This is a genomic window from Azonexus sp. GW821-FHT04F04, from assembly GCF_059420025.1.
This window is the reverse complement of the sequence record NZ_JBWKSX010000010.1, coordinates 54675-112345: the sequence shown is the minus strand read 5'-3', so window position 1 is coordinate 112345 and position 57671 is coordinate 54675. Positions and strand designations below refer to the sequence as shown.

Genomic DNA, 57671 nt, shown 5'->3' with positions numbered 1-57671 from the left:
ATCTGCTGCAAAGCACGTTTGATACGGTCAACGGCCATTTCGGGCGGCTTTTCCCGGAATTGTTCGGTGGCGGCCGCGCCGAACTGGTGATGACCGGCGACGAAATTCTCGATGCCGGCGTCCAGGTCATCGCCCAGCCGCCGGGCAAGAAAAACTCGACCATCCACTTGCTGTCCGGCGGCGAAAAGGCGCTGACGGCGATTGCGCTGGTTTTCTCGATGTTCCAGCTCAATCCGGCGCCGTTCTGCCTGCTCGACGAGGTCGATGCGCCTCTTGACGACAGCAATACCGAACGTTTCTGCACCATGGTGAAGAAAATGTCAGGTGCAACGCAATTCCTGTTCATTTCCCATAATAAAATCGCCATGGAAATGGCCGAACAGCTGGTCGGCGTCACCATGCAGGAATCCGGCGTATCGCGCGTGGTGGAAGTGGATATTCAGGAAGCTTTGAAAATGAGGGATGCGGCTTAAATGACCGAGCTTCAACTAGGATTGATCGGGCTGGGCGCGACGGCGGTGGTCGGCGTGTTTGGCTACAACAAATGGCAGGAATTCCGCCAGCGCAAGCTGGCCGAAGCGGTGCTCAAGCCGCATCACGCCGATATTTTGCTGGGCGATGGGCCGAAAGCATCGCCGCCACCAGCCGTTGCCGAACGCAGCGAACCGGAATTCCGAGTAGAAACGCCGGCGCCGGGTGGCGAGCGCGTCGAGCCCATCTTCGTCGATCTGCATCCGACCCTGCCGTCGCCCGACATGATCGCCGCGGCGGACGATATTCGCATGCCCGAAGCGCCGGTTTTCGAAACCCCGGCGATGCCGGTTGAGCTGGCACCGATGCCGGAAGCAGCCCCGGTCCCCAGCTTCGCGCAGGCTCCGGCTGACATTTTGGACGATGCATCGGACGATGTTCCATCCAGTCCTGCCGGCGCCTTGCCAGCCGAACTGCTCGACCCGCGGCTCGAATTCATCGTTGCCATGGAACTGGTCGAACCGGTTTCCGCGATGGATATCATCCACTCCCAGCGTCCGGCGCTGGTCCGCCTCAACAAGCCGGTGCATTGGATCGGCTACAACGAACGTAGCCGCGAATGGGAGCGCCTGGCGCCCGATAGCGACCTCAAGCTGCGTCGCCTGCGCGTCGGCCTGCAACTGGTCAATCGTCAAGGCCCGCTTTCCGAAGGCGACATGGCCATCTTCAGCAACGCCATGCAGGCGCTGGCCGACGAGCTGATGGCCGTGGCCGACATGCCGTCGTCGCGCGTTCTCGATCAGGCGGCCGAGATCGACCAGTTTTGCGCCGCGGTCGATCTCGAGATCGGCCTCAATCTGGTCAGCCGCGCCAGTGCCTTCACCGGCACCAAGATCCGTGCCCTGGCCGAAGCGGCCGGCATGGTCCTCGGCCTGGGCGGCGTTTTTACCCGTTACGACGACAGCGGCCGTGTCCTGTTCAGCCTGCAAAACTACGAAAGCACGCAGTTCTCGGCCGACACGCTGCGCACGCTGACGACGCATGGCCTGACCTTTCTGCTCGACGTGCCGCGTGTCGATCACGGCGAACGTACCTTCATGCAGATGACCGAGATCGCCAAGCGTTTCGCCGAAACGCTCAACGGCGCGCTGGTCGATGACAATCGCCAGCCGCTCAGCGAATCGCAGCTTGACCACATCCGCCGCGAATTCATCGGCAAGCCGCAGGCGACAATGGCCAGCTATGGCCTGACCGCCGGGTCGCCCCAGGCGCTGCGGCTGTTCTCCTGATGGTGGCACCCGCCGTGGCAGCGGAGCGCGCGGCCTGGCTGCGCGCCGAGCTGGAGCGCCATAACCACGCCTATTACGTCCTCGATACGCCGACCATTCCGGATGCCGAGTACGACAAGCTTTTCCGCGAACTGCAGGGGCTGGAGGCCGAGTATCCCGAGCTGCTGTCCGCCGATTCACCGACCCAGCGCGTCGGTGGCACCCCGCTCAAGGAATTTCCGCCGCGACAGCACGGCGTGCCGATGCTCTCGCTGAACAACGCGTTTTCGCCGGAAGAGGTCGAAGCCTTCGACAAGCGTGTGCGCGACGGTCTGGAGACGATTGCTGCGGTCGACTACGCCGTCGAGCCAAAATTCGACGGCCTAGCCATCAGCCTGACCTACGAAAACGGCGTGTTCATCTGTGGTGCAACGCGCGGCGACGGCGTTACCGGCGAGGAAGTAACGCCCAACCTGCGCACTTTGCGCAGCATCCCGCTGCGTCTGCAAGGCGAGGGCTGGCCGGCGCTGATCGAGATTCGCGGTGAAGTACTCATGTTCAAGGCCGATTTCGCCGACCTCAACGCCCGCCAGCGTGAACGCGGCGACAAGGAGTTCGCCAACCCGCGCAACGCCGCCGCCGGCAGTCTGCGTCAGCTCGATTCCAAAATCACTGCCAGCCGGCCGCTGTCTTTCTTCGCCTATGGCGTCGGCGCCGGGGCAGAAGCGCTGGCCGTCAAAACGCACAGCGAATTGATGGACAAACTGGCTGCCTGGGGCTTCCCGGTGGCCGCCGAACGCGCTGTGGTGACTGGTTCCCACGGTCAACTGGAATTTTTCGCCAAAATCGGAATATTGCGGCCGACCCTGCCGTACGACATCGACGGCGTGGTGTACAAGGTCAACCGCCTCGACTGGCAGGCGCGCCTCGGTTTCGTTTCGCGCGCGCCGCGTTTCGCCATCGCCCACAAATTCCCGGCCGAAGAGGCGCTGACCGAAGTGCTCGGCATCGATGTCCAGGTTGGCCGCACCGGCGCCATCACGCCGGTGGCCCGGCTCAAGCCGGTCTTCGTCGGCGGCGTCACGGTCACCAACGCGACACTGCACAACGAGGACGAAGTCCGTCGCAAGGACGTGCGGGTTGGCGACACGGTCATCGTTCGGCGGGCCGGCGACGTCATTCCCGAAGTCGTCGCCATCGTCCCGGAAAAACGACCGACGCGCGACCTGTTTGGTGGCGAGCCGCTGCATCCACCGTTCGAACTGCCCAAGGTCTGCCCGGAATGCGGCTCGGCCGTGGCACGCGGCATCGACGAAGCCATCGCCCGTTGTACCGGTGGCCTCTATTGCCCGGCCCAGCGCAAGCAGGCGCTGTGGCACTACGCGGCGCGCCGGGCGATGGACATCGAGGGCCTTGGCGACAAGATCGTCGATCAGCTGGTCGATGCCGGCCTCGTCCATACGCCAGCCGATCTCTACAAACTGACGGTCGAAACCCTGGCCGGGCTCGACCGCATGGGCGAAAAATCGGCGCAGAACCTCGTCGCCGCCATCGACCACAGCCGGCAGACGACGCTGGCCCGTTTCATTTTTGCGCTCGGTATCCGGAATGTCGGCGAAGCGACGGCGCGTGATCTGGCCAGGCATTTTGGTAATCTCGATGGCATAATCGCGGCCGATATCGAAGCGTTGCAGCAGGTGCCCGATGTCGGACCGGTCGTCGCGGCCAGCATCGTCGCCTTCTTCAACGAGTCACATAACCGTGAAATCATCGCCCAGCTGCTCGCCGCCGGCCTGCACTGGACAGAAGGCGAGCCGGCCGATGCCGGGCCGAAGTTGCTGGCCGGCAAGACCCTGGTCCTGACCGGGACGCTGCCGACGCTCAAGCGCGACGACGCGAAAGCGATGATCGAAGCGGCGGGTGGCAAGGTGGCTGGCTCGGTATCGAAAAAAACCGATTTCGTGGTTGCCGGCGAGGAAGCCGGCTCCAAGCTGGAAAAGGCATTGGAGCTAGGCGTCGCGGTGATCGACGAAGCTGAACTGTTGAAATTGCTCGAAAAGGGAGTCCAATAATGAAAAAAGTTCGCAAAGCAGTGTTTCCGGTTGCCGGCATGGGTACCCGTTTTTTACCGGCGACCAAGGCCAGCCCGAAGGAAATGCTGCCCATCGTCGATAAACCGCTGATCCAGTTCGCGGTCGAAGAGGCGGTAGCCGCCGGCATCACCGATATGGTCTTCGTGACCGGTCGCTCCAAGCGCTCCATCGAAGACCATTTCGACAAGGCCTACGAGCTCGAAAGCGAACTCGAAGCGCGCGGCAAGACTCAGATGCTGGATTTCGTGCGCAACATGATTCCCAAGAACATCAACTGCATCTACATCCGCCAGGCCGAAGCGCTCGGCCTTGGTCATGCCGTGCTGTGCGCCAAGCCGGTAATCGGCGATGAACCGTTTGCCGTTATCCTGGCCGATGACCTGCTCGACGGCAAACCAGCGGTCATGAAGCAGATGACCGATACCTATGATTACTACCGCTGCTCGGTCCTCGGCGTACAGGACGTGCCGCGCGCCGACACGCGCAGCTACGGTATCGTCGATGCCCGCGCCGTGGCCGATCGGGTCGAGCAGATCAATGCCATCGTCGAGAAGCCGAAGCCCGAGGACGCACCGTCAACTTTGGCCGTGGTCGGCCGCTACATCCTGACGCCGCGCATTTTCCATCACCTGGAAAACGTCAAGCCGGGGGCCGGCGGCGAAATCCAGCTGACCGACGGCATCGCCTCGCTGCTCAGCGAAGAACAGGTTCTTGCCTATCGCTACGACGGAACGCGCTACGATTGCGGTTCCAAACTAGGCTACCTGCAGGCGACGGTCGTTTTCGGCCAGCGCCACCCGGAAGTCGGGGCGGAATTCGACGCTTACCTGAAGAGCCTTGGAGGCTGAATGGACTTGAAAAAAGCACAGGCCATGCTGGCCAATGCCGAACTGATTCACAGCGAGGCGGCTGTGCAGGAGGCCGTGACCCAGGTTGCGGCAGCGATCTGCGAACGGCTGGCCGACAAGTACCCACTGGTCCTTTGCGTGATGACCGGTGGGGTGGTCTTCTGCGGTCAACTACTCACCAAGCTCGATTTTCCGCTCGACTTTGACTACCTGCATGCCACGCGCTATGGCCCGGAAACTCAGGGCGGCAAGATTTCCTGGCGTTCGGCGCCGTGGACCTCGGTCAAGGGCCGTTCGGTGCTGGTCGTCGACGACATTCTCGATGAAGGCGTGACGCTCGCCGCCGTCAAGGATAGCCTGCGCCGCATGGGCGCCGAAGAGGTGCTAACCGCCGTTTTTGCCGACAAGCTCAACGGCAAGATCAAACCGATTGCCGCCGATTTCGTCGGCCTGACCGTACCCGACCGCTTTGTTTTCGGTTTCGGCATGGATGCCGGCGGCGTCTGGCGCAACCTGCCGGCCGTCTATGCCATGAAGGACGACGCGTGAGTGGTGCGACGGTCGCCGAGTTCATCGGCTACTGGGAAAGTGAAGGACAGGCTTACGTCCGGCGTGGCGACTACGACTGGATGGCGGCGCTGGTCCCCGGCCGGCGTGTGCTGGAAATCGGCTGCGGCGTCGGCTTCGCCACGCAGGCGCTGGCTCGACGTGGCTTGACGGTGCTCTCCATCGATTCGCTGGGCGAGTGCCTGGAGCTGACGCGGCAACGCGTTGACGGCAGCAATGTAGCGTTGATGCAGGCCGATCTGACCGCACTGACCGATGTACAGCGTGCCTCCATCGAAGCCTTCGCGCCAGATAGCGTGGTCTGCTGGCTCATGGGGGCACCAGCCGAAACAACCGGTGCAGTGGCTACCGATGCCGGCCGCGCGGTCATCGCCTACCGCGAAAAGCTGCATCGTCTGGTCGCGGAACTGGCCGCCAGCCTGCCGACCGTGCAGGCGCTGCATTTCATCGACCGCACGGCGATTGCATGGCAGGCCAAGGACATTGGCCGCGATACGCTGGTCAACTACCATAGCGGCAAGACGCTGCTTGATCTGCCGTTCGTGGCCGAACGCAGGCATGCGCTGTATCGCAAGCTGGGCGACGATACGGTGAACAATACTCAAATGCGCAAACCGCACCCGTCGCTCAAGGGCGTGGTGCCGACGCTGGCTTCGTTGCTGGCGGAAAGGAAAAAATAATATGTTGGCAATCATCGGCGGCAGCGGCCTGACAACGCTGTCCAATCTCGACGTTTCGCATCGTGAAGTGGTTCGCACGCCTTACGGCGAAGCGTCCGGCGCCCTGGTTTTTGGGCAGATCTGCGGCCAGCCGGCGGTTTTTCTGCCGCGCCACGGCTACGGCCACACCATTCCGCCGCACATGGTCAATTACCGGGCCAACATGTGGGCACTGCATCATCACAAGGTCACCGGCGTCATTTCGGTGGCCTCGGTTGGCAGCATTCGCCCCGATCTGCAGCCGGGCGACATCGTCCTGCCCGACCAGATCATCGACTACACATGGGGCCGCAAATCGACGATGTTCGACGGTAACGGAACACCGGTGACCCACGTCGACTTTACTGAACCCTACGACCCCGAACTGCGCCGCCGCATTCTGGCAGCCGGCCAGCAACTGAGCATCGATATCAAGGTGGATGCGGTGTACGCCGCAACGCAGGGGCCGCGCCTCGAAACAGCAGCGGAAATCAATCGCCTGGAGCGTGATGGCGCCGACGTGGTCGGCATGACCGGCATGCCGGAAGCCATCCTGGCCCGCGAACTCGGTTTGCCCTATGCCGCGATGAACGTCGTGGCCAACCATGCGGCCGGCCGTGGCAGCAGCCTCAACGGCATTCACTTCGAAAGTCTGGAGCACGTCCTGCACGGAGCGATGGGGCAGGTCAAGTCAGTCATCGAGAAACTGGTCGGCAGTCCCGATAGTTGTCAGCCGATGGGAATGTCGGTTTAAGTTTCAGGACGGAATTTAACCAAATTTAACCCGATTCTGTTTCGATTCGACACTTTGTCGTAACGCGCGGTGGCTAATCTGGGAGTTCAAATAACTCCCGGCATTGAGCACCGTCATGAACAACCGAAACCCTTTCCGCAGAGCGCTTTGGGAGATTTCTGACGGTGCTGCGGGTAGCGCGCTTGGCAACCCGCGATTCGCCTTCTTGCAGCGAACTGCATATTCGTTTGTCTTGACATTTGTTCTTTTCGGGGCAGCCGGTCAAGTGGCAGCGGAAACGATTGACGGACGCATTCCGCCGAAGGTCCGCAGTCAGCTTGAGCGGGACGAGCCTGCCAACGTGCTTGTACACCTGGCGGAGGATGTCGCGCTATTGCCGGAGTCCGGACGCAAGGCGGCTGGCTCTCGACCTGCACTACGTCGTGCGATCAAGGAGCAGATGCTGACTGCAGTTGTTGGCAAGGACCTCGAGCGCCTTAAAACCTACGATCAACTGCCGATGCTGGCAGTGCGCGTGCGCAATGTTGCCGCGCTGGAACGTCTGGCTGCACGCAGCGAAGTTCTCGAAATTTACGAGGACATCCCGCTGTATCCGATCCTGAACCAGAGCTTGCCGCTGATTGGCCAACCGGCAGCCAGTGCTGCTGCTCAGCAGGGAAGCGGCGCATCCGTTGCCGTGCTGGATACCGGCGTCGATTACACCAACGCCCAATTCGGCAGTTGCTCTGCGCCGGGCACACCTGCCGGGTGCAAGGTGGCGTTCGCCATGGATACCGCGCCCGATGATGGTGTGCCGGATGCCAACGGCCACGGTTCGATGGTTGCCGGAATTACTTCGGCCACGGCGCCGGCGTCCAACATCATTGCTCTCGATGTCTTCGACGGTAGCAGTGCGTCAAGCGTGGATGTTGTCGAAGCCATCAACTGGGTGATTGCCAACCGGGCAACCTACAACATCACGGCCATCAACATGAGCCTCGGGGGCAGCACCAAATACACCAGCGCGTGCTCCGCTGGCAATCCGTTCCGCGTGGCGATTCAGGCGGCACGCGCCAACGGTATCGTCAGTTTTGTCGCCAGTGGCAACGATGGCTACTCCGACGGTATCGCCATCCCGGCGTGTACCCCGGGTGCCGTGGCCGTCGGCGCGGTCTACGATGCCAATGTTGGCAGCGCAGCCTGGGGCGTTTGCAGCGACAGTTCGACTGCAGCCGACAAAATAGCTTGTTTCTCCAACAGTGCCAGCATGGTCAAGTTGCTCGCCCCGGGGGCAATGATCAGCGTGCTTGGTTCGTCGGGTGGGGGTACTTCTTTTGCCGCACCGCACGCGGCCGGGGCCTACGCAGTCCTGCGCGGGGCGCGTCCGGCAGAGAACTTTGAAACATCGCTGGCTCGGCTGAGTAGTTACGGCGTGGCCGTCACCGATGGCCGGAATGGACTTGTCTTCCCACGGATCAATCTGGCGGCCGCGCTGCAATTGCCCGCCAATGATGCTTTCGCTGCGGCAACGACGATTTCGGGCAGCAGCGGTTCGGTTTTGGGCAATTCCGAGTTGTCGACCGCAGAAGTAGGCGAGCCAGCACATGCCGGGGCTTCGCCCAATCGCTCGGTGTGGTGGAGGTGGACGGCGCCAACTGGCGGTAACGCGACGTTCACCACCAGCGGCAGCGGATTCGATACGGTACTGGCCGCATATACCGGCAGCGCGGTTGGCGCACTGACTTCTGTAGCCGCGAACAATGACGAATCGGGCACGGTTGTGACCAGCAAAATCACCTTTCGAGCCGTCGCCGGGATTACCTATTACCTGGCTGTCGCCGGCAAGGTCGGAGCCACTGGTGCTGTCTCCCTGAACTGGAATCTCGTCGAACCGGTGGCAGACCTGTCTGTGGTCGTGACGGCAACGCCCGATCCGGCGGTGGTCGGTAGCGATGTCACCTACACAGCAACGGTCACCAACAACGGCCCCTACACGGCGGAATCGGTGCTGCTCAATATCACGCTGCCAGCCGGTGCGACCGTTCGTTCGGTCAGCAGTGGCTGCACGGTGGCGGTTGGGGCTGTCGCCTGCGAGTTGGGCAACATGACAGTGGCGCAAGCGCTGACCCGACAGGTTGTCGTACTGGCGGCGTCGACCGGTAGCCTGACGCTGGCGGCGAGTGTCGACGGGGCATGGAGCGACCTGGTGGTGAGCAACGACAGCGCCAGTGGATCGGTCGTTGTCGCAGCGCCTAGCAGCGATGGCAGTGACAGCGGCGATGTTCCCTTGCCTGCCTGGAGCCTTTTGTTGATGGCGCTCGCGCTGTGGCGAGGCGTCGTTACGAACCGTCGCTGAACGCTTTCGTCTCTGTTGTTTCCGGAGACGCTTGTCGGTCGCGCTGTCGGTTCTGGCTGAGTGCCAGTATCGCCATCGTGCCGAGCGCGACGCCGATGCCCAAGCGGCCGCCGCCGTGGAGAAAGCGGTGTGCCGTCATCAGCGGCGAGAAATGGCCGGGATCGTAGGCGGCGAGAAACATGTCCCAGGTGTAGGCATGCAAGGTGAGCGGGATGTCGACCAGCATGAAGAGCAGGTCACCGGCGCAGGCCAGGGCGGCGCGTGCAAGGCGCTGGCTGATTCGACCCGGCCAGGCGAGGGCCAGGCCAAGGCCGATGGTCAGGGGTTGGAGCATGGCGCCGACCGTCGTGGTGACTTCCAGCCAGCCCTTGGGATGCGGTTCGACCACGTGCGTGCCGATGACGAGCAGGCGAATAAGATTGACTCTCAGACGGATCACTGTGTCCTGAGCTGTATGGTCGATACCGAGGAAAAGGATGGCAAAGCGGTCATCAAGCCAGAGGATCGGTGCTTGGAGCAGCGGTAGCAGGATTTCCACCAGCTGTCGCCCGCCAAGCGCGGCCAGGGAAATCGACAAGGCGAATCCGGCAAGCAGGGCAAAAATGGCGGCGGCTGGTTCAGGCCACTCGGCGGCGGAGGGCGTGGAGGATGACATAGAAATAGCCGGCAGTCAGCGCGACGAGGACGGCAGGCAGGACTGCCGTGTGCAGGATATCGAACCAGCTGCGGTCAATGCGAAATGTGTAAAAGAGAGTCAGGATACGTGCCTGGTTGAGCAGAAAAACCCAGCCGAGGCCGGCGCCGAGTGCCACCAGTCCGCGGCGCCAAGGCATGCGGGTGGCAACGAAGGCGGCAATCAGCAGAAACATCACTTCGGTCCCTTCGCAGCCGTTGAGGATGTTGAGACCGCCACCCGGTGCCTTGATGCTTGGCCCGTTCGCCCGGGCTGAAATTTCCGGAGTCAGCGTGCGAACCAGCATGGCGGCCGGAACGACGGTGGCTTGATCAATAATCAGCCGCTCGACCCAAGTGCCGCGCGCTGAGTTCCAGCCCCATTGCAACAGCGCGAATACGGTGAGAAAGAGAACAAGCGAGTGGCTTGCCGGACGTGGTGGCCGGGGCTCGGGAAGGTCGGTTACTCCGTCAGGCAGATAGGCGGTGCCGGTGGGCGAGTGTTGGAGCATGGAGAAGATAGGATGACAATCTCCATATGCTGAAGGAATCGCATGACAAACTGGTGACGAACCCCGGATCCAGCCTAGACCTTGAGCCGCTCCATCAGCTCGGTTTCCAGGCGGATGCGTTTGCCGGTATCGCGCAGGTCGCCGCCGCTGATCAGGAAAACGTCTTCTGCCCGTTCGCCAAGCGTCGTGATTTTGGCGGTATGCAGGTTGGCGCCGTGCTCGGCCAGCGTGTTGGCGACGGTGTAAAGCAGGCCGGGACGGTCGGCTGCGGTCAGCGACAGGATGAAATGCGATCCCTTTTCGTCGCCGCGGATGCCGACTTCCGGCTTGATCGGGAAATGCTTGACCTGACGTGACAGGCGACCGGACGACGGCACATCGATTGGCATCTGCTGTACCAGGCGCTGTTCCAGTTCATGCTCGATGTAAGCGACCATTTCACGGTCGTTGTCGCGATTTTCGACATCCAGCACGACAAAGCTGTCGAGGGCGTAGCCGTGCGCGGTCGTGTGAATCTTGGCGTCAACGATGCTGTAGCCGGCGCGGGCGAAGAAGCCGACGATACGGGCGAAAAGGTCGGGCTGGTCCTGGGTGTAGACCATGACCTGCAGGCCTTCGCCTTCCTGATAGGGGCGGGCGCGGACGACCGGCTGGTTGTTGTAGATCCGGTAGTGCAATGAGCGGGTGTGCCAGGCGATTTCTTCAGCTGAGTGACGGAGGAAATAGACGGTGTCGAGTTGTTTCCACAGACGTTCGTGAACGGTGTCGGAAAGGGCGAAGAAGCGCAGCAGGCGCATTGCTTCGGCCTGGCGTTCGGCAATCAGGCCGTGCCCGGCCGGGGCGTTGCCACTCGAGAGGTGATGCAGCGCCTGATAATAGAGGTCGGCCAGCAGCTTGCCCTTCCAGTGGTTCCAGACTTTCGGGCTGGTGCCGCGGATGTCGGCATGGGTCAGTAGATAGAGCGCCTGCAGGTGGCGGATGTCGCCGACCAGTTTGAGGAATTTGTCGATCACGTCCGGGTCGCTGAGGTCTTCTTTCTGCGCAACCTGCGACATGACCAGGTGATTCCTGACCAGCCAGACGACCAGTTCGGTGTCTTCCACGGTCAACCGGTGATTTTGGCAAAATTCCAAAGCATCGACGGTACCGAGTTCGGAGTGATCGCCGCCGCGACCTTTGGCGATGTCGTGAAAGAGGGCGGCGATGTAGAGCAGCCACGGGCGGTCGAGTTCGCTGACGATACGCGAACAGAGCGGATACTCGTGGGCGAATTCGCTCATCGTGAAGCGGCGGATGTTGCGCAGGACTTGCAGGATGTGCTGGTCGACGGTGTAGACGTGGAACAGGTCGTGCTGCATCTGACCGACGATGCGCCCGAAGTTGGGCAGGTAGGCGCCAAGAATGTCGAGCTGGTTCATGCGCCGGAATTCATGAATGATGCCGCGGTCGCTTTGCAGTAACTTGAGGAACATCGCCCGGTTGGTCGGATCGGCCCGGAATTCCGGCGTGATCTGCTCGCGGGCCCGCCACAGGGCACGTAGCGTGCGGGTGGTCATGCCGGACAGTTCGTGGGTTTCCTGCATGACCAGGAAGCTGTCGAAAATGGTCGTCGGATTTTTTTCGAACAGGGCTTCGTCCCGGATGTCGAGAAGGTTGCCGACAATCTGGAAATTGTCGTCGAGCGGTTGCGGCGTCTGTTCATTTTCCGGGGTCAGCGCCGACGCCATGTTCTGTAACAGGATCGTATTGAGCAGGCTGACCGTTTTGGCGTTGCGGTAGTAAACCTGCATGAGCTGTTCGGAGGCCCGCTTCGCTTCGTTCGAGACAAATCCGTATTTGGCGGCGAGGTTGCTCTGGTAGTCGAAGAGCAGGCGATCTTCACGGCGCCCGAGCATGAAGTGCAGGCGAATGCGCAGGTGGGACAGGTATTCCTGGCACTCCCGGGCCTGCATCATGCCTTCGAGCGTGATGATGCCGTTTTTGTGCAGTTCCTCCCAGGTCGCCCCGTAGCCTGCAGCCTTGGCGATCCAGAAAATGACCTGAAAATCGCGCAGGCCGCCCGGGGAGTCCTTGCAGTTCGGCTCCAGGCTGTACGGGGTCTCGTTGAAACGGAGGTAGCGTTCCTGTTGCTCGATCTGCTTGGCTTCACAGAAGACCAATGGGTCGAGATGGCCGCGCAAACGTTTCTCGAAAGTGGCGAACAGCTTGGCATTGCCGGTCAGCAGGCGCGCTTCAAGCAGGGCGGTTTGAACCGTGATGTCGTTTTCGGCTTCGTTCAGGCAGTCCTGGATGGTACGGACGCTGTGTCCGATCTCCAGGCCGATGTCCCAGAAGGAGCCGATCAGCCGTTCCAGTTTTTCCTGGAGGGCACCGTTCGCTTCCTTGGGGAGCAGGATCAGCAGGTCGATATCAGAGGCCGGGTAAAGCTCGCCACGGCCATAGCCACCAACCGCAGCCAGGGCCAGCGTGGCCGGAAAGTCGAACGAGGCCCAGAGTCTTTCGAGAACGCTGTCAACCTGCTTGCTGCGTTCACGGAGCAGGGCATCGGCATCACTGGTTTGTTCGTAATTTTCCTGAAGGCGGATCTGTGCCGCCTTGACTTCAGCCCGCAGGGCGGCAACATCGCAGGACATCAGCTGATCCAGTCAGGTTTGGCGCGGCAACCGGCTGAGAGCGTCATGATTTCGTGGCCGGTCTCGGTGACCAGCACGGTGTGTTCCCACTGCGCCGAGAGGCTACGGTCCTTGGTGACGATGGTCCAGCCATCGGCCATTTCACGGATAGCCGCCTTGCCGGCGTTGATCATTGGTTCGACGGTGAAGATCATGCCCGGTTCCAGCTTTGGCCCGGTGCCGCCCTTGCCGTAGTGCAAAACCTGTGGATCTTCGTGGAATTTGGCGCCGATACCATGGCCGCAAAACTCGCGGACGACAGAGCAGCCGTTCTTTTCGGCGTATTTCTGGATGATCGCGCCGATATCGCCAAGATGGGCGCCCGGTTTGATGACCGAAATGCCCAGCCACATGCACTCGAAGGTGATTTCACACAGGCGCTTGGCCTGGATAGAGCCTTCCCCGACGATGAACATCCGGCTGGTATCGCCGTGGTAGCCGTCCTTGATCGTCGTGATGTCGAGATTGACGATGTCGCCGTTCTTCAGCACGCGTTCGCCGGGAACGCCGTGGCAGACCTGCTGATTGACCGAGGTGCAGATCGATTTGGGGTAGGGGTTGTAGCCCGACGGTGCATAGTTGAGCGGGGCGGGGATGCAGCCCTGCACATTGACCATGTAATCGTGGCAAAGCTTGTCGAGTTCGTCGGTGGTGACGCCGACCTTGACGAAGGGCTCGATGTAGTCGAGGACCTCTCCGGCCAGACGCCCGGCAATTCTCATTTTTTCGATTTCGTCCGGGGTCTTGATGCTGATGCTCATGGCGGCTGTTCTGTGGGGCGTTGGCAAAGGGGAAGGATAAATGATGGGGCGGGTTTCGCAAAGCCGGGAGCGGCCAAAGTGGCATACTTGCGCTCTTCGACATGCGAAATTTCCGATGACGATTCTTCTGCTCGGCAAGGATGGCCAGGTTGGCTGGCAACTGCAACGTTCGCTGGCGCCACACGGGGTTGTCGTGGCTTGTAGCCGCGCACAATGCGATTTGTCCGATGCGGAGCAGATTCGTTCCGTTGTTCGTCAGGTACGCCCTTCTATCATCGTCAATGCCGGCGCCTATACCGCCGTCGACAAAGCCGAGTCCGAACCTGAACTGGCCCGCTGCATTAACGCCGAAGCGCCCGGCATTCTGGCTGAGGAGGCTGCCGTGCTCGGCGCCTTGCTGGTCCATTATTCGACCGACTACGTCTACGACGGCAGCAAATCATCGCCCTATGTCGAAAGCGATCCAACCGGGCCGCAAAGTGTTTACGGGCGGACCAAGCTGGCTGGCGAGGAGGCGATTCGCGCCGTCGGTGGCCGGTCGCTGATTTTCCGCACCAGCTGGGTGTTTGGCGCGCGTGGTGACAATTTCGTCAAGACCATCCTGCGTCTGGCGCGGGAAAAGGACCGCCTCAATGTCGTCGATGACCAGATCGGTTCGCCGACCCCGGCGGCATTGATCGCGACGGTGACCGGCGTCGTGCTGGCCATGGTTCGCCACGGTCAACCGGAAAAAATGGCCAAAAATGAAATCTACCATCTGGCCGCAGCACGACCGGTCAGCTGGTGCGAGTTCGCCCGGACCATCGTCGGGCTGGCCGGACAGATGCCGGGCTTCAACCTGCGCCTGAAGCCGGAGGAGATGCATGCCATCACGACAGCGGAATATCCGGTGCCGGCCCGGCGTCCAGCCAATTCGCGTCTCGACTGCACCCGCCTGGAAACCGACTTCGGCTTGCAGATGCCCGACTGGCAACCGTATCTGGCGCGCATGTTGCAGTTGCTGGCACTCAAACAGAACGGTTATTGAGCTTCCGGAATGCCTGTTCTGCTGCTATAATCCGCAGGTTTTTCTCAGCCGTTATGGCTGAAAAAACGGTGGTCTGCACGGTGCAGGCGACCAAAATCCACACATCCGCCGATTAAGGGTGTCTGCCAGAATTCAATAATGGCGGGCGTTTCAGGCGGGTGGAGGTACAACCCTTAAGGAGTTTTACAATGTCCGTTACCATGCGCGAAATGCTGGAAGCCGGTGTCCACTTCGGTCACCAAACCCGTTTCTGGTCCCCCAAGATGGCTCCGTATATCTTCGGTGCCCGCAACAAGATTCACATCGTCAATCTCGAAAAGACCCTGGCCAAGTACAACGAAGCCATGGCATTCGTGAAGAAGCTGTCGGCTAATCGTGGTTCCGTCATGTTCGTTGGCACCAAGCGTCAGGCTCGCGAAATCATCGGTGAAGAAGCGCTGCGCGCCAAGTCACCGTTCGTCGACCAGCGTTGGCTGGGTGGTATGCTGACCAACTTCAAGACCGTCAAGACCTCGATCAAGCGTCTGAAGGACATGGAACTGGCTGTTGAGGCCGGCGAACTGGAAAAGATGCCGAAGAAGGAAGCGCTGACCTTCCGTCGCGAACTGGAAAAGCTCCAGAAGTCCATCGGCGGTATCAAGGAAATGGCCGGCCTGCCGGATGCCATCTTCGTCATCGACGTCGGCTACCACAAGATCGCCATCACCGAAGCCGAAAAGCTCGGCATCCCGGTCATCGGCGTGGTCGATACCAACCATTCCCCGGACGGCGTTGCATACGTCATCCCGGGTAACGACGACTCTTCCCGTGCCATCCAGCTCTACGCCCGTGGGGTGGCTGATGCCATTCTTGAAGGCCGCAATCAGGTCATGCAGGAAATCGTTAGCGCCGGTGGCGATGACGAGTTCGTCGAAGTCGTCGACGCAGCTGAATAAAGTTGTAACGGCGGAGCGCTAAGCTCCGCCTGTTTTAAAAGCTCAGGAGAAAAAATATGGCGGCAATTACCGCAGGCATGGTGGCAGAACTGCGCGGCAAGACCGACGCACCCATGATGGAATGCAAGAAGGCCTTGACCGAAGCCGATGGCGACATGGCCAAGGCTGAAGAGATCCTCCGCGTCAAGCTGGGCAACAAGGCCTCCAAGGCCGCGACCCGCGTGGCCGCTGAAGGTATCGTTGCGGTCAGCATTTCCGAAGATGGCAAGCTCGGTGCAATCATCGAAGTCAATAGCGAAACCGACTTCGTTGCCAAGAACGACGAATTCATCGCGCTGGCCAATGGCTCGGCCAAGCTGGTTGCTGAAAAGAATCCGGCTGACGTCGCTGCGCTGTCCGCGCTGCCGATGGGCGAGGGTACTGTTGATTCGACCCGTGCTGCACTGGTCGGCAAAATCGGCGAAAACATGTCGATCCGCCGCTTTGCCCGTTTCGAAGCCAAGGGCAAGCTGGTTTCCTACATCCACGGTGGCGCCAAGGTTGGTGTCGTGATTGACGTGGTTGGCGGCGACGAGCAACTGGCCAAGGATCTGGCGATGCATATCGCTGCCTCCAAGCCGAAGGCGCTGGATGCCTCGGGTGTTTCCCAGGAACTCCTGGACACCGAGCGTCGTATCGCCATCGAAAAGGCTCGTGCCGACAACAAGCCGGAAGCCATGCTCGAGAAGATCGCCGAAGGTACCGTCCAGAAATATCTGAAGGACGTGACCCTGCTGGCTCAAGTCTTCGTCAAGGCTGCCGACGGCAAGCAAACCATCGAGCAACTGCTTAAGGCCAAGGGCGCTTCGGTCGCTGGCTTTGCACTGTTCGTGGTCGGCGAAGGCATCGAGAAAAAGGTTGACGACTTCGCTGCTGAAGTCGCTGCCCAGGCTGCTGCTGCCGCTGCCAAGAAGTAAAGAAAGGAACGCTGATGTCTGCACCCAAGTACAAGCGAATTCTCCTGAAACTCTCCGGCGAGGCCCTCATGGGCAATGACGCCTACGGCATCAACCCGCAGACCATTGCGGGTATCTGCGGAGAGATCAAGGCGGTCGCCGACATGGGTGTCGAAATCGGCGTCGTGATCGGCGGTGGCAACATCTTCCGTGGTATGGCCGGTACGGCCACCGGGATGGATCGCGCCACTGCAGATTACATGGGCATGCTGGCCACGGTGATGAACGCCATGGCGCTGTCCGACGCCTTCCGCCAGTGCGGTCTCAATGCCCGCGTGCAGTCGGCGCTGAATATCGAGCAGGTTGTCGAGCCGTACATCCGCGGCAAGGCCATCCGCTACCTTGAAGAAGGCAAGATCGTCATCTTTGGTGCCGGTACCGGCAACCCCTTCTTTACCACCGATACCGCTGCAGCATTGCGCGGCTCGGAAATCGGCGCCGAAATCGTCCTCAAGGCGACCAAGGTCGATGGTATTTACTCGGCCGACCCCAAGAAGGATCCGCTGGCGACCCGCTATGACAAGATCAGCTTCAATGAAGCGATTTCCAAGAATCTGGCGGTCATGGATGCGACCGCCTTCGCGCTGTGTCGCGATCAAAAATTGCCGATCAACGTGTTTTCCATCTTCAAGACCGGCGCGCTGAAGCGCGTGGTCTGTGGCGAAGATGAAGGTACGCTGGTCTATTGCTGAGGGAGACTAATAAATGATTCCTGAACTCAAGAAAACTGCTGAAGCCAAGATGCAGAAGTCGCTGGAAGCACTGCGACTTGATCTCCAGAAAATTCGCACCGGCCGCGCCCATACCGGCTTGCTCGATCACGTCCAGGTCGATTACTACGGCTCCATGGTCCCTGTGAATCAGGTGGCCAACATTACGCTGGTTGATGCCCGGACCATCGGCGTGCAGCCGTGGGAAAAGGCCATGCTGCAAAAGGTCGAAAAGGCCATTCGTGATTGCGATCTCGGCCTGAATCCGGCTTCGCAGGGCGAACTCATTCGTGTGCCGATGCCGGCGCTGACCGAAGAGCGTCGCAAGGAAATGATCAAAATCGTCAAGACCGAAGGCGAAGGCGTCAAAGTAGCCATTCGCAACCTGCGCCGTGACGCCAATACCCACCTGAAGGATGCGCTGAAAAAGGGCGAAATTCCCGAAGATGACGAGCGCAAGGCTCAAGACGACGTCCAGAAACTGACCGATCGTTACATCGTTGAAGTCGACAAGATGCTCGCCGCCAAAGAGGCCGAGCTCATGCAGGTTTAAGCCGGTTCCGCTCGGGTTCCCGGCTGCATGGCCTTCTTTTCCAGTTCAACTCGACAGGTTCCGCCAACGGCGGTCGTGCCTCAGCACGTCGCCGTCATCATGGATGGCAATGGCCGTTGGGCGAAGAAACGCTTCCTGCCGCGCGTCGCCGGTCATGTCAAAGGTGTCGAGCTGGTACGCGAGATGGTTCGCGCCTGTCTTGAGCGTGGCATCCAGTACCTGACCCTCTTTGCATTTTCGTCCGAAAATTGGCGTCGACCGCAGGACGAGGTGTCGCTACTCATGCAGCTCTTCGTCAAGGCGCTTGAGCAGGAAGTCGACAAGCTCGACCGCAATGGCGTTCGCTTGCGCATCATTGGCGACCTGTCCCGTTTCGAACCGCGTCTGCAAGAGCTGATTCGCCAAGCCGAGACAAGGACTGCCGGCAATACCCGTCTTGACCTGACCATCGCCGCCAACTACGGCGGCCGTTGGGACATCATGCAGGCGACCAATCAAATGCTGGCCACCCAGCCCGAAAAGCGCGACGGCTGGCAGGAGAGTGATCTCGAACCGCATTTGTCGATGAGTTTTGCGCCGGAGCCCGATCTGTTCATTCGCACCGGTGGCGAGGAGCGGATCAGCAATTTCCTGCTCTGGCAACTGGCCTACACCGAGCTTTACTTCACGCCTGTACTCTGGCCTGATTTCGACACGGCCGAGTTCGACAAGGCGATCACATCGTTCCAGCAGCGCGAACGTCGCTTTGGCCGGACCAGCGAACAACTGGTGGAAAAGCCGAATGCTTAAAACACGCGTCATCACTGCGCTGGTCCTGATGGCGTTGCTGTTGCCCAGTCTGTTTTATTCATCGCAGGCCGGTTGGGCCCTCCTTGTCGCCGGTTTCATCGGTGTCGCAGCCTGGGAGTGGGGCGCCTTGCTCGGCTGGCCGGGTGGCCGCCGTATCTTCCTTGGTGTAGCGACAGCCCTGTTTTGCGCGCTCTTATCTGTCGTCGTTCCGGAAGCTATCGGGGCCGGCGAAGTCTCGGTGCCAGCGCCGCCTTGGGTTTTGATTGCCTACGCGGTGGCCGCAGGTTTCTGGTGTCTGGTCATGCCGCTCTGGCTGAAAAACAAGTGGTCGCTTGGCGGCTTCTCGGGCCTTTTGGTCGGCGCCGTGGTCCTCTTGCCGACCTGGCTGGCCATGGTCCAGTTGCGGATGCTCGGTGCTGGCGCGCTACTCGGTATTTTTGCCGTCGTCTGGATGGCTGATATCGCCGCCTATTTTTCCGGAAAAGCTTTCGGCAAGCACAAACTGGCGCCAACGATCAGCCCGGGCAAGACCTGGGAGGGCGCCATAGGCGCCGGCGTTGGCGTGGTTATTTATGGCATGGTTGTTCGCCAATTGTTCGGACTGGAGTTCATGTCTTTGCCGGTGTGGATCGCTGCGCTGGTTGGTGTGACGGCTGTCAGCATCGTCGGTGATCTCTACGAGTCACTGCTCAAGCGTAAGGCCGGCATCAAGGACAGCAGCAATATTCTGCCCGGACATGGCGGCGTGCTTGATCGCATTGACAGCCTGACCTCGACACTGCCCGTCGTCGCCCTTGTCTGGCTCTTGTTCGCAGCCCGGTGAGCGCGACCTTGCAGAACATTACTGTACTCGGTTCAACCGGCTCGATTGGCGTCAGCACGCTGGATGTGATCCGGCGTCATCCTGGTCGCTACAGGGCGTTTGCCCTTTGCGCACATAGTCAGCTTGAAAAGCTGTTCGAACAGTGCATTGAGTTTCGGCCTCGTTTTGCGGTGCTCCGCGATGCTGCGCTGGCGGCCCAATTAGCTAAACGTTGCCATGATGTCGGGTTGGATACGGAAATCCGCCACGGCGTCGAAGCACTCGTCGAATTGTCGTCTCTGGCGGAAGTCGATGCGGTGATGGCAGCTATCGTCGGCGCTGCTGGCCTGGAGCCAACGCTTGCTGCTGCGCGGGCAGGCAAAAAGGTCATGCTGGCGAACAAAGAAGTGTTGGTTATGGCCGGCGAGTTATTCATGCGCGCGGTGCGCGAGAATGGCGCGTCGCTGCTTCCAGTCGATAGCGAACACAATGCCATTTTTCAGTCTCTGCCCGGTGATTTTGCGCAGGGGCTGACGCAATGTGGCGTCCAGAAAATATTGTTGACTGCATCTGGTGGCCCGTTCCGCAACACCCCCTTGACCGATCTGGCGAACGTGACACCGGATCAGGCCTGCGCCCATCCAAACTGGGTGATGGGGCGCAAGATTTCTGTCGATTCGGCGACCATGATGAACAAGGGGCTGGAAGTCATCGAGGCGCGCTGGCTGTTTGATGCGCCGCCGGAAATGATCCAGGTTGTCGTCCATCCGCAAAGCGTGATTCATTCTGCCGTTCAGTACGTTGATGGGTCGGTTCTGGCGCAAATGGGAAACCCTGACATGCGCACGCCCATTGCTTACGCGATGGCCTGGCCTGAGCGCATTGTTGCAGGGGTCGAGTCGTTGGACCTGTTCAAGATTGCCCGTCTGGATTTTGTGGCACCCGATTTCGAACGATTCCGTTGTCTGCAACTGGCCTATGACGTGTTGCGCGAAGGTGGCACGGCCCCCGCCATCCTCAATGCCGCCAACGAAGTCGCGGTCGCGGCTTTCCTCGACGGGGCTTTGCCATTTCTGGGTATTGCGAAACTCGACGAAGCGGTCCTGCAGGCTTTGCCGGCCGGTCCGGAAGGCAGCCTGGCCGATGTGCTGGCGGCCGATGCCGAGGCCCGTCAGTTGGCCCACAAAATGGTTCGGGAACGCTCTCTCGCGTGAACAGCGTTCCGTTTTACCTCGCTGCCTTTCTGGTGGTCCTTGGCGTCCTGATTGTCGTGCATGAGTTGGGGCACTATCTGGCGGCAAGGCTGTGCGGCGTCAAGGTGCTCCGCTTTTCGGTCGGCTTCGGACGCATGCTGTGGAGAAAGCGGCTGGGGATTGATCAGACGGAGTGGGCGATCAGTATATTTCCGCTGGGTGGCTACGTAAAAATGCTCGACGAGCGTGAGGGCGCGGTTGCGGAGAAAGATATTCATCGCACCTTCAATCGGCAGAGTGTCGGCAAGCGCAGCATCATCGTCGCCGCCGGCCCGCTGGCCAATTTTGCATTGGCCATTCTTCTCTATTGGGCAGTCTTCATGCATGGCAGCGAGGAATTGCTGCCTGTGCTTGGTGCGCCACCTATTGGTACGCCGGCTGCCATGGCAGCCATCGTGAACGGTGAGCAGGTCAGGGCAGTCGACGGTCAGCCAGTGGCGACCTGGAATGATCTGCGCTGGGTTCTGTTGCAAAAGGCGATAGATCAAGAAAGTGTAGCGCTTGAAGTAGTCAACGAGCGCGACGAAATAGCTGTCCGCCATCTTTATTTGGCTGCTGCTGGGGAACAAGGCTGGGAGGGTGATGCACTGGAGCGTCTGGGGGTGCGCTTCTATCGGCCGGATTTGCCGGCTGTAATAGGCAAGGTTGTCACCAATGGCGTCGCCGACCGGGTTGGTTTGTTGCCCGGCGACCGGGTATTGTCGATTGCTGAAAAGGATGTTTTCTCCTGGTATGACTTGGTCGCAATCATTCGCGACTCGGCGACAAAATCGATCCGTCTCGAGGTGGAGCGTCAAGGCGAGATTGTTGCGGTCGACTTGGTTCCAGAGTCAGTTATGGAGCGTGGACAGACGGTCGGGAAAATTGGCGTAGCAGTCGCTGATGGCCCGAAACCCCGTCGGGAAGTGAAAACCTTCATCAGCTACGGAATGGTTGAGGCTGCTGGCAAGGCGCTTGATGAAACTTGGGACAAGTCGATATTCAGCCTGGTCATGATGGGCAAGATGCTGACCGGTGAAGTTTCATGGAAAAACCTTTCAGGGCCGGTGACCATTGCCGACTATGCTGGTCAGTCGGCGCGTCTTGGGCTTGATTATTATCTCAAGTTCATGGCGCTGGTCAGTATCAGCCTGGGGGTGTTGAATCTGCTTCCCATACCGGTGCTGGATGGTGGCCATTTGTTGTATCATGTGCTTGAAGTCGTCATGCGTAGGCCGCTTTCAGAGCGAGCCATGGAAATTGGGCAGCAAGTAGGTATGTCCATTCTGTTCGCCTTGATGGCTTTCGCCTTTTTTAATGACTTGACCCGCCTGTTTAACGGCTGAACGATGAAAAAATCCCTGTTGTCCATCCTGATTGCTGGCCTGTTCTCTACACCTGCGCTGGCTTTCGAACCTTTTGCAGTGAAGGACATCCGGGTCGAAGGTATTCAGCGTACCGAAGCGGGCACGGTCTTCGGGTATTTGCCGGTCAAAGTCGGCGAGACGCTGACTGACGAGAAGGCTGCGCAGTCGATCAAGGCACTATTCGCCACCGGCTTTTTTAAGGATGTACGGATCGAAGTCGAGAAGGACGTCATGGTGGTTGTCGTCCAGGAGCGTCCGGCTATCGCGACGATCAATTTTGTCGGTCTCAAGGAGTTTGACAAGGATGTCATCGTCAAGGCGCTCAAGGAAACGGGTATTGCCGACGGGCGCATCTTCGACCGGGCCCTGCTGGAAAAGGCCGAGCAGGAACTCAAGCGTCAGTATCTGACGCGTGGCAAGTATGCCGCCAGTATCACGACGACCGTAACACCGCTCGAGCGGAATCGTGTCGGTATCAATTTCAATATCGAAGAAGGTGTAGCAGCCAAGATCAAGCAGATTAATCTGGTCGGTGCCAAGTCCTTCTCCGAAAAAGAGTTGCTCAGTCAGTTCGAGCTGACGACGCCCGGTTTGTTGAGCTGGTATACCAAGAACGATCAGTATTCACGGCAGAAATTGTCGGCTGACCTGGAAAAGCTGAAGTCCTTCTACATGAATCAGGGGTATCTGGAATTTGCGGTCGAGTCGACGCAGGTTTCAATTTCTCCAGACAAGCAGGATGTGTACATCACTGCCAACATTGTTGAAGGCGAGCGCTTCCAGGTTTCATCTGTGAAAATGGCTGGTGACTTTTCGATTCCTGAAGATGAGTTGAAAAAACTGGTCACCATCAAGCCGGGCGATGTGTTCTCGCGTGAAAAGCTGAATGATACGACCAAGGCCATCAGCGACCGTCTTGGCAAGGAGGGCTATGCCTTTGCCAACGTCAATGCCGCGCCGGAAATCGACAAGGAAAAACGCAAGGTGGCCTTCACCATCTTCGTCGATCCAGGCAAGCGGGTTTACGTCCGTCGTGTCAATGTAACCGGCAACACCAAGACGCGCGATGAGGTCATCCGCCGCGAAATGCGCCAGATGGAAGGCGGTTGGTACGATGCAGACAAGGTCACTGCTTCGAAGCAGCGCATTGACCGACTGGGTTATTTTGGCGATGTCGCTATCGAGACGCCTGCCGTGCCGGGTACTGCCGATCAGTTGGATGTTAATGTCAATGTGACGGAAAAACCGACCGGCAACCTGATGCTGGGCGTGGGTACCTCCAGCACCGATAAAATCATCCTGTCGGGCTCGATCGCACAAAACAACTTTATGGGCAGCGGCAACAACGTAGCGATTCAGGTGAATTCTGCCAAGACTTACCGGACCTACGTGTTTTCCTACACCAATCCGTATTTCACGCAGGATGGTGTCAGTCAGGGTTTCGACCTCTATCAACGGACCGTTAATACAACATCCACTGCCATTGCCGCCTACAGTTCATCGTCTTATGGCGGTGGGCTGCGCTTTGGTTTCCCGATTGGGGAAAAAGAGTCGATTGGTCTCGGTCTTGGCGTTGATTCGACGACTATTACGACCTACGATACAAGTCCCGATTATTATCGTAATTACGTCAAGGAATTTGGCGCAACAAACCTTTCCATTCCATTGACTGTAAGCTGGGCCAGTGATGGCAAGGATAGCTACTTCTTCCCGACGCGAGGGACCTTCCAGAAGGCCTCCGTTGAGGTTGCTTTGCCGGGTGGTGATCTGACTTACTACCGCGCCACATACCAGTTGCAGCATTTCATACCACTCAATTCCAGATTTACCTTGATGCTGAATGGCGAAGTCGGCTATGCCGAAGGATATGGTGACTCCGGCCTTCCATTCTTCAAGAATTTTTACGCGGGTGGTATCGGGTCGGTGCGTGGTTTCAAGGCATCCAGCCTTGGCCCGGTTCAGACTGATTCGAGTGGTAACCAATACCGACTTGGTGGCAGTCGCCGCGTGATTGGCAATGCCGAATTGTTGTGGGGTATCCCCGGCATGGAGAAAAGCTTCCGCATGGGTTGGTTCTTTGATGCTGGCCAAGTCTATGGGAATGATGCTGCTCAGTCTTCCAGTGGCCTTCGCTACTCGACTGGCTTGTCGGCATCGTGGATTTCCCCGATCGGTCCGCTAAAATTCAGCTTTGGTCGGCCGCTTAACAAGCAAGCCGACGACAAGTCCGAGTCTTTCCAGTTCCAGATGGGCACCACGTTTTAATTCAGGAGCGTCAAGTTGAAAATCAAGTCAGTTGTTCTCGCATCGTTGATGTCTGCATTGTTTGTAACTGGTGCGGTCGCCTCCGAGTTGAAGGTTGGTTACGTCAATACGCAGCGCATTTTCCGTGATGCGCCGGCCGCCCAAAAGGCCGCCAAGAAGCTGGAAGGCGAGTTCGCCAAGCGCGATCAGGATCTGCAGCGCATGGCCAAGCAGTTGCAGGGGCTTCAGGAAAACCTGGAAAAGAACTCCGTGACCATGGCGGAGAGCGAGCGCCGGACCAAGGAAAAGGAATTCGGCGAGATTTCGCGCGAATTCCAGCGTCGCCAGCGTGAGTTCCGCGAAGACCTGAATCTTCGCCAGAACGAAGAAAACGCCGCGGTCATCGAGAAAGCCAACAAGGCGATCAAGCAGATTGCCGAAAATGAGAAATATGACCTGATTCTGCAGGATGTTGTTTGGGTCAGCCCCCGTCTGGACATCACCGAACGTGTGATCAAGGCGCTGTCGGAAGGTAAGTAATATGGTTGGTTTGGGTGAGATTTCTTATACTCTTGCCGACATCGCCGCCCAATTGGGCGGCGATGTGCTTGGAGACCCGGAAACGCGTATTTCACGCGTGGCGCCGCTGGTTTCTGCCGCTGAGGGCGAGATTACTTTCCTGGCCAATCCGAAATTCCGGAGTCAGCTGGCAAGCAGCAAGGCATCGGCCGTTATTTTGCGCCCGGATGCTGCTGGCGAGTTTTCCGGGGCACGTATTGTCACCAGTAATCCTTATGCCTACTACGCTCGGGTTACCGCACTGCTGAATCCTCAATCTGCTGGCTTCCGCGGGGTGCACGCCAGTGCCGTGCTTGAGTCTGCCATTCCAGATAGTGTTGCCGTCGGCCCGAACGTGGTTATCGGCCATGGGGTAGCCTTGGGTGAAAACGTGGTCATTCATGCCGGCTGTGTGATTGGCGATGGCGTCTCGATCGGCGACGGGTCGGTTCTGTATCCCAACGTCGTTGTTTATTACGGATGCCGAATTGGGCGCGGCTGCATACTGCATTCCGGCGCAGTGATCGGTGCCGACGGATTTGGCTTCGCACCGGATGGGCGGTCCTGGGTAAAAATTCCGCAGATTGGCGGGGTGGTGATTGGCGACGATGTAGAAATTGGCGCCAATACGACAGTTGACCGTGGCGCACTGGAAGATACCGTGGTTGGCGATGGTTGCAAGATCGACAATCTGGTTCATGTTGGACACAACTGCAGGATCGGTGCCAACAGCGTGTTGGCAGGATGTACGGGTGTTGCCGGTAGCACCGTATTCGGTGAGCATTGCATTGTCGGCGGTGCCGGCATGATTTCCGGGCACCTCAATATTGTTGGCGATACAACGATTTCCGGTGGTTCGACAGTCATGAAGAGCATTATGAAGCCAGGGGTTTACACGAGCGTTCAACCGCTCGATACGCATGAAGACTGGTTGCGCAATGCATCGCATATTCGTCGGCTTGCCAAGCTTGCGGACCGTGTTGCTGAACTTGAGAAAAAACTTAAATAAAATTATGCAAGGGGTTGATTAAATGGATATTCAAGCAATCATGGAGCACCTGCCGCACCGCTACCCGTTCCTGCTGGTCGACCGTGTTGTGGAGATTGAGCTGGGCAAGTCCATCCATGCCTACAAGAATGTGACGATCAACGAGCCTTTCTTCATGGGACATTTTCCGCATCATCCAGTGATGCCGGGGGTGCTGATCATGGAGGCGTTGGCGCAGGCGGCAGGTATTCTGTCGTTCAAGTCGATGTCCGAGAAGCCGTCGGCTGATACGGTTTTTTACTTTGCCGGTATCGATGAAGCGCGTTTCAAGAAGCCGGTATTGCCGGGTGATCAGTTGCATTTGCATGTCGAGATTGAGCGCCATATGCGTGGTGTCTGGAAATTCAAGGGTGAAGCGCGCGTTGATGGCCAATTGGCGGCAGAGGCACGTCTGATGTGCGCCCAGCGGAAGCTCTAAAATGATCCATTCGACTGCCATTGTCGATCCGGGCGCCAAGATCGGCGCCAATGTCGAGATCGGGCCGTATTCGATCATTGGTCCGCATGTCGAGATCGGTGACAACACCGTCATCGGTCCGCATACCGTGATTCGTGGTCATACCCGGATTGGTCGAGACAATCGGGTCTTCCAGTTTTGTTCGCTTGGCGAGGTACCTCAGGACAAGAAATACGCTGGTGAGCCGACACGTCTGGAAATCGGCGACCGCAACGTTATCCGTGAGTTCTGCACCTTCAATCTCGGCACGGTGCAGGATGTGGGTGTCACGCGTCTCGGCGACGACAACTGGATCATGGCTTATGTGCATATTGCGCACGATTGCCAGGTCGGCAACAAGGTTACGTTTGCCAACAATGCTTCGCTCGCCGGTCATGTCGTGGTCGATGACTGGGCGATTCTGGGCGGTTTTACCGGCGTCCACCAATTTTGCCGCATCGGTGCGCACGTCATGACTGCCGTCAGCACGGTGATTCTGCAGGATGTACCGCCATACCTTATGGCGGCTGGGAATACGGCGACCCCTTACGGAATCAATGTCGAAGGCCTGAAGCGTCGCGGTTTTTCGGCGGAATCGATCACCTCGCTCAAACGTGCCTACCGCACACTCTACAAGTCCGGGCTGCTGCTCGAAGAAGCCAAGAGCAAGCTGATCGAGGACGCCAGGACGCAACCGGATCTGCAGCGCCTGGTCGACTTCCTCGAGGTATCCAAGCGAGGCATCATTCGCTGATATGGGTCGCGCCGTACGGATTGCCATGGTGGCGGGGGAGCCTTCCGGGGATCTCCTGGCCAGCCACCTTATCGCCGCCTTGAAAGAGCGTTTGCCGGATGCCGTGTTCTTTGGCATCGGCGGGCCGCGCATGGAATCGCAAGGTTTGGAAGCCTGGTGGCCGATGGAGAAGTTGTCGGTCATGGGTTATGTCGATGCCCTGAAAAACTACCGGGAGATTTCCGGTATTCGCCGCCAGTTGAAAAAGCGTCTGCTCGATATCAAGCCCGATATCTTCATTGGTGTCGATGCGCCGGATTTCAATCTTGGGCTGGAAACCAGCCTCAAGTCGGCTGGGGTCAAGACCATCCATTACGTCAGCCCGTCGATCTGGGCCTGGCGGGGCGGGCGCATCAAAAAGATTGCCCGTGCCGTCCATCGCGTCCTGGCGCTATTCCCCATGGAGCCGCCGCTCTATGAAAAAGAGCACATTCCGGTGACCTATGTCGGGCATCCGCTGGCCGACATCATTCCGCTGCAAACCAGCAAGCAGGCTGTGCGCGAAAAACTTGCCTTGCCGCGCGACTATCCTATTTTTGGCATGCTGCCGGGGAGCCGTCAGGGCGAACTGGCGATGATGGCCGATACATTCGTGCAGACCGCCAAATTGATAGTAGAGCGTTTGCCCAACGCGATATTTGTCGTGCCGCTGACGACTCGTGAAACGCGCCTCCAGTTTGAAACGGCGATTTATCGCCAGCAGGCCGGTGAAGTTCCTTTCAGGTTGCTTTTTGGTCATGCCCAGGACGCCTTGGGGGCCGCCGATGTGTCGCTCGTCGCCAGCGGAACGGCGACGCTTGAAGCGGCACTGATCAAGCGGCCGATCGTCATTACCTACAAGATCGCCAAGTTTTCCTACTGGCTCATGAAGCGCATGGCCTATCAGCCCTATGTCGGGCTGCCCAATGTGCTGGCCGGGCGTTACGTCGTGCCGGAAATCCTGCAGGACGAAGCGACACCGGAAAACCTGGCTGAGGCGCTGCTCAAGCTGTATGAGGACAAGGAAAATGCCGCGGCGGTTGAAGAGGCATTTACCGACATTCATTTGCAGCTACGTCAGAACACGGCGGAAAAGGCCGCCAACGCGGTCATTGAATGCCTGAACTGATCGTTCCGCAAGGCCTCGTCTGCGGTATCGACGAGGCCGGGCGTGGTCCGCTGGCCGGTACAGTCGTCGCTGCGGCCGTCATTCTCGATCCGCTGCGACCAATTCCCGGTCTAAACGACTCGAAAAAACTCAGTGAAAAGAAGCGCGATGCGCTTGCCATCCTGATCCGTGAACGGGCAGTGGCCTGGGCGGTGGCCTCGGCCTCGGTCGAGGAGATTGATAGCCTGAACATCCTCCACGCCACGATGCTGGCCATGCAACGGGCTGTTGCCGGGCTGGCCGTGCGGCCAACGGGAGCCATGGTCGATGGCAACCGTTGCCCGAAACTGGATATTCCCTGCGAAGCGGTGATCAAGGGTGATGGCAAGATCGCGTCGATCGCCGCTGCCTCGATCCTCGCCAAGACGGTGCGCGATGCCGAGATGCTGACCTTGCATGCGCAATACCCGATGTACGGTTTCGACCGGCACATGGGTTATCCGACCGCCGCCCACTTTCAGGCGCTCGAAGAGCATGGTGCTTCGCCGGTGCATCGCCGCAGCTTTGGCCCGGTAGCGAAGCAGCTATCACTGTTATGAAACTGATCCAGTCGCGCGACAACCCGTTTTTCAAAGCGCTCAAGCGGCTGGCCGAGTCCGGGCGAGAGCGCCGAAAAACCGGGCAAACACTGCTCGATGGCGTGCATCTGGTCGAGGCTTACGAGGCCGCTTTCGGGCCGGTGGACACCTTGATCGTTGCCGAATCGGCGCAGGCTGGCGGCGAAGTGGCCGGGTTTGTCGACGGCCGGGAAACGGTCGTTCTGGCTGATAGCCTGATGCGTGACCTCGGCCTGGTTGATACGCCGAGCGGTTTGCTGGCACTGATCAGGACGCCGGGCGCAAACGCCACGGTCAACCGGGAAAAAGACGCAATTTTGATAGATGGGGTGCAGGACCCCGGCAATGTCGGCACCTTGCTGCGCACGGCGGCGGCGGCTGGCATCGAGCAGGCTCTGCTGTCACCTGGCTGCGCCTCGGCCTGGTCGCCCAAGGTTCTGCGCGCCGGGCAGGGGGCACACTTCGCCCTGACTGTGCATGAAGAGGTCGATCTGGCCGGGTTTATGGCTGTTTATCAGGGAACGACGGCGGTCACCACGCTGGAGCAGGCCACCTCGCTTTATGAGGCGGACTGGGAAGGGCCGCTGGCCTGGGTGTTCGGCGCCGAGGGCCAGGGGGTCAGCGCCGAGCTTATTGCCGCCGCCCAGCTCAGAATTCGTATTCCGATGCCGGGCGCGGTGGAGTCGCTCAATGTCGCAGCGGCTGCTGCGGTGTGCCTGTTTGAGGCGCTGCGCAGGAAGTTAGCGTAGCTTCAATTCCTGCAAAATCGTCGTCGATATTTCCTCGATCGACTTGGTTGATGAATCCAGCCAGCGAATCCCTTCGCGGCGCATCATTTTTTCGGCTTCGGCGATTTCGTAACGGCAATTGGCCAGCGAGGCGTACTTGCTGCCGGCGCGGCGTTCTTCACGGATTTGGGTGAGACGTTCGGGCTGGATGGTCAGGCCGAACAGCTTCGAGCGATGTCTTTCGAGGGTGCTCGGCAGGCGACCACGGTCGAAATCTTCGGGAATCAGCGGGAAGTTGGCGGCTTTGAGGCCGAACTGCATGGCCAGATAGAGCGAGGTCGGTGTCTTGCCGCAGCGTGAGACGGCGACGAGGATGACATCGGCTTCTTCAAGGTCGCGGTCGGTGATCCCGTCGTCGTGGGCCAGCGTGTAGTTGATTGACTCGATGCGCTGCTTGTACTCGGAACTTTCAGCCGAGCCATGCGAGCGGCCGACCGTGTGGTTTGACTTCCTGCCCAGTTCGGCTTCCAGCGGGGCCAGGAACGATTCGAAATAGGACAGGCAGAAGGCGTCGGATTGATGGACGAGGCTGGCCAATTCGGGATTGATCAGCGTCGTGAAAACGATCGGCCGCATGCCGTCCGATTCGCCCTGGGCATTGATTCGAGCAACCGCTTCCTGGGCTTTCTCAACGGTTTTGAGAAAGGGGATGCGGATCTGCTTGAACTCGATATCCTCGAACTGGGTCATCAGGCTGTGACCGAGGGCTTCGACTGTCAGGCCGGTACCGTCCGAGACAAAAAAGACTGTGCGTTTGATAGGGGTAGGCATGCGCTGATTTTACCCGCTGTTGCGCAGTCCGGAAGCAACGCCATTGATCGACAGGTGGATGCCGCGTGCCACGCGCTCGTCGGTTTCGCCGGCCCGGTGACGCTTGAGGAGCTCGACCTGCAGGTGGTTGAGCGGGTCCATGTAAGGCGAGCGGAGTTGCAGCGAGCGCTTGAGCATCGGGTTGTCGGCGAGGAAATCGTCCTGTTCGAGAATGGCCAGCAGGTGTTTTTTGGTCTGCGCCCATTCCGCCTTGATCTGGCTGAAAATCCGTTCGCGCAGGCCGGCATCGGTAACCAGTTCGGCATAACGCGAGGCGATGGCGAGGTCGGTCTTGGCCAGCACCATGTCCATGTTGGAGAGCAAGCTCTGGAAGAAGGGCCAGGATTTGACCATGCGGCGCAGCGTCGTCAAACCTTCAGGATTGGTAGCTAAATACCCGTCGACCGCAGCACCGAAGCCGTACCAGCCCGGCAGCATGAGCCGGCATTGGGCCCAGCTGAAAACCCAGGGAATCGCGCGCAGGTCTTCGATGCGCTCGGAGGCTTTGCGCGAGGCCGGGCGGCTGCCGATGTTGAGCATGGCAATTTCGGATACGACCGTCGATTGCCGGAAATAGGTCGTGAAGCCTGGCGTTTCATAAACCAGGCCGCGATAGGCATTGAAGGCGCGCAGCGAGAGATCGTCCATTACGGCGTGGAACTGTTCAGCCGGCTCGACCTTGTTTTCGTGGTCGGTCAGGCTGGCTTCGAGCGTCGCGGCGAGCAGCACTTCGAGGTTGCGGCGACCGGTGTCGGCGTTGCCGTATTTGGTCGAAATCACTTCGCCCTGTTCGGTCAGGCGGATCTGGCCGGAAACGGCGCCGGCCGGCTGGGCCAGGATGGCGTGATAGGTCGGGCCGCCACCGCGGCCAACCGAGCCACCGCGGCCGTGGAACAGGCGCAGGCGAACGCCGTGCTGCCTGAAAACCTGGGCCAGCTCGATCTCGGCCTTGTAGAGTTCCCAGCCCGAGGTCAGGAAGCCGCCATCCTTGTTGGAGTCGGAATAGCCGAGCATGACTTCGTGCTCGTCACCACGGCCGGCGATCAGCTCGCGGTAGGCCGGGATGGCGAAGACGCCGGCCATCGTCGCCGCGCTCTTCTGCAAGTCCTCGATGGTCTCGAAGAGCGGGATGATGTTGACGTTGAGCTTCGGCTTGGCGCCCGGCAGCAGCAGGCCGGATTCCTTGAGGAGCAGGGCGAGTTCGAGCAGATCGGAAACACCGTCGGTTTTCGAAATGATGCAGTTGGGCAGGGCGGCGGCGCCGTAGCGCTGGCGCAGTTCGTTGGCGGTGAAGAAAATGGCCAGTTCGCCCTGGGTTTCTTCCGAATACGTCAGGTAGGGCGAGTAAAGCGGGCGCGGCGTGCTGATTTCCACGGTCAACAGGGAAATTCGCTCATTTTCGGAAAGTGCTTCGTAATCGGGGCAACGGCCGGCCGCGGCCAATAGTTCGGCGACGCTGCGGGCATGGACTTCCGAGTTCTGGCGCAGGTCGATCGGGGCCAGGTGAAAGCCGAAGATCTGGACGCCGCGCATCAGTCGGCGCAGGCGGCCGCCGGCCAGCTTGCCGCTGCCGTTGAGCTTGAGCGAATTGGCCAGCACCTTGAGGTCGGCGCGCAGAGCGTCCGGCGTGGCGTAGGGTTCGGCGTGGCCGATTTCGTGGCGGACTGGCTCGACTTGGTCGAGGCTGCGGGCTGTCGCGGCCAGTCGGGCGTAGATGCCGGACAAGGCGCGGCGATACGGCTCGTCGGCACGCTGCGGCGAGTGGTCGGTTGAGTGCTCGGCCAGGGCCAGCAGTTCCGGCGTGACCTTGACCAGCAGGTCGGAGAGCGGCAGTTCGCCGCCCAGTTCGTGGATTTCGTCGAGATAGTGATTGAGCGCCGCGGCCGATTGCAGGCGCAGGGCTTCGCGGAGGATGTCAGCGGTGACGAACGGGTTGCCGTCACGGTCGCCGCCGATCCAGCTGCCGACGCGGAAGAAGGGCGGCAGCGCCCAATGCGTGTCGGGGTAGCGCTTCTGCAGTTGCTGCGTCGCCTGGATGTAGAGGCGCGGCAGTTCGGTGAAGAAGGTTTCCTTGAAATAGGTGATGCCGTTCTTGACCTCGTCGAGCACCTTGAGGCGCACCGGGCGCAGCATGCGCGACTGCCACAGGGTGAGGATGGAATTGGCGATGCCGAGATCGTTCTCGGCCTGTTCTTCCGGCGTCATCTGCAAGCGTTCGCGCTGGTCGAGCAGGCGGGCCAGATCGCGGTGATTGCGGATCAGGCTTTGGCGCTGGACTTCGGTCGGATGCGCGGTGAGGACCGGGGCGACGACGGCGTGGGCGAAGAAATCGGCGATGGCCTCCGGCGAGACTGCTGCGGTCGACAGGGAATCGAGGGCAAATATCAAACTGCCTTCGCGTGGCGGCGAGCCGGCCAGATCGTGGGCGCGCCGCCGGCGGATGTGGTGCTCGTCCTCGGCGATGTTGGCTAGTTGCAGGAAGTAGCTGAAGGCGCGGACGACGGCTTGCGTCGTGTCGCGCGGCAGCGGGTCGAGCAGCGCGGCAAGTTCGTTGCGGGCGGCCGGGTCGCCGTCGCGGGCGAAGCGCACGGCGGTCTGGCGGACGCGCTCGACGATGTCGTAGACCGATTCGCCCTCCTGCTCACGGACTGTATCGCCGAGGATGCGGCCAAGCAGGCGAATATCGTCGCGAAGGGGTTCGTCCTTGCTGGTGTCCAGTGAGGCTTGATGCATGAGCTGTTTCCTGATCGAGTTCTTCGGTATTGTTGGTTTTTCTCGATATTCTGACCTTTGCGCAACAGGCTGGCAATCAGAATATATGTGTTTTATACCGCGATGGCTGCTTAGTGCTTTCTGACCAAAAGTACCGACGCATCGGCTATCTTGGCCAGTTGTTCGGCCACCGAACCAAGAATCAGCGTGGCCAGGCCGCGCTGGCCGTGACGGCCGATGACGATGAGGTCGACGCCCAGGTCCTTGGCCTTGTCGGAAATGACTTCGGAAATTCGGCGGTTGCTGGCTTCGAGCATCAGTGCTTCGGCATCGACATCGGTAGCCGAGGCCATGGCATCGTCGAGCAACTTTTGTCCGCCCTTGATCAGATTGGCCACGGCACCGTCGAGATTGACGGCGTGGGACATGGCGTGTCCATGCAAGTTCAGGACGGTTTCGTCGGCGACGTGGGTGATGTAGAGCTTGGCGTTGCTCGTGCGGGCGATGTGCAGCGCCTCGGCCAGTGCGCCGCGGGAGGTGGCGCTGTCGTCGATGGCGACCAGAATCTTCTTGTACATGGGTGTTCTCCTTGAATTTGTGTAATCGGGCGTAACTTAGCAATTCGCCGGGGTTTGCGCTGTTAGGGAAATCCTCAACACGTTTGGGGTTTTCGGCTGCATCGCTCAAGCAAATAGGCGATGGACTGGTAGTTGATTCCGGTTTCGGCAGTCAGGCCGATTTCGCAGGTCCGGTTGGTCGACACGCCACAGGTGCAGTTGGCCGGTAGTTCATCGTGAATCTTGCGCAGGGCATGGCGGTTCAGTTCGGGTACGACGAAACCGCGGTCACCGGCAAAGCCGCAACAGGTGACGCCGGCCGGCTCGACGATCTGCTCGACGCAGGCGGCAAGCAGCGTTTTGAGCTTGGCATCGCCGCCCGTTTTCCGGACGCTGCAATTGACGTGCAGGGCGACGGGGCCGGGCTCCCTGGTGATCATCAGGCGCGGCAGCAGCGCGTCGTGGGCGAATTCGTGGAAGTCGTAGAGCTTCAGGCGGCCAGCGAGGTGCTTTTGCATGCGAACCGAGCAGGCGCTGGCGTCCATGATCACCGGGTATTTGCCGTTCTGTGAGGCCTTCATGAGCACCGCCTCAAGGGTGTTCGACATGCCGTCTGCTTCCTGGGCCATGCCCTTGCTCGCCAGCATCTGACCGCAGCACAGGCTGTCGAAACCTTCCGGCAGGATCGGTGCATAGCCGGCGCGGGTTAGTAGCTCGATGATGACGTCGCCGAGTTGTTTTTCACCGGCGGTCGATGGCCCGAAGATGCGGCCGCCGCAGGTCGGGAAGTAGACCACAGGGTCGCCCTGAGTCGTCCGTGCCACCGGGACTTTCCCGGCGTGCGGCATGTTCTTCTTCCAGGCGCCGCCTGAAATGCGGCCGAGGAAGTTGTCACCGAGGACACCGGAAACGGCGTGGCCGACATTCAGACCAAGGCGCGAGGCGTTGGCCAACGTGCCGAAATGCTCGCCGGTCCATGCGTTGACGGCGCGGGTTGTGTCGCCAAGACGACGCCCGCGCAGGCGGCGGGTCAGGTCGCCTGTATCAATGCCGACCGGGCAGGCGGTCGAGCACAGGCCGCAGCCGGCACAGGTGTCGAGGCCCATGTAGGCGTAGTCCTCGCCGACGCTGCCAGCCGGCTCGCCGGCGGCAGCACGTCGCGCCAGTTCGCGCACGCTGGTGATGCGCTGGCGTGGCGACAGGGTCAGCCGGTGCGACGGGCAGAGCGGTTCGCAGAAGCCGCATTCGATGCAGCGGTCGACGATGTCCTCGGCGGCCGGCATCGGCTTGAGGTTTTCGAGGTGGGCGTGCGGGTTGTCGTTGAGGATGACGCCCGGGTTGAGGCGGTTGTCCGGGTCGAACAGGGCCTTGATCCGGCGCATCAGGTCGGCCGCCTCCTTGCCCCATTCCAGTTCGACGAAGGGCGCCATGTTGCGGCCGGTGCCGTGCTCGGCCTTGAGCGAGCCGTCGTATTTGTCGACGACCATGTGGCAGAGGTCGTCCATGAAGCGGGCGTAGCGGTCGACTTCGCTGGCATCGCCGAAATCCTGGGTGATGACGAAGTGCAGGTTGCCTTCTAGCGCGTGGCCGAAAATGATCGCCTCGTGATAACCGTGGTGGCGGAGCAGGGCCTGCAGGTCGAGCGTGGCGTCGGCCAGGTTTTCGATGTGGAAGGCGACGTCCTCGATGAGTACCGTGGTGCCCGTCCGGCGCATGGCGCCAACGGCCGGGAAGGTGCCCTTGCGGACCTTCCAGTACATCTCGCAGGTGGCCGGGTCGGTCGAGAAAACCATCGGCTCGACGGTGGCGACGCCTTCCATCGCGGCATGGACTTGCGAAATTCGCTCATTTATCCCGTCGACCGTGGAAGAGCGCACTTCAATGAGCAGCGCGGCGGCTTCCTCGCCCAGTTCGCGCATGATGGCCGGCAAGCCGGGCTTGTTTTCGACCGAGTGCAGGGCCGGGCGGTCGAGCAGTTCGACGGCCGATACCGGCTGCGGCTTGAGGCGGATGACCGCCTCGCAGGCGGTGCGGATGTCCGGGAAGAAAACCAGCGCCGACGCCTTGAACGGGTCTTCGACGACGGTGTTGTAAGTGATGCGCGAAATGAAGCCGAGCGTGCCTTCCGAGCCGATCATCAGGTGGCTCAGGATGTCGATCGGTTCTTCGTAATCGATCAGTGCATTGAGGCTGTAACCGGTGGTGTTCTTGATCTTGAACTTGTGGCGGATGCGTTCGGCCAGTTTGGTGTTGTTGCGCGTGTCGCGACCCAGTCGCTCGAGTTCGCCGAGGAGGACGGCATGGCTTTTCGAGAAGGCATCGACGCTCAGGTGATCCTCAGTGTCGAGGCAACTGCCATCGGCCAGCATGATGCGCATGCCGGCCAGCGTCCGGTAGCTGTTCTGGGCTGTGCCGCAACACATGCCGGAAGCGTTGTTGGCGGCGATGCCACCGATCTTGGCGGCGCCGATGGAAGCCGGATCGGGGCCGATCTTCTTGCCGAACGGGGCGAGTCGGCGGTTAACTTCGCCGCCGACGATGCCGGGGCCAACCTTGACCCTGCTCGCATCGGCGTTCTGTTCGTAGGTGGCAAAACCTTCGCCAATCAGTGCCAGGATGCCATCGGTAATGGCCTGGCCGGAAAGACTGGTTCCGGCGGCCCGGAAGGTGACCGGGCGGTGGTGCTGCCTGGCAGTCTGCAGCACGGCGCGCGCTTCTGCCTCGTTTTCGATGACGGCGATGACCTCGGGGGTCAAGCGGTAGAAGCTGGCGTCGGTACCGTAGGCCAGGCGACGGAGGTCGTCGACGATGATCTGGTGCGGCGGGAGGTGGTCGCTCAAGGCGTGGATGAGGTCGCTCATGGGTTTGTCTCTTGGTAATTATTTTTTGCTTTGGGCTTTAATTGACATGGGAAAGCATCATTCCCCGCGTTCCTTCAACATGTCCCGCAACCGCTTCGGCGCCGGCTTCAAAGGCACCCGAACCGAAGTCCAGGCCCCTTGCTTCGATGGCATTAGCCACGAAAGCCGACTCCCCAACCAGGTCGCCGCACCGTACAAGGAAGGCGAGCGATACACCGCAGCCCATCCCTTCCAGACGGAAGTCATCAACCAGCTATACCCCGCTCCCTGACCAACCATCGCCGGATTCGCATGTGGCTCGGAAAACGCCTCCTCCCGCAAGCGCATCAGCAGCTCCGGAATCGGAATCTTCACCGGGCAAACTTCCCCGCAAGCGCCACACAAGGATGAGGCTGTAGCCATTGTCGACGTCGCTTCCAGCCCCAGCATGTGCGGCGAAATGATCTTGCCGATCGGCCCGGGATAGGTCGTCCCGTAGGCATGTCCGCCAATCCGCGTATAAACCGGGCAGTGGTTCATGCACGCCCCGCAGCGAATGCACTGCAGCGTCTTGCGCAACTGCTCGTCGGCATAGGCTTGCGAGCGGCCGTTGTCGAGCAGCACCAGATGCACTTCGCTCGGCCCATCCTTCTCGCCAGCCTTGCGCGGGCTGGAGATCATGTTGAAGTAGGTCGAGATGTTCTGGCCGGTCGCCGAGCGGGTGAGCAGGGAGAGCAGCGGCGGGATGTGTTCGAGTTTCTCGACGATCTTCTCGATGCCGGTGATGGCGATATGCACCGGCGGCGCCGTGGTACACATCCGACCGTTGCCTTCGTTCTCAACCAGACACAGCGTACCCGTTTCGGCGACGGCGAAATTGACGCCGGAGAGGCCGATGTCAGCCTCCAGAAATTTCTGCCGCAGGACATTGCGACCGATCTGGATCAGCGCATCGACGTTGTCCGTGTAATCGACGCCTTCGACCTTGTCGGCAAAAAGTTGGGCGATCTCCTGCTTGGTCTTGTGGATGGCCGGCATGATGATGTGCGACGGCTTTTCACCGGCCAGCTGGACGATGTACTCGCCCATGTCCGACTCCAGCGCGCCGATGCCGGCCGCTTCGGCGGCGTGGTTGAGTTCGATTTCCTCGCTGACCATCGATTTGCCCTTGACCATCAGTCTGGCGTGGCGCGCCTGGCAGATGCCGAGAATGATGGCGTTGGCTTCGTCCGGCGTTTCAGCCCAATGGACCTGGATGCCGTTGCGCGTCAGGTTGGCTTCGAGCTGCTCGAGCAAGGTCGGCAGCTTGGCGAGATTGTACTGACGGATGCTTTCGCCCAGTGTGCGCAGGCTTTCCAGTTCTTCCGAATCGGGAAACTGCGCCGCCCGTTTGCTCATCAGGAAATCCATGGCGCCGCGGAAGCTCTGGCGCAGGAAGGGATTGTCGACGACGGCCTTGGAGCGGGTGCGGAAACCTTCGGCCGGCTTGAAGTGCAGGGTGTGCTCGCTCATTGCTCGTCCTCCGTCAGCATCAGCACAACCAGTTCTTTCGGTCCGTGCGCGCCATAGGCCAGCGTCTGCTGGATGTCGGCCGTCTTGGACGGGCCGGAGATGAGCAGCGAATTGGTCGGCAGGCCATTGGCCCAGCCTTCCGCCTGCATCGCTTCGAAAAAGGTGTTGTAGATTTTGTTCGCGTCGAGCAGTACGAAATGAACGGGCGGTACCAGCGACATAAGGCGCGGCTCGGCGGCATCGGGCCAGAGGATCAGCGTGCCGGTCTCGGCGATGGCGGCACGGGCGGCGGTCAGGCTGGCCGGGGTGGCGTTGAACATCTCGGTTTTCCAGGCTTCGATGGCCATGTCGTAAACCGGGCAGGCTATGCCTTGTGCCGGGAACTCATCGAGCACGGCGCAGCCATGCGTTGTTTCCTCGCTCACCAGGATCTTGTCGAGCCCCTTGGCGCGCAACACCTCGCGCAGGGTGGTCAGCCAGTTGGCGGTCGTCACGGCGTGCACTTCGGCGTGCGCCAGTTCGATGCAGGCACGGAAGCGACTGGCCTTGTCGGCCGCCGATTCAACGACGCGGTGCGTGGCAAACCAGCCGGCGACATCGGGCAGGTCTGCCACGGTCGACGGCATTTTTGCCTTTAATTTCGAAAGAATCCGGTCACGGGCGCTCATTTCGATGTCCTCCGCAACAGGAAGCTGGCGATGTGTTCGCCGGGCAGGGTGGGTTTTGAGAGGCCAGCCTGCTTGTCCTTCCAGGCAGCGTGGCCGAGGATGTTCATGAGGCAGCCGCAATCGGCGCTGACGACGCGCTCGGCGCCGGTCGCCTTCAAGGCCTTGACCTTGTCCTCAACCATCGCCCCGGAAATTTCGGGCTGCTTGACCGAGAAGGTGCCGCCGAAACCGCAGCATTCCGATTCATGGTCCTGCTGTGCCACGGTCACTTTGCCAAGGCCGCCGAGCAACTTGCGTCCGGTCAGGTGGACGCCCATTTCGCGGCGCGCAGAACAGGAAGTGTGGAGTACGACCGTGCAGTCGCCACCCCTGTCTTCGGGCTGGAAGTTCAAAACGTTGACCAGGAAGTCGGTCAGCTCATAAATGCGCGCCGAGAGCGCTTCAGCCTGGGCCTTGCGCACCGGATCGGCGGCGAAGAGCGTCGGATAGTGATGCTTCATCATCCCGGCACAGGAACCGGACGGCACGACCACTGGCCAGTCGTTGGGAAAGAGCGTCAATTGATGTGCCGCGACCTTGCGTGCTTCGTCGGGAAATCCGCTCGTGTAGGCCGGTTGACCGCAGCAAGTCTGCTCATCGGGAAAGTGCACGCGAATGCCTTGGCGTTCAAGCAGGGTAATGGCATCCATCCCTGCGCCGGGAAAGAACTGGTCGACGACACAGGTGGCAAAAAAATAAACGTCGTCAGGCCGTGGCACTGCGGATTCCGGTTGTTTCATCTTGTCTCCGTTGTGAATTATTTAACGGTAAAATGGTAAGACCAATATTTATGCAGGTCAAAATTTACGTGAATACCGTGACTTAGTCAATAAAGTAAGGGAATATCCTACACTTGCGCTTTACCGAAACGGTGATTAAAATGCGCTGGTCTTACCAATCATGCCGAGCCCGATGCCCCTCAATAAAGTGCAGGTCCCGCGTATTTCCGATGCCGTCGCTGCTTCGCTGGAGCGCCGCATCCTGGAAGGCTCGCTGAAATCCGGCGACCGCCTTCCGCCGGAGCGCGAACTGGCGACCGAGTTTGGCGTCTCGCGGCCGTCGCTGCGTGAAGCGATCCAGAAACTGGCATCCAAGGGCATGGTACAGAGTAAGCAGGGCGGTGGCACTTATGTCACCAATGCGCTCGAAGCGACTTTCTTCGACCCGTGGCAGGACATGATGGGCAGCCATCCGAACCTGCGCGAAGACATGCTCGAATTCCGCCGCATGCTTGAAGGCCAGGCCGCAGAGTGGGCCGCCGAACGCGCCACCGAAGCCGATTTGACGCGGCTCGGCCAGCGCTTCGCGGCACTGAATGCAACCTTTACCAACGAAAACATGGATCAGCGCTCCGAAGCCGACATCGCCTTTCATCAGGCCGTCGGCGAGGCTGCCCACAATGCGCTGCTCGGCCATCTGTCGTCGGCCCTGCTGCGCCTCATGCACGACAACATTCGCCTCAACCTCGGCGAACTGAAAACCGTGCCGGCGGCCGGCAACTTGCTCAAGAGCCAGCACGCCGCCATCTACGAAGCAATCGTCGGCCGCAAGCCGCAAGCGGCCCGCGCTGCCGCCGAAACGCACATCGACTTCGTTCGCGAAACGCTGGCCCAGACGCTGCGCAGCGTTGCCCGCCGCGAAACCGCTGCCCGTCGTCTCAGTCCTGATTTTTCCGACTCCACTTCCTGATTTTCAATTCAACTTTCCTGCAAGGAACCCCCCATGGAACCGCTCGTCCTACCTTTCGAAAAACTCCGAATGAACGACGTCGACAAAGTCGGCGGCAAGAATTCCTCCCTTGGCGAAATGATCAGCCAGCTGGCCGATACCGGTGTTCGCGTGCCGGGCGGTTTTGCCACGACGGCGGATGCCTACCGCGATTTTCTCGCCCAGTCCGGCCTCGACAACAAGATCAACGCCGTGCTCGATGCACTCGATGTTGACGACGTCAATGCCCTGGTCAAGGCCGGTGCCGAGATCCGCCAGTGGATCATGGACACCCCGTTCCCGATGGACCTGACCATCGCCATCACCGAGCAGTACCAGCGCCTGGTCGCCGATTCCACCACCGACATGTCCTTCGCCGTGCGTTCTTCCGCCACTGCCGAAGACTTGCCGGATGCTTCCTTCGCCGGTCAGCAGGAAACCTTCCTGAACATCGTCGGCCTGGAAAACATCCTGCATGCCATCAAGGAAGTGTTCGCCTCCCTGTACAACGACCGCGCCATTTCCTACCGCGTGCACAAGGGCTTCGTCCATGCCGACGTTGCCCTGTCGGCCGGTATCCAGCGCATGGTTCGCTCTGACAAGGGTGCCGCCGGCGTGATGTTCACGCTCGACACCGAATCCGGTTTCCGTGATGCCGTTTTCGTGACCTCCAGCTATGGCCTCGGCGAAACCGTCGTCCAGGGCGCCGTCAATCCGGACGAGTTCTACGTGCACAAGCCCATGCTGGCCGCCGGCAAGAAGGCTGTCGTGCGTCGCAACCTCGGCTCGAAGATGATCAAGATGACCTTCTCGGCTGAGAAGGTTGCCGGCAAGTCGGTGATCACCGAGGACGTCGAGGAATCCCTGCGTCACCAGTTCTCGCTCAATGACGACGAAGTCATGGAGCTGGCCCGCTACGCCATGATCATCGAGAAGCACTACGGTCGTCCGATGGACATCGAGTGGGGCAAGGACGGTATCGACGGCAAGCTCTACATCCTGCAGGCCCGTCCGGAAACCGTTCAGTCGCAGGCTGGCGCCGGCAAGGTTGAAAAATTCAAGCTCAAGTCCTTCTCCAAGGTGCTCGCCTCCGGCCGCGCCATCGGCCAGAAGATCGGTGTCGGCCCGGTCCGCATCGTCAAGGATCCGAAGGAAATGGATCAGGTCAAGCCGGGTGACGTGCTCGTCGCCGACATGACCGACCCGAACTGGGAACCGGTCATGAAGCGCGCTTCGGCCATCGTCACCAACCGTGGCGGCCGTACCTGCCACGCCGCCATCATCGCCCGCGAACTGGGCATCCCGGCCATCGTCGGTTGCGGTGACGCCACTGAAACGCTGACCGAAGGCGAAATCGTGACAGCTAGCTGCACGGAAGGCGACACCGGCCACGTCTATCGCGGCAGCCTCGATTACGAGATCACCTCGCGTGACATCTCGGCCATGCCGGACGTCCCGGTCAAGGTCATGATGAACGTCGGCAACCCGGAACTGGCCTTCGAATTTGCCCAACTGCCGAACGCCGGCGTTGGTCTGGCCCGCGTCGAGTTCATCATCAACAACGTCATCGGCATCCACCCGAAGGCCATCCTCGATGTCGAGCGCCTGCCGGCTTCGAAGCGCGACGAAATCAAGCGCCGCGCCCGTGGCTACGCATCGCCGAAGGAATTCTTCGTCGAGAAGCTGGTTGAAGGCGTCTCCACGATCGCCGCCGCCTTCTGGCCGAACCCGGTCATCGTCCGTCTGTCCGACTTCAAATCCAACGAGTACCGCAAGCTGCTCGGCGGCGAACTCTACGAGCCGGAAGAAGAAAACCCGATGCTCGGCTTCCGTGGCGCCTCGCGTTACATCGCCCAGTCCTTCCGCGACTGTTTCGAGATGGAATGCCGCGCCATGAAGAAGGTCCGCGAAGAAATGGGCCTGACCAACGTCCAACTGATGGTGCCGTTCGTCCGTACCGTTGGCGAAGGTCAGGGCGTCGTCGATCTGCTGGCCGAACATGGCCTCAAGCAGGGCGAGAACGACCTCAAGCTGATCATGATGTGCGAAATCCCGTCCAACGCCCTGTTGGCCGAAGATTTCCTCAAGATCTTCGACGGCTTCTCGATCGGCTCCAACGACCTGACCCAGCTCACCCTCGGCCTCGACCGGGACTCCGGCCTGGTCGCCAACCTCTTCGACGAACGCGATCCGGCCGTCAAGATGCTGCTCGCCATGGCCATCTCGGCTGCCAACAAGATGGGCAAATACATCGGCATCTGCGGCCAGGGCCCGTCCGACCACCCCGATCTGGCCGAATGGCTCATGGATCAGGGCATCAACAGCATCTCGCTGAACCCGGATACCGTGGTCGACACCTGGACGCAACTGGCCAGCCACAAGAAGGGTTAATTGCTGCGGCGGCCGTGGAAACCACGGTCAACCGGAAAAATGAGCCAAAAATGAAAAGGCCGGGAGCGATCCCGGCCTTTTTTTGAGTGCTATTTGCAGGATGAAGGCGTCGATCGAGAGTGTCCCTAAATCCCCCGAGTTGTTGCGCCTTCGTTTTGTTAGGTCGGTGCGGTTGATGGGTTTGTTGAATATTGCAGTTTATTGAAAAATAATTGTATTAAATAACAAAACCAATATATGGAAATTGAGTTTTCCGTTTATTCTTTGTGGGCAAATTGGCGACAAATGACCTGAATATATAGCCAATTTATTCCCCATGGAGACACTCGGATGCGACTTATTCTTTACTTTTGCTTTGCCCTTTTTGTCGTGTTTTCCCCTGCAACACATGCGGAGAGCGGCGCGAAGAAACAATTGGTCTTCGCGGTCAGTGAAGGCACTTCTGGCGGTATTGACGCTGAAACTGCCCGCACGAAATATCAGCCACTGGCTGATATTCTCGGTCGTGCCATCAATGCCGATATCAAGGTGGCCTTTGTTCGCGAGTTTTCAACCCTGGAAAAGGGAATGAAGGATGACCTGTACGATCTGGTCGTCGCACGGCCCTCGGATTACCCGGCCCGTGGCTTGCGCGACTACCGCTACAATTTTGTTGCCACGGCGAAGCCGGATGGCCAGTGCATTCTGATAGTGCACAAGGATTCGTCGATCAAGACCGTATCTGATCTGAAGGGAAAGAGCTTTGTCTTGCCGGAGACGAAGGCGTACATGACCCGATTCTGCCGCGCCGAACTTCGTGATCAGGGTGTTGTTGTCGAGAATGAGCGGGTCACCTACGTGCGTGAGCAGGGGGCGATTCCGTTTGCTATCGAGAACAGGATTTCTGATGTCGGCGGCATTGCTTCTTACTCTGGCGCCTACGCGAAGTGGATCAAGGGCGAGCATCGGGTTTTGCATCAATCGAGGTCGCAACCCTATATGCCACTGGTGGCCTCACACCGCGTCAGTGCCGAGCAGATTGGGAAGATGCAGCGGGCGCTGAACGAGATGGGCAGCACGGACAGCGGTAGCCAAATTCTGAAGCGACTCGGGATCACCAGTTTCGTGACGACCGACGAGGGCCGCCTGCGCAAGTTGCTCGAGTGGTTGGGCGTCTGACGATAAACCCGGCAGGCATTCCCTTTTGCTGGTCATTGCACAACGAATCGCAACATTGGTTTTTTCCTTTCCACGGTCAACCGGAAAAAAGGGCCAAAAATGAAAAGGCCGGGAGCGATCCTGGCTTTTTTCTTTTTCAAAATGAAAGTCTGGTGTGCGCCTGGCCGCCTGCCTGCGCTGTTCGCCAATTGGCCGCTATCGGTTATTGACGCAAATGCGGTACCGACCCCGGCAACGCTGGTTTTGGCGCTGGCAGGGCTGTTTGGCCTTGAATTCACTTGTCGCCGGCGTCATGGATAAGCCGGGGGGCTAGCTCGCGGCCTCCGCGGCGTGCTGATCGGCCAGAATGTTGCCCCGGCAACTGCCGTGTCCCTTGATCCAGCAAACGGACGCATTGGCCAGCGTGTCGCCTAGTTCATGCTGGCCAAGCATCTGCTGCAACACGGGATCCTGTTCCAGACCCTCGGTCTTGCTGCGATTCAGGCGAAGCACTGCGTCCTGATTGTCCGAAAACAAGGCGAGCGGCCGGTCGGGGAACAAGTCTCGGGCCTGTTCAAGTGCAAACAGGGTGGCCTGCAGTTCGAGTTCGTTGCTGCCAATGATGGGCACGGTGCGCGACCTGATTACCGCGTCGCTGTCCGGCGTGGCAAAGAGGACGGCGGCCAGTCCGCCATGTCGTTTCTGGCTGGCATCGCTGAAGACTTGCAGGTGCCCGGCGTAGAGCGGGGCGAGTCGCAAGGGCAGTGGATTCACCGACGGGTAAATGACGCGAACAATTTTCTTTTTTCGTCTTTTCGACATGCTGGCTGCTGGGCGAATGCGTTGCCTGGAAGGATAGCCGAAAGTGCAGCCCTGAAAAGGCGAAAGCCTCGTACCGGGGGGAGTACGAGGCTTTCTGGACGGCCCGGGGAGGGGGAGGTGGGTTGGGCCGTCAGGGCTGATGTCTGGTCAGCGCATGTGTCCAAGATAAGGGACAGGCCGGCGGACTTCAAGTAACCGTTTGCAACAGTGCGTGTCGTTGTGTGCGCAGCCATATTGCGCTGGCGCAGAGCACCTCGCCATCTGCTTTCTGACCCAAGGCGGCGCAATTCTCATGCTGACGGCAGGAGCGCCCGGGCGTGATGGCGCAAGTGATCTTCGATGAAACTGGCGATGAAGTAATAGCTGTGGTCATAGCCGTGCTGCATGCGCAAGTCAAGCGGGTGTCCGGCAGCCAGCGCGGCGACCTGCAAGACCTCCGGTTTGAGCTGGACGGTCAGAAACTGGTCGCGGTCGCCTTGGTCGATCAGGATGGGCAGTTTTTCGGCGGCCGTGACAATGAGCTGGCTGGCGTCCCATTCGCGCCATTGTGAGCGGTCTTCGCCGAGGTAGCGCGAGAAGGCTTTTTCGCCCCAGGGCACGATCATCGGGTTGCAGATCGGTGCGAAGGCCGAGAGCGACTGGTAGCGGCCCGGATTGCGCAGGGCGCAGACCAGCGCGCCGTGGCCGCCCATCGAATGGCCGCTGATGCCGCGCTGGTCGGAAACCGCGAAGCTGGCCTCGATCAAGGCCGGCAGTTCATGCACAACGTAGTCGTGCATCCGGTAATGCTGCGCCCACGGTGCTTGCGTCGCGTTGAGGTAAAAGCCGGCGCCGTGGCCGAAATCCCAGCCGCCGTCCGGGTCGCCCGGTACGTCATCGCCGCGTGGGCTGGTGTCGGGGGCAACGATGACCATGCCGAGTTCGGCGGCAACCCGATGGGCGCCGGCTTTCTGCATGAAGGTCTCGTCGGTGCAGCTCAGGCCCGAAAGCCAGTAGAGCACCGGCAGCTTCTCGCCGCTTTCGATCTGCGGCGGCAGATAGATCGAGAACGTCATGTCGCAGCCGAGCGTGGCCGAACGGTGTCGGTAGCGCTTGTGCCAACCACCGGCGCTTTTCTGGCAGGAGAGATTTTCGAGCGTCATCGGGGCGCCTTAAAAGTGAATGACCGTGCGGATGCTCTTGCCTTCGTGCATCAGGTCGAAGGCCGTGTTGATCTCTTCGAGCGGCATGGTGTGGGTGATGAAGGTGTCGAGCGGGATTTCGCCGGTGCGCGCCTTCTCGACGTAACCCGGCAACTCGGTACGGCCCTTGACGCCGCCAAAGGCCGAACCGCGCCAGACGCGGCCGGTGACGAGCTGGAAGGGGCGGGTGGAGATTTCCTGCCCGGCCCCGGCGACGCCAATGATGGTCGATTCGCCCCAACCCTTGTGGCAGCACTCCAGCGCGGCGCGCATCAGGCCCACGTTGCCGACGCACTCGAAGGAGTAATCGACGCCGCCGTCGGTCATTTCGACAATGAGTTCCTGAATCGGGACGTCGAAATGTTTCGGATTGACGCAGTCGGTGGCGCCCAGTTTGCGGGCGATCTCGAACTTGGCCGGGTTGATGTCGATGGCGATGATGCGCGACGCCTTGGCCATCTTGGCGCCGATGATCGCCGCCAGGCCGATGCCGCCCAGCCCGAAGACGGCGACGGTGGCACCTTCTTCGACTTTTGCCGTGTTGAGCACGGCGCCGATGCCGGTGGTGACGCCGCAGCCGAGCAGACAGACCTTTTCGAGCGGCGCGTCCTTCGGGACCTTGGCCAGCGAGATTTCCGGCAGCACGGTGTATTCGGAGAAAGTCGAGCAGCCCATGTAGTGGTAGATCGACTGGCCGTTGTAGGAGAAACGCGTCGTGCCGTCCGGCATCAGGCCCTTGCCCTGCGTGGCACGCACGGCCTGGCAGAGGTTGGTCTTGCCCGACAGGCAGAACTTGCACTTGCCGCATTCGGCCGTGTACAGCGGAATCACGTGGTCGCCGACGGCCAGCGAGGTGACGCCTTCGCCGATGGCTTCAACGATGCCGCCACCTTCATGGCCGAGAATGGACGGGAAGATGCCTTCCGGATCGTCGCCGGACAGGGTGAAGGCATCGGTGTGGCAGACACCGGAGGCGACGATGCGGACCAGAACTTCGCCGGCCTTGGGCGCCTCGACATCGACTTCGACGATTTGCAGGGGCTGGCCAGCAGCAAAGGCAACGGCGGCGCGGGACTTGATCGACATGGCTGAACTCTCGGAATGGTGACAATGCTGCTGAGTATAATTAGCGCCTGGTTGCGGATAAATTGCCGTTCAAGGAATGATTGTTGCTGAATAGGGATAATCGAACTCGCCGGGGAGGGCGCCGAAAATGAGTCGCTGGGAAGGTCTGGATGAGTTTGTCGCCGTCGCCGAGTGCGGCAATTTCTCGCGCGCCGCCGAGCGTCTGCGCCTGTCGTCGTCGCACGTCAGCCGGCAGGTGGCCCTGCTCGAAGAGCGCCTGCAGGCCCGGCTACTCTACCGTACAACGCGCCGCGTCTCGCTTACCGAAGCCGGCCAGACTTTCCTCGCCCGCTGCCAGCGCCTGATCGAGGAACGCGACGAAGCCTTCCTGACCATTGGCGACCTGCACAGCGCGCCGACCGGACTGCTGCGCATGACAGCGGCCGTCGCCTACGGCGAGCGTTTCATCGTGCCGCTGGTCAATGAGTTCATGGCCGGCTACCCGGCGCTCAAGGTCGAAATCGAACTGACCAATCGCACCCTCGACATGGTCCATGAAGGTTTCGACCTGGCCGTCCGCCTCGGCCGGCTCAGCGAATCGAGCCTGGTCGCCACCCGGCTGGCGCCACGCGCCATGTATTTGTGCGCCGCGCCGGCCTACCTGGAAAAATACGGCCGGCCGCATACGCTGTCCGAATTGGGCCAGCATAACTGCCTGATCGGTAGCAGCGACATCTGGAGCTTTCAGCACGACGGGCGGGAGTTCCAGTTCCGGGCTAGCGGCAACTGGCGGTGCAACAGCGGCCAGGCCGTGCTTGATGCCGCGCTGCGCGGTTTCGGCCTGTGCCAGTTGCCGGACTATTACGTCCTCGAACCCCTGCGCCGGGGTGAGCTGGTGTCGTTGCTCGAAGCCAACCAGCCGCCGAACACCGCTGTCTGGGCCGTTTATCCGCAACGGCGTTATTCGCTACCCAAGGTGCGTCTGCTGGTCGATGCGCTCAAGGCCGGGTTGGCTTTGTGCCCAGAATATCGGGGGCTGGCTGGCGATCAAACCGTATGAGTCTTTTTCACTAGCCTCACAGCCCGCCGTTTTCCTCGGCAGACCTCGCATCTGCTAAGATTCGGCCCTGATTTTTCAGGCTTCTTCCCTTGTCTTCCCTCCCGGAAATATTCTCTCCCGAAGGCCCGCTCGCCCGGGCCATCAGCGGCTATCGCATCCGCGAACAGCAGCTCGACATGGCCGAGCGCATCGCCGCCGCCATCAAGGGCTGTTCGGTCTTCATCGCCGAGGCCGGCACCGGCACGGGCAAGACATTCGCCTACCTCGTCCCGGCGCTGCAGTCGAATGGCAAGGTGATTGTGTCCACCGGCACCAAGACCCTGCAGGATCAGCTGTTCAATAAAGACCTGCCGATGGTTCGCGACGCCCTCAAGGCGCCGGTCAAGATCGCGCTACTCAAGGGCCGGGCCAACTACGTTTGTCCCTACCATCTGCAACACGCCATCGCCGACGGCCGTTTCCTGACCCGCGAAGACGCCGCCGACGCCCGTCGCATCTCGGTCTTCGCCAAGACCACGCAGAGTGGCGACAAGGCTGAATGCATTGAGGTTTCCGAGAATTCGCCGGTGTGGGGCCACGCCACGTCGACGCGCGACAACTGCCTCGGCCAGGATTGCCCGGACTACAAGGAATGCTTCGTCATGCTCGCCCGGCGCGAGGCGATGGCGGCCGATCTGGTTGTCGTTAATCACCACCTGTTCTTCGCCGACGTGATGCTCCGCGACGAAGGCATGGCCGAACTGCTCCCCGCCTGCAATACGGTCATCTTCGACGAAGCGCACCAGTTGCCGGAAGTGGCGACGCTGTTTTTCGGCGACAGCATTTCGACGGCGCAGGTGCTCGATCTGGCCCGCGACGTCCGCGCCGAAGCGCTGACCAACGCCCGCGACTGCCTGGCGTTGCCGGAAACCAGCAAGAAAGTCGAAAAAGCCGCCAAGGATCTGCGCCTGGCCGTCGGCGTCGATAGCGGCCGCTTCTCCTACGGTCAACTGGAAGAAAAGCCCGATTTTGAAATCGCGCTGAAGGCGCTCGAAGCCGAGGTTGTCGCCTTCGCCGCCTTGCTCGAAACCCAGGCCGAGCGCGCCGAGGGGCTGGAGAAATGCTGGCAACGCGCCACCGAGCTCGTCCAGCATCTTGCTCAGTGGCAGAACCCGACGCCCGGTTACGTCCGCTGGGCCGAAGCCTTCACCCATTCGCTGCAGCTCAACGCGACGCCGCTCAATGTCGCCGAAATCTTCCGCAAGCAGATGGGCGGCCATCCGCGGGCGTGGATCTTCACCTCGGCCACCTTGGCCGTGCAGGGCAAGTTCCATCACTACTGCGCCGAACTCGGCCTCGGCGAGCCGGATTCCGCCTGCTGGCACAGCCCCTTCGACTACGACAAGCAGGCCATCCTCTACGCGCCGCTCGGCATGCCCGACCCGAATGCGTGGAACTACACCGACGCCGTCGTCGATGCCGCCTGGCCGGCCGTCAAGGCGGCCAACGGCGGGGCCTTCTTCCTGTGCACCAGCCTGCGCGCCATGCGCCGCACGCACGAACTGCTCAAGGCCAAGCTCGAAGACGAAAACATCGACATGCCGCTGCTCGTCCAGGGCGAGGGCAGCAAGAACGACCTGCTGCAACGCTTCCGGCACCACGGCAATTCGATCCTGGTCGGCAGCCAGAGCTTCTGGGAAGGCGTCGATGTGCGCGGCGAGGCGCTGTCGCTCGTCGTCATCGACAAGATACCCTTCGCGCCGCCCGATGACCCAGTGCTCTCGGCGCGCATCGAGCAGATGAAAAAGGAAGGCCGCAACGCCTTCATGGAATACCAATTGCCGCGCGCCGTCATCAACGTCAAACAGGGCGCCGGCCGGCTGATTCGCGACGAGAACGACAAGGGCGTGCTCATGATGTGCGATCCACGACTCATATCAAAGCCGTATGGCCGCCGCGTCTGGCAAAGTCTGCCACCCATGAAACGGACCCGCGAATTGCAGGTCGTCCTCGATTTCTTCGCCAACCGGTAAAGCGGATGAAAACCATCTTCGAGCAAATGCGCGCCCAGCAGCCGCAATTCTTCTCCAGCGCTGACATCACCATCGCCGCCGGACCGATGCAGGCCATGGCCGGGATCATCACGGCCATCGAATCGGTCATCGCCATGCCGGCCTACCAGAGCCACGCGCTCGCCCAGGCGCCGGAAATCGCCCGCCTGCCGGTCAAGTCGCGCGGTGTTTTCATGGGCTATGACTTTCACCTGACCGAGACCGGCCCCAAGCTCATCGAGATCAACACCAACGCTGGTGGCGGCCTGCTCAACGCCTATCTGCTCGCCTCACACGGCAAGGTGGAAGAGGCCGCGCGGATTCGCGATGAATACGTCGCCATGTTCCGTGAGGAATGGCGCCTGGAACGCGGCGATGCACCGCTGCGCCGCATCGCCATCGTCGACGAAAACCCGGCCGAACAATTTCTCGCCCCCGAGTTCGCGCTCTTCAAGGAATTGTTCGAGCAGCACGGCATCGCCGCCGTGATCGCCGACCCAAGCGAATTCGAGAGCGACGGCCAGCGGCTATTGCACGCCGGCCAGCCCATCGACCTGATCTACAACCGCCTGACCGACTTTGCCCTTGATGCCACGGTCAACCGGAAAATTCGCGCAATTTTCGAATCGGGTGGCGTCGTCATCACGCCGCATCCACGCGCCCACGCCCTCTACGCCGACAAGCGCAACCTCATGCAGCTGTCCGACGACACCGCGCTGCAGGCGCTCGGCGTTGACGAAACAACGCGCCAGACCCTGCTCGCCGGCATCCCGAAAACCGTTGCCGTCACGCCGGAGCAGGGTGAACAATTCTGGGCCGAGCGCAAACGCTGGTTCTTCAAGCCGCCCGCCGGTTTTGGCAGCCGCGCCGCCTACCGCGGCGACAAGCTGACCAAGCGCGTCTTCGAAGAAATCCTGCACGGCGGCTACATCGCCCAGGAAATCGCCCCACCGGCCGAGTATGTCGTGCCCGTCGACGGCGTTGAAACGACCATGAAGGCCGACGTCCGCTGCTACGTCTACGCCGGCCGCATCCAGCTCGTTGCCGCCCGCCTGTACCAGGGCCAAACCACCAATTTCCGGACCCCGGGCGGCGGTTTTGCCCCGGTTTTCGTGGCCTGAGCGAGTAAAATCCGCCCATGAAAGTTTTCGGTATCGCCGGTTATTCCGGTTCCGGCAAGACGACCTTGCTGGAAAAGCTCATCCCGCAGCTGACGGCGCGTGGCCTCAAGGTGTCGGTGATCAAGCACGCCCACCACGGTTTTGACATCGACAAGCCGGGCAAGGATTCCTACCGTCACCGCGAAGCCGGCGCCAGCGAGGTGTTGCTCTCCTGCGGCGACCGCTGGGCACTGATGCACGAGCGGCGCAACGAGGTTGAGCCGACACTCGACGAACTGATCGGCCACCTGTCGCCCTGTGACCTCGTGCTGATCGAAGGTTTCAAGCAGGAACCGGTGCCCAAGCTCGAAGTCTACCGCCCGGAAAACGGCAAGCCGCCACTCTTCCCCGAGCGCAAGGACATCGTCGCCGTGGCCACCGATGCCGCCATCGAAACCGGCCTGCCGACGCTGCCGCTCAACGACTACGCCGCGATGGCCGATTTCGTCATGAACCACCTTAATTTGCAGGCCCGCCCATGCTGAGTTTTGAACAAGCCCTGGAAAAGCTGCTGGCCGCCGCCCAGCCGGTTGAGGAAATCCGCTCGCTGCCGATTACCGCCGCCGCCGGCCGCATTCTCGCCGCTTCCCAGCAATCCACCGTCGCCGTGCCGCCGCTCGACAACTCGGCCATGGACGGCTACGCCGTGCGTGTCGCCGACATTACCGCCGCCGGCGTCTGCCTGCCGGTCAGCCAGCGCATTCCGGCCGGCACGGTCGGCGCCACGCTGCAACCGGGCACCGCCGCCCGCATCTTCACCGGCGCCCCGATCCCGGCCGGTGCCGACGCCGTGATCATGCAGGAACGCTGCGAGCACGGTGAAAACGGCGTGGTCATCAACCACGTCCCGCGCGATGGCGAGAACATCCGTCGGGCTGGCGAAGACATCTCGGTCGGTGCCGAAATCCTCAAGGCCGGCGTCAAGCTGCGCCCGCAGGAAATTGCCCTGGCCGCCTCGGCTGGCTTGCCCGAACTGCCGGTCTATCGCCGCGTTCGCGTCGGCGTCTTCTTCACCGGCGACGAACTCGTCCAGCCGGGCGAACCGTTGCCGCCGGGCGCCATCTACAACTCCAACCGCTACGCCCTGCGTGCGCTGCTCGAAGGCATGGGCTGCGAAGTCCGTGACCTCGGCGCCGTGGCCGATACGCTCGAAGCCACCCGCGACGCCCTGCGCCGTGCCGCGGCCGACAACGATCTGGTCCTGACCAGTGGCGGCGTTTCGGTCGGCGAGGAAGACCACGTCAAGCCGGCCGTCGAAGCTGAAGGCCGTCTCGACATGTGGAAAATCGCCATCAAGCCCGGCAAGCCGCTGGCCTTTGGCGAAATCCGCAAAGCCGAAGGCAAGGCCTGGTTCCTCGGCCTGCCGGGCAACCCGGTCGCCGCCTTCGTGACCTTCCTGACCATGGTTCGCCCGTTCATCCTGCGTTTGCAGGGGGCGGCTAGCGTTGCGCCACGCGTCCTGAATCTGCCGTCCGCCTCGGTGTGGGGCAGGGCAGATGGCGCCCGCCTCGAATTCCTCCGCGCTTCGCTCAACGAGCAAGGCGCTGTCGAACTTTACAAAAACCAGGGCTCGGCCGTCGTCACCTCGCTGTGCTGGAGCGACGGGCTGGTCCTCAACCCGCCGGGCAACACCATCGCCGTTGGCGACACCGTGCGTTTTGTATCCTTTGCGGAGTTGCTGTCGTGAGCGTCAGGATTCTCTACTTCGCCGGCCTCAAGGAGGCCCTCGGCCTGCCCGGCGAAACCGTCGAGTTGCCAGCCGGCGTCGCCACCGTCGGCGGCTTGCGTGACTGGCTGGTCGGCCAGGGGCGCGACAAATTGGCCACCGCCAAAAACCTGCGCTGCGCCGTCAATCAGGACATGGCGAAACTTGATGCCACAATAAAAGACGGCGACGAAATTGCCTTCTTCCCGCCGGTCACCGGCGGCTGAAAATAGAAAGAAAATAAATGTCCATCCAATGGTTCCCGGGGCACATGACCCAGGCCCGCAAGAAGGCCGGCGAAACGCTGGCCGTGGCCGACGTCGTCGTCGAAGTCCTCGACGCCCGCCTGCCGCAGGCGAGCAGCAATCCGATGATCCACGAGCTGCGCGTCTTCCGTCAGCGTCCGTGCCTCAAGCTGCTCAACAAGGCCGATCTGGCCGACCCCGAAGCGACCAAGGCCTGGCTGGCCTATTTTGACGCCCAGCCCGGCGTCAAGGCCGTCGCCATTTCGTGCAAGAAAGCCAGCGACGTGGCGCGCATTCCCGGTCTGGCCCAGAAGCTGGCGCCGCACCGCAACGACGCCGTCAAGCCGCTGCGCCTGATGATCATGGGCATCCCCAACGTCGGCAAATCGACGCTCATGAACGCGCTGGTCAAGAAAAAAGTCGCCGCCGTCGGCGATCAGCCGGCCGTCACCAAGACCCAGCAACGCATCGACATCAGCAACCGCCTGACCCTCTACGACACCCCGGGCATGCTCTGGCCGAAGATCGACCACCCCATCGACGGCCTCATGCTCGCCGCCAGCCACGCCGTCGGCATCAACGCCTACATCGACGAAGAGGTTGGTACCTGGCTCGCCAACTACCTGCTCGAGGTCTATCCCAAGCTGCTCATGGCGCGCTACGGCTTTGCCACCGAAGGAATGGACGCCGTCGGCGTCATCGAAGCCATCGGCAAAAAGCGCGGCTGCGTCATCAAAGGGCGGGGCGGCGAACTCGACATGGAAAGAGCCGCCGCCATCCTTATCCTCGACTACCGCTCCGGCGCCCTCGGCCGCATCAGCCTGGAAACGCCAGCCCTCAGGGCTTCCCGGCAAGCCGAGTTGAAGGCGGCGGGCAAACTGCCGGTGAATCCGGATCTTGCGGTCGACGACGGAAAAGCCTGATTTTCAATTTATTTGCCGCTGCAAGACGCTCTCTATTGCAGCCTCTCAGCGGATTTGTATATAATCCGCGCCCTGTCAGCCGCAAGGCCGACAGTACCGTTCCTCGATAGCTCAGTCGGTAGAGCGCCGGACTGTTAATCCGTAGGTCCCTGGTTCGAGCCCAGGTCGGGGAGCCAAAAATATAAGCAAAAAGCCCAGTCAAATGACTGGGCTTTTTGCTTTTCTGGGCCGCCGTCGCTGAAGCGTAACCATGTGGTGCAGCGCTTTGCCGTGAGACGATTTATTCAGATGATCCGGTGCATATCCTGTGGGGCCGCGTGATCATGGATGTTCGATTTTTCTCGCTTTTTTCCGGTTGACCGTGAAATTAACTTATTGCAAATAACTCTGACCTATTTATCTTTCGATTAGTTATAAGCTTAAGCTTCAGTCAATAGCGTGTGAATATTTCCTTTAATCGTGTTCCATGTGGGCGAATTATTGATCGAAATTTCCCTCATAAGCCTGACCTTCAATTTCTTAAGATTTATTCTTAACTTTACCTTTCTCGAAAGATCGTAAAGAAGTCTTTTTCCATCGCAGTCTGACTGCCAGGTTGTTTCCCAAATTCCCTCAAGTTGTTTACGTTCATCAATAACCATGTTCTTAAATTCGTCGCGCCACGAGTTAATATCAATTTCGGATATTTGGTTTTTAACATTCTGAATTCGTGCGAGTAAAGTTTCTGATACGTCATCTATAGATCGATTAACCAAATCTTCACGACGAATGCCCAATCCTTCAAAAGCATATTTAGAATAGACTTTTTTTGCCGCAACTTCTTCAAGTTGCTGGAACGCTAGTTCCCGGAGCAAGCGGCTTACGTCCCCCTGATTTGTAAAAGGCTCTTTAGCCACCTCATCATCCATCAGCGCATTCGAAATGGCATCAAGGTCAATCAAATAATTCTCTAAGCAGCGTCTATCCCATTGCAAAACCTTGACCGACACTGAGCTAGTTAAATTTGTTGGCAGCTCGTCTCTGTCGAAAATAAAATAGGTGGGGGCTGCATGGATTCCGGAGACTTCGGCCTGTTGAAGGGCCTTTATGGCTTTTTCAACTTCTGCTCGACCACTCGAAAACTTTAGTTTGTAGCGCCGAAGTTGAGTGGAAAACCCTGATTCTAACAATGCGACATCGTCGGGACCCTCTACGAAAATTATTCCGCGGTACAGTAAATTCTCGCTTTCGCTAACTCCAAGCCTTCGGAGTGCGTCACCTAAAGTTATCTCATCCTGTTGGCGAACCTTACTGAGAGTCGTAGATGAAATAAGATGATATAGGGAGCAATAATCATTATCGAGCGCCCCAGCTAGGATTTCTAAAGAATGAGAACATATAAAAATCTGAAGGTTTCTAGGTATTACGTATTCATTTATTAAATAAGCTAAAAGGTCTTTGCAAACGGCGGGATTTAGGTGCAGTTCTGGCTCATCAAAAAGGATGATTCCATCTTGAGCAACAGAACGGGCGATGAGAAGAAAGGTAAGTATTAACCCTTTCTCACCACTGCTCATTCCATCCAAGTCGAAAATCCTCCCATTTTCTGTGTCTTGTATGAGAACGGATAAGAATCCAATTTCATTTACACCAAACTCTAGAAGCTTTCGTCCTTTCAGAATTCCATTGAATATTTTTTCGAACTGTACTTTTAGCGAATCAGCCGGATTCAGGCCTTCGCCGATGATTGCAGCAGAAAAGATCGTATTTTTAAGGCGGTTGAACTTGATCTGTGGCTGAGAGTTGTATGACTCAAGCTGTTGAGATGCATCGGGGCCACCAAGTTGAACCGGCTGTTCCCCAGATGGCAATGCACGATCTGCCGGGAAGTATGTGAAGATAGTCTTATAAGGTGGTAACTGTCTTTCGATGAAAGCAACCAAATGCATTTCAATCGGGTCGCTTGAAGCGCTTGGACCAGCGGCCTCTGATACAGTTAGTTCCAAATTACAGGTTTTTGAGGCCTTTATTTTTTCTAAAGCGATTAAAAGTTGCGCCTTGACAGATACCAGCATCTGTTTTCCTTGATCAGATGACAAGAACCCAATCATGGCGCCAGGAGCGGCAAAGGCCTGCCCCATTTGAGACTGAACAATTGTTGGCGCAATGCTATCGACACCTGACTCCAATATAGCGATTTCTTGATCGCTCAGAGAGAATCGACATCCGATTACCACTGGCACGCCCATATCTCGCGCAATCGATTGAAATCGCATTTGATTTGGTAAATGAGGTGAAGCTGCACCTAACGACTGAAGTACTTGAATGGCTTCATTCTGCAACCGGGGTGCCAGCATTGCTTTTAGGAGACGTACAGCTTCTAGAACAGTGGTTTTGCCGGCTGCATTGGGACCAACGATAACGTTTACATGACTATCGAACTCAACATGGATGTCCTCCAGAGCCCGGAAATTCTTAACTTTGAGATACTTTAGGTGCATTGAAAGCTTTCTATCGTATTTGACGTGCCTACATGGCCGGGTTTCTGACTGATAGTCATCATAACGCGAATGGCATACGTGACAAAGCCGCCATATTTCGGCGGCTTTTGGCGAGAAATAATAATAGGGGACACGGTTTTATTGAGGTCTGGTTGCTTTGGCTTTGCCGCTGCATCAACCCCATTTCAATTTTGGCCATTTTTTCCGGTTGACCGTGACCTTCAGCCGGAGGTCATCGTTCTTGCGGCTCTCAAAGGATGGCTTTGCCAAGTTTGGCATCCCAAACCTTCTCGTGAACCCAGCCACGCAAGGACTCCCGCATTTCTGGTGGTAACCGACTTGCACCCTTGAGGATCAAGTTTCCCAGAAGGTCTTCACGTTCGTTGACGGCCTCGGCGGCGAGCATCGCGGACCCCGGGTTGTCGGCCAGGATTATTTCCAGGAGTTGCTCGGCCTGGCGGATGTCCTTATCGGATTTGGTTTTCTCTCCCACCGGGCGCAGCTGGGAAACGGCCAGTTTGTGAAGTGCGAACCTCGCTGGGTCCGGCACTTTTACCGGGATTCCCGCGCCGTTGAGGACCACGGCGTCCTGAGTTTGGTTGAGAAGGTAGTCCATGTAAGGAAGCGGCATGGCGTGAACGGAGAAGCGCTCAATGAGCACGGGTGTTCGCTCTGTCGCAGCGTGTTGTGCGGTCAAGAATTCGACCTTGAAGCCGTCAGGGGCAATCAGGTTGAAGGGGGGCGCGCTTGGTAACAGTTGTGGCGGCCACTTGAGGGCCGGTTCGGCTAGCCGAAGGTCATCAGGTATTGAGCGCTGGAGGCCGATATCGAGTTCCCGCTCCAGGGAAAAGTCCATGTCGCTTGTTCGCATCAGCGCCGAGCCGAAGGAGACTCCCAGCATGTTCCCGTAGCAAGCGAAGGCAAAGGAACCAACGAGGACGCCGCCGGCGTCAAACAGGCCCGCCTGGCTCATGCGTGACAGCAATTTTGCGGGC

The 57671-nt window shown here is 59.8% G+C and carries 51 protein-coding genes and 1 tRNA gene (2 of these 52 cut by a window edge); 36 read left to right on the top strand and 16 right to left on the bottom strand.

What is annotated here, in order from left to right:
- From smc to AC07TV_RS17990, 8 genes are all read left to right on the top strand, one after another.
- Positions 1–473 carry the end of a chromosome segregation protein SMC gene (smc, locus tag AC07TV_RS18025; RefSeq protein WP_494649749.1) on the top strand. 3040 nt of this gene lie to the left of the window's left edge, so the window shows 473 of its 3513 coding nt (coding positions 3041–3513); its start codon lies off the left edge, out of view; its stop codon occupies positions 471–473.
- Positions 474–1760, top strand: coding sequence for a cell division protein ZipA C-terminal FtsZ-binding domain-containing protein (locus AC07TV_RS18020; protein WP_494649748.1), 1287 nt, complete (start codon positions 474–476; stop codon positions 1758–1760).
- Positions 1760–3811, top strand: coding sequence for an NAD-dependent DNA ligase LigA (gene ligA, locus AC07TV_RS18015; protein WP_494649747.1), 2052 nt, complete (start codon positions 1760–1762; stop codon positions 3809–3811). Before AC07TV_RS18020 ends, ligA begins: the two co-directional genes overlap by 1 nt.
- Positions 3811–4680 (top strand): UTP--glucose-1-phosphate uridylyltransferase GalU, encoded by an 870-nt coding sequence (galU, locus tag AC07TV_RS18010; protein WP_494649746.1) that lies wholly within the window; start codon positions 3811–3813, stop codon positions 4678–4680. The genes ligA and galU overlap by 1 nt, the downstream gene beginning before the upstream one ends.
- Positions 4681–5229 (top strand): hypoxanthine-guanine phosphoribosyltransferase, encoded by a 549-nt coding sequence (locus AC07TV_RS18005; protein WP_494649745.1) that lies wholly within the window; start codon positions 4681–4683, stop codon positions 5227–5229.
- Positions 5226–5927 (top strand): class I SAM-dependent methyltransferase, encoded by a 702-nt coding sequence (locus tag AC07TV_RS18000; protein WP_494649744.1) that lies wholly within the window; start codon positions 5226–5228, stop codon positions 5925–5927. Before AC07TV_RS18005 ends, AC07TV_RS18000 begins: the two co-directional genes overlap by 4 nt.
- Position 5928: 1 nt before the next feature.
- The gene (locus AC07TV_RS17995) at positions 5929–6699 is read left to right on the top strand and encodes an S-methyl-5'-thioinosine phosphorylase (protein ID WP_494649743.1); all 771 of its coding nucleotides are present in this window, start codon (positions 5929–5931) and stop codon (positions 6697–6699) included.
- A 232-nt stretch (positions 6700–6931) separates the two neighbouring features.
- Complete coding sequence (locus AC07TV_RS17990) at positions 6932–9034, top strand: S8 family serine peptidase (RefSeq protein WP_494649742.1); 2103 nt, start codon at positions 6932–6934, stop codon at positions 9032–9034.
- On the opposite strand, the gene AC07TV_RS17985 is transcribed toward AC07TV_RS17990, so the two are convergent.
- The 4 genes from AC07TV_RS17985 to map form a co-directional block, all read right to left on the bottom strand.
- Positions 9018–9689, bottom strand: coding sequence for a hypothetical protein (locus tag AC07TV_RS17985; RefSeq protein WP_494649741.1), 672 nt, complete (start codon positions 9687–9689; stop codon positions 9018–9020). The genes AC07TV_RS17990 and AC07TV_RS17985 overlap by 17 nt on opposite strands.
- Positions 9652–10218, bottom strand: a complete 567-nt coding sequence (locus tag AC07TV_RS17980; protein WP_494649740.1) for an archaeosortase/exosortase family protein — start codon at positions 10216–10218, stop codon at positions 9652–9654. Before AC07TV_RS17980 ends, AC07TV_RS17985 begins: the two co-directional genes overlap by 38 nt.
- Before the next feature lie 74 nt (positions 10219–10292).
- Positions 10293–12851, bottom strand: a complete 2559-nt coding sequence (locus AC07TV_RS17975) for a [protein-PII] uridylyltransferase (protein ID WP_494649739.1) — start codon at positions 12849–12851, stop codon at positions 10293–10295.
- Positions 12851–13651, bottom strand: coding sequence for a type I methionyl aminopeptidase (gene map, locus AC07TV_RS17970; protein ID WP_494649738.1), 801 nt, complete (start codon positions 13649–13651; stop codon positions 12851–12853). The genes AC07TV_RS17975 and map overlap by 1 nt, the downstream gene beginning before the upstream one ends.
- 115 nt (positions 13652–13766) lie before the next feature.
- Here map and rfbD point away from each other — a divergent pair, with 115 nt between their 5' ends.
- From rfbD to AC07TV_RS17885, 17 genes are all read left to right on the top strand, one after another.
- A complete protein-coding gene (gene rfbD, locus AC07TV_RS17965) occupies positions 13767–14678 on the top strand; it encodes a dTDP-4-dehydrorhamnose reductase (RefSeq protein WP_494649737.1) in 912 nt (303 codons plus the stop codon).
- Positions 14679–14866: 188 nt separating this feature from the next.
- Positions 14867–15613 carry a 30S ribosomal protein S2 gene (gene rpsB, locus AC07TV_RS17960; protein WP_494649736.1) on the top strand — a complete coding sequence of 249 codons (747 nt, stop codon included), beginning with the start codon at positions 14867–14869 and terminating at the stop codon, positions 15611–15613.
- Positions 15614–15669: 56 nt separating this feature from the next.
- Positions 15670–16569 (top strand): translation elongation factor Ts, encoded by a 900-nt coding sequence (gene tsf, locus AC07TV_RS17955; protein ID WP_494649735.1) that lies wholly within the window; start codon positions 15670–15672, stop codon positions 16567–16569.
- 14 nt (positions 16570–16583) lie between these two features.
- Positions 16584–17300 (top strand): UMP kinase, encoded by a 717-nt coding sequence (gene pyrH, locus AC07TV_RS17950; protein ID WP_226495333.1) that lies wholly within the window; start codon positions 16584–16586, stop codon positions 17298–17300.
- A gap of 13 nt (positions 17301–17313) precedes the next feature.
- Positions 17314–17871: a ribosome recycling factor gene (gene frr, locus AC07TV_RS17945; RefSeq protein ID WP_226495332.1), complete on the top strand. Its 558-nt coding sequence runs from the start codon at positions 17314–17316 to the stop codon at positions 17869–17871.
- Positions 17872–17898: 27 nt separating this feature from the next.
- Positions 17899–18660: a polyprenyl diphosphate synthase gene (gene uppS, locus AC07TV_RS17940; RefSeq protein WP_494649734.1), complete on the top strand. Its 762-nt coding sequence runs from the start codon at positions 17899–17901 to the stop codon at positions 18658–18660.
- Positions 18653–19483: a phosphatidate cytidylyltransferase gene (locus tag AC07TV_RS17935; protein ID WP_494649733.1), complete on the top strand. Its 831-nt coding sequence runs from the start codon at positions 18653–18655 to the stop codon at positions 19481–19483. The genes uppS and AC07TV_RS17935 overlap by 8 nt, the downstream gene beginning before the upstream one ends.
- Entirely contained in the window at positions 19480–20676 is a 1197-nt protein-coding gene (ispC, locus tag AC07TV_RS17930; RefSeq protein WP_494649732.1) for a 1-deoxy-D-xylulose-5-phosphate reductoisomerase, read from the top strand. Before AC07TV_RS17935 ends, ispC begins: the two co-directional genes overlap by 4 nt.
- Positions 20673–22040: an RIP metalloprotease RseP gene (rseP, locus tag AC07TV_RS17925; RefSeq protein WP_494649731.1), complete on the top strand. Its 1368-nt coding sequence runs from the start codon at positions 20673–20675 to the stop codon at positions 22038–22040. Before ispC ends, rseP begins: the two co-directional genes overlap by 4 nt.
- Positions 22041–22043: 3 nt before the next feature.
- Positions 22044–24326, top strand: coding sequence for an outer membrane protein assembly factor BamA (gene bamA / locus AC07TV_RS17920; protein WP_494649730.1), 2283 nt, complete (start codon positions 22044–22046; stop codon positions 24324–24326).
- A gap of 48 nt (positions 24327–24374) precedes the next feature.
- On the top strand, positions 24375–24845 hold the full coding sequence (locus AC07TV_RS17915; RefSeq protein WP_226399765.1) for an OmpH/Skp family outer membrane protein: 471 nt from the start codon (positions 24375–24377) through the stop codon (positions 24843–24845).
- A 1-nt stretch (position 24846) separates the two neighbouring features.
- Positions 24847–25872: a UDP-3-O-(3-hydroxymyristoyl)glucosamine N-acyltransferase gene (gene lpxD, locus AC07TV_RS17910; RefSeq protein ID WP_494649729.1), complete on the top strand. Its 1026-nt coding sequence runs from the start codon at positions 24847–24849 to the stop codon at positions 25870–25872.
- A gap of 22 nt (positions 25873–25894) precedes the next feature.
- On the top strand, positions 25895–26329 hold the full coding sequence (fabZ, locus tag AC07TV_RS17905; RefSeq protein WP_226399761.1) for a 3-hydroxyacyl-ACP dehydratase FabZ: 435 nt from the start codon (positions 25895–25897) through the stop codon (positions 26327–26329).
- Between the two features lies 1 nt (position 26330).
- On the top strand, positions 26331–27101 hold the full coding sequence (gene lpxA / locus AC07TV_RS17900; RefSeq protein ID WP_494649728.1) for an acyl-ACP--UDP-N-acetylglucosamine O-acyltransferase: 771 nt from the start codon (positions 26331–26333) through the stop codon (positions 27099–27101).
- 1 nt (position 27102) lies between these two features.
- Entirely contained in the window at positions 27103–28248 is a 1146-nt protein-coding gene (gene lpxB / locus AC07TV_RS17895; protein WP_494649726.1) for a lipid-A-disaccharide synthase, read from the top strand.
- Complete coding sequence (gene rnhB, locus AC07TV_RS17890; RefSeq protein ID WP_494649725.1) at positions 28236–28826, top strand: ribonuclease HII; 591 nt, start codon at positions 28236–28238, stop codon at positions 28824–28826. The genes lpxB and rnhB overlap by 13 nt, the downstream gene beginning before the upstream one ends.
- Positions 28823–29593 carry a TrmH family RNA methyltransferase gene (locus tag AC07TV_RS17885; RefSeq protein WP_494649724.1) on the top strand — a complete coding sequence of 257 codons (771 nt, stop codon included), beginning with the start codon at positions 28823–28825 and terminating at the stop codon, positions 29591–29593. Before rnhB ends, AC07TV_RS17885 begins: the two co-directional genes overlap by 4 nt.
- Here AC07TV_RS17885 and ppsR read toward each other — a convergent pair.
- The 7 genes from ppsR to AC07TV_RS17850 all read right to left on the bottom strand — a co-directional run bounded on the left by ppsR (position 29585) and on the right by AC07TV_RS17850 (position 39510).
- Positions 29585–30403, bottom strand: a complete 819-nt coding sequence (gene ppsR, locus AC07TV_RS17880; protein ID WP_494649723.1) for a posphoenolpyruvate synthetase regulatory kinase/phosphorylase PpsR — start codon at positions 30401–30403, stop codon at positions 29585–29587. The genes AC07TV_RS17885 and ppsR overlap by 9 nt on opposite strands.
- 9 nt (positions 30404–30412) lie before the next feature.
- Positions 30413–33175 carry a phosphoenolpyruvate carboxylase gene (gene ppc, locus AC07TV_RS17875; protein ID WP_494649722.1) on the bottom strand — a complete coding sequence of 921 codons (2763 nt, stop codon included), beginning with the start codon at positions 33173–33175 and terminating at the stop codon, positions 30413–30415.
- A gap of 110 nt (positions 33176–33285) precedes the next feature.
- Positions 33286–33732 (bottom strand): universal stress protein, encoded by a 447-nt coding sequence (locus AC07TV_RS17870; RefSeq protein ID WP_494649721.1) that lies wholly within the window; start codon positions 33730–33732, stop codon positions 33286–33288.
- 74 nt (positions 33733–33806) lie between these two features.
- A complete protein-coding gene (locus AC07TV_RS17865) occupies positions 33807–36572 on the bottom strand; it encodes an FAD-binding and (Fe-S)-binding domain-containing protein (RefSeq protein ID WP_494649720.1) in 2766 nt (921 codons plus the stop codon).
- A 57-nt stretch (positions 36573–36629) separates the two neighbouring features.
- Positions 36630–38063, bottom strand: a complete 1434-nt coding sequence (locus tag AC07TV_RS17860) for a LutB/LldF family L-lactate oxidation iron-sulfur protein (RefSeq protein WP_494649719.1) — start codon at positions 38061–38063, stop codon at positions 36630–36632.
- Positions 38060–38731, bottom strand: a complete 672-nt coding sequence (locus AC07TV_RS17855; RefSeq protein WP_494649718.1) for a LutC/YkgG family protein — start codon at positions 38729–38731, stop codon at positions 38060–38062. The genes AC07TV_RS17860 and AC07TV_RS17855 overlap by 4 nt, the downstream gene beginning before the upstream one ends.
- Positions 38728–39510, bottom strand: a complete 783-nt coding sequence (locus AC07TV_RS17850; protein WP_494649717.1) for a (Fe-S)-binding protein — start codon at positions 39508–39510, stop codon at positions 38728–38730. Before AC07TV_RS17850 ends, AC07TV_RS17855 begins: the two co-directional genes overlap by 4 nt.
- Positions 39511–39682: 172 nt before the next feature.
- Here AC07TV_RS17850 and AC07TV_RS17845 point away from each other — a divergent pair, with 172 nt between their 5' ends.
- The 3 genes from AC07TV_RS17845 (at position 39683) to AC07TV_RS17835 (ending at position 44026) form a co-directional block, all read left to right on the top strand.
- Complete coding sequence (locus AC07TV_RS17845) at positions 39683–40459, top strand: GntR family transcriptional regulator (RefSeq protein ID WP_494649716.1); 777 nt, start codon at positions 39683–39685, stop codon at positions 40457–40459.
- Positions 40460–40492: 33 nt separating this feature from the next.
- Complete coding sequence (ppsA, locus tag AC07TV_RS17840; RefSeq protein WP_494649715.1) at positions 40493–42868, top strand: phosphoenolpyruvate synthase; 2376 nt, start codon at positions 40493–40495, stop codon at positions 42866–42868.
- Between the two features lie 330 nt (positions 42869–43198).
- Positions 43199–44026, top strand: a complete 828-nt coding sequence (locus AC07TV_RS17835) for a phosphate/phosphite/phosphonate ABC transporter substrate-binding protein (RefSeq protein WP_494649714.1) — start codon at positions 43199–43201, stop codon at positions 44024–44026.
- A gap of 309 nt (positions 44027–44335) precedes the next feature.
- Here the strand turns inward: AC07TV_RS17835 and AC07TV_RS17830 are convergent, their stop codons facing one another.
- The 3 genes from AC07TV_RS17830 to AC07TV_RS17820 all read right to left on the bottom strand — a co-directional run bounded on the left by AC07TV_RS17830 (position 44336) and on the right by AC07TV_RS17820 (position 47094).
- Positions 44336–44827 carry an RNase H family protein gene (locus AC07TV_RS17830; RefSeq protein WP_494649713.1) on the bottom strand — a complete coding sequence of 164 codons (492 nt, stop codon included), beginning with the start codon at positions 44825–44827 and terminating at the stop codon, positions 44336–44338.
- Positions 44828–45117: 290 nt separating this feature from the next.
- A complete protein-coding gene (gene fghA, locus AC07TV_RS17825; RefSeq protein ID WP_494649712.1) occupies positions 45118–45969 on the bottom strand; it encodes an S-formylglutathione hydrolase in 852 nt (283 codons plus the stop codon).
- A gap of 9 nt (positions 45970–45978) precedes the next feature.
- Positions 45979–47094, bottom strand: a complete 1116-nt coding sequence (locus AC07TV_RS17820; protein WP_494649711.1) for an S-(hydroxymethyl)glutathione dehydrogenase/class III alcohol dehydrogenase — start codon at positions 47092–47094, stop codon at positions 45979–45981.
- A gap of 127 nt (positions 47095–47221) precedes the next feature.
- Here AC07TV_RS17820 and AC07TV_RS17815 point away from each other — a divergent pair, with 127 nt between their 5' ends.
- From AC07TV_RS17815 to AC07TV_RS17780, 8 genes are all read left to right on the top strand, one after another.
- Complete coding sequence (locus tag AC07TV_RS17815) at positions 47222–48133, top strand: LysR family transcriptional regulator (RefSeq protein ID WP_494649709.1); 912 nt, start codon at positions 47222–47224, stop codon at positions 48131–48133.
- Positions 48134–48222: 89 nt separating this feature from the next.
- Complete coding sequence (gene yoaA / locus AC07TV_RS17810) at positions 48223–50145, top strand: DNA repair helicase YoaA (protein WP_494649708.1); 1923 nt, start codon at positions 48223–48225, stop codon at positions 50143–50145.
- A gap of 5 nt (positions 50146–50150) precedes the next feature.
- Positions 50151–51284, top strand: a complete 1134-nt coding sequence (locus AC07TV_RS17805) for a hypothetical protein (RefSeq protein ID WP_494649707.1) — start codon at positions 50151–50153, stop codon at positions 51282–51284.
- Between the two features lie 17 nt (positions 51285–51301).
- On the top strand, positions 51302–51808 hold the full coding sequence (gene mobB / locus AC07TV_RS17800; protein ID WP_494649706.1) for a molybdopterin-guanine dinucleotide biosynthesis protein B: 507 nt from the start codon (positions 51302–51304) through the stop codon (positions 51806–51808).
- Positions 51802–53010 (top strand): molybdopterin molybdotransferase MoeA, encoded by a 1209-nt coding sequence (locus tag AC07TV_RS17795; RefSeq protein ID WP_494649705.1) that lies wholly within the window; start codon positions 51802–51804, stop codon positions 53008–53010. Before mobB ends, AC07TV_RS17795 begins: the two co-directional genes overlap by 7 nt.
- Positions 53007–53255, top strand: a complete 249-nt coding sequence (gene moaD, locus AC07TV_RS17790) for a molybdopterin converting factor subunit 1 (protein WP_494649704.1) — start codon at positions 53007–53009, stop codon at positions 53253–53255. The genes AC07TV_RS17795 and moaD overlap by 4 nt, the downstream gene beginning before the upstream one ends.
- Before the next feature lie 17 nt (positions 53256–53272).
- Positions 53273–54196 (top strand): ribosome biogenesis GTPase YlqF, encoded by a 924-nt coding sequence (gene ylqF / locus AC07TV_RS17785; RefSeq protein WP_494649703.1) that lies wholly within the window; start codon positions 53273–53275, stop codon positions 54194–54196.
- Positions 54197–54296: 100 nt separating this feature from the next.
- A tRNA-Asn gene (locus AC07TV_RS17780) sits at positions 54297–54372 on the top strand.
- Between the two features lie 243 nt (positions 54373–54615).
- On the opposite strand, the gene AC07TV_RS17775 is transcribed toward AC07TV_RS17780, so the two are convergent.
- Complete coding sequence (locus AC07TV_RS17775; protein WP_494649702.1) at positions 54616–56676, bottom strand: ATP-dependent nuclease; 2061 nt, start codon at positions 56674–56676, stop codon at positions 54616–54618.
- A 250-nt stretch (positions 56677–56926) separates the two neighbouring features.
- Positions 56927–57671 carry the 3' portion of a GSU2403 family nucleotidyltransferase fold protein gene (locus AC07TV_RS17770; protein ID WP_494649701.1) on the bottom strand. It continues 314 nt past the right edge of the window, so 745 of the gene's 1059 nt are visible here — the last part of the coding sequence; its start codon lies off the right edge, out of view — the gene reads right to left on this strand; it ends in the stop codon at positions 56927–56929.

Excerpts from the sequence above, each read along its gene's own strand:
- AC07TV_RS18020 (WP_494649748.1), top strand. The coding sequence starts at position 474 with ATGACCGAGCTTCAACTAGGATTGATCGGGCTGGGCGCGACGGCGGTG.
- ligA (WP_494649747.1), top strand. The coding sequence starts at position 1,760 with ATGGTGGCACCCGCCGTGGCAGCGGAGCGCGCGGCCTGGCTGCGCGCC.
- galU (WP_494649746.1), top strand. The coding sequence starts at position 3,811 with ATGAAAAAAGTTCGCAAAGCAGTGTTTCCGGTTGCCGGCATGGGTACC.
- AC07TV_RS18005 (WP_494649745.1), top strand. The coding sequence starts at position 4,681 with ATGGACTTGAAAAAAGCACAGGCCATGCTGGCCAATGCCGAACTGATT.
- AC07TV_RS17995 (WP_494649743.1), top strand. The coding sequence starts at position 5,929 with ATGTTGGCAATCATCGGCGGCAGCGGCCTGACAACGCTGTCCAATCTC.
- AC07TV_RS17985 (WP_494649741.1), bottom strand. The coding sequence starts at position 9,689 with ATGTCATCCTCCACGCCCTCCGCCGCCGAGTGGCCTGAACCAGCCGCC.
- AC07TV_RS17980 (WP_494649740.1), bottom strand. The coding sequence starts at position 10,218 with ATGCTCCAACACTCGCCCACCGGCACCGCCTATCTGCCTGACGGAGTA.
- AC07TV_RS17975 (WP_494649739.1), bottom strand. The coding sequence starts at position 12,851 with ATGTCCTGCGATGTTGCCGCCCTGCGGGCTGAAGTCAAGGCGGCACAG.
- map (WP_494649738.1), bottom strand. The coding sequence starts at position 13,651 with ATGAGCATCAGCATCAAGACCCCGGACGAAATCGAAAAAATGAGAATT.
- rfbD (WP_494649737.1), top strand. The coding sequence starts at position 13,767 with ATGACGATTCTTCTGCTCGGCAAGGATGGCCAGGTTGGCTGGCAACTG.
- rpsB (WP_494649736.1), top strand. The coding sequence starts at position 14,867 with ATGTCCGTTACCATGCGCGAAATGCTGGAAGCCGGTGTCCACTTCGGT.
- tsf (WP_494649735.1), top strand. The coding sequence starts at position 15,670 with ATGGCGGCAATTACCGCAGGCATGGTGGCAGAACTGCGCGGCAAGACC.
- pyrH (WP_226495333.1), top strand. The coding sequence starts at position 16,584 with ATGTCTGCACCCAAGTACAAGCGAATTCTCCTGAAACTCTCCGGCGAG.
- frr (WP_226495332.1), top strand. The coding sequence starts at position 17,314 with ATGATTCCTGAACTCAAGAAAACTGCTGAAGCCAAGATGCAGAAGTCG.
- uppS (WP_494649734.1), top strand. The coding sequence starts at position 17,899 with ATGGCCTTCTTTTCCAGTTCAACTCGACAGGTTCCGCCAACGGCGGTC.
- AC07TV_RS17935 (WP_494649733.1), top strand. The coding sequence starts at position 18,653 with ATGCTTAAAACACGCGTCATCACTGCGCTGGTCCTGATGGCGTTGCTG.
- bamA (WP_494649730.1), top strand. The coding sequence starts at position 22,044 with ATGAAAAAATCCCTGTTGTCCATCCTGATTGCTGGCCTGTTCTCTACA.
- AC07TV_RS17915 (WP_226399765.1), top strand. The coding sequence starts at position 24,375 with ATGTCTGCATTGTTTGTAACTGGTGCGGTCGCCTCCGAGTTGAAGGTT.
- lpxD (WP_494649729.1), top strand. The coding sequence starts at position 24,847 with ATGGTTGGTTTGGGTGAGATTTCTTATACTCTTGCCGACATCGCCGCC.
- fabZ (WP_226399761.1), top strand. The coding sequence starts at position 25,895 with ATGGATATTCAAGCAATCATGGAGCACCTGCCGCACCGCTACCCGTTC.
- lpxA (WP_494649728.1), top strand. The coding sequence starts at position 26,331 with ATGATCCATTCGACTGCCATTGTCGATCCGGGCGCCAAGATCGGCGCC.
- lpxB (WP_494649726.1), top strand. The coding sequence starts at position 27,103 with ATGGGTCGCGCCGTACGGATTGCCATGGTGGCGGGGGAGCCTTCCGGG.
- rnhB (WP_494649725.1), top strand. The coding sequence starts at position 28,236 with ATGCCTGAACTGATCGTTCCGCAAGGCCTCGTCTGCGGTATCGACGAG.
- AC07TV_RS17885 (WP_494649724.1), top strand. The coding sequence starts at position 28,823 with ATGAAACTGATCCAGTCGCGCGACAACCCGTTTTTCAAAGCGCTCAAG.
- ppsR (WP_494649723.1), bottom strand. The coding sequence starts at position 30,403 with ATGCCTACCCCTATCAAACGCACAGTCTTTTTTGTCTCGGACGGTACC.
- ppc (WP_494649722.1), bottom strand. The coding sequence starts at position 33,175 with ATGCATCAAGCCTCACTGGACACCAGCAAGGACGAACCCCTTCGCGAC.
- AC07TV_RS17870 (WP_494649721.1), bottom strand. The coding sequence starts at position 33,732 with ATGTACAAGAAGATTCTGGTCGCCATCGACGACAGCGCCACCTCCCGC.
- AC07TV_RS17865 (WP_494649720.1), bottom strand. The coding sequence starts at position 36,572 with ATGAGCGACCTCATCCACGCCTTGAGCGACCACCTCCCGCCGCACCAG.
- AC07TV_RS17860 (WP_494649719.1), bottom strand. The coding sequence starts at position 38,063 with ATGAGCGAGCACACCCTGCACTTCAAGCCGGCCGAAGGTTTCCGCACC.
- AC07TV_RS17855 (WP_494649718.1), bottom strand. The coding sequence starts at position 38,731 with ATGAGCGCCCGTGACCGGATTCTTTCGAAATTAAAGGCAAAAATGCCG.
- AC07TV_RS17850 (WP_494649717.1), bottom strand. The coding sequence starts at position 39,510 with ATGAAACAACCGGAATCCGCAGTGCCACGGCCTGACGACGTTTATTTT.
- AC07TV_RS17845 (WP_494649716.1), top strand. The coding sequence starts at position 39,683 with ATGCCCCTCAATAAAGTGCAGGTCCCGCGTATTTCCGATGCCGTCGCT.
- ppsA (WP_494649715.1), top strand. The coding sequence starts at position 40,493 with ATGGAACCGCTCGTCCTACCTTTCGAAAAACTCCGAATGAACGACGTC.
- AC07TV_RS17835 (WP_494649714.1), top strand. The coding sequence starts at position 43,199 with ATGCGACTTATTCTTTACTTTTGCTTTGCCCTTTTTGTCGTGTTTTCC.
- AC07TV_RS17830 (WP_494649713.1), bottom strand. The coding sequence starts at position 44,827 with ATGTCGAAAAGACGAAAAAAGAAAATTGTTCGCGTCATTTACCCGTCG.
- fghA (WP_494649712.1), bottom strand. The coding sequence starts at position 45,969 with ATGACGCTCGAAAATCTCTCCTGCCAGAAAAGCGCCGGTGGTTGGCAC.
- AC07TV_RS17820 (WP_494649711.1), bottom strand. The coding sequence starts at position 47,094 with ATGTCGATCAAGTCCCGCGCCGCCGTTGCCTTTGCTGCTGGCCAGCCC.
- AC07TV_RS17815 (WP_494649709.1), top strand. The coding sequence starts at position 47,222 with ATGAGTCGCTGGGAAGGTCTGGATGAGTTTGTCGCCGTCGCCGAGTGC.
- AC07TV_RS17805 (WP_494649707.1), top strand. The coding sequence starts at position 50,151 with ATGAAAACCATCTTCGAGCAAATGCGCGCCCAGCAGCCGCAATTCTTC.
- mobB (WP_494649706.1), top strand. The coding sequence starts at position 51,302 with ATGAAAGTTTTCGGTATCGCCGGTTATTCCGGTTCCGGCAAGACGACC.
- AC07TV_RS17795 (WP_494649705.1), top strand. The coding sequence starts at position 51,802 with ATGCTGAGTTTTGAACAAGCCCTGGAAAAGCTGCTGGCCGCCGCCCAG.
- ylqF (WP_494649703.1), top strand. The coding sequence starts at position 53,273 with ATGTCCATCCAATGGTTCCCGGGGCACATGACCCAGGCCCGCAAGAAG.
- AC07TV_RS17775 (WP_494649702.1), bottom strand. The coding sequence starts at position 56,676 with ATGCACCTAAAGTATCTCAAAGTTAAGAATTTCCGGGCTCTGGAGGAC.